The organism is Acinetobacter sp. OYA S30 (assembly GCF_033599315.1).
Classification (GTDB): domain Bacteria; phylum Pseudomonadota; class Gammaproteobacteria; order Pseudomonadales; family Moraxellaceae; genus Acinetobacter; species Acinetobacter baumannii.
This window is the reverse complement of sequence record NZ_JAWVAV010000002.1, coordinates 1-57,671: the sequence shown is the minus strand read 5'-3', so window position 1 is coordinate 57,671 and position 57,671 is coordinate 1. Positions and strand designations below refer to the sequence as shown.

Annotated in this window: 54 protein-coding genes (1 of these 54 running past the window's edge); 30 read left to right on the top strand and 24 right to left on the bottom strand. The window is 38.6% G+C overall.

Features of this window, described 5'->3' with window-relative positions:
* Window positions 1-93, top strand: partial view of a Fe-S biogenesis protein NfuA gene (gene nfuA / locus R5R67_RS01560; protein ID WP_000102721.1) — the end only. It extends 546 nt beyond the left edge of the window; 93 of the gene's 639 nt are visible here — the last part of the coding sequence; its start codon lies beyond the left edge, outside the window; the stop codon is at window positions 91-93.
* Window positions 94-262: 169 nt separating this feature from the next.
* Window positions 263-2,527, top strand: coding sequence for a TonB-dependent siderophore receptor (locus tag R5R67_RS01555; protein ID WP_000044171.1), 2,265 nt, complete (start codon window positions 263-265; stop codon window positions 2,525-2,527).
* A gap of 23 nt (window positions 2,528-2,550) precedes the next feature.
* Here the strand turns inward: R5R67_RS01555 and R5R67_RS01550 are convergent, their stop codons facing one another.
* Complete coding sequence (locus tag R5R67_RS01550) at window positions 2,551-3,558, bottom strand: hypothetical protein (RefSeq protein WP_000107265.1); 1,008 nt, start codon at window positions 3,556-3,558, stop codon at window positions 2,551-2,553.
* A gap of 26 nt (window positions 3,559-3,584) precedes the next feature.
* Window positions 3,585-4,610: an alpha/beta fold hydrolase gene (locus tag R5R67_RS01545; RefSeq protein WP_000197530.1), complete on the bottom strand. Its 1,026-nt coding sequence runs from the start codon at window positions 4,608-4,610 to the stop codon at window positions 3,585-3,587.
* Between the two features lie 284 nt (window positions 4,611-4,894).
* Here R5R67_RS01545 and R5R67_RS01540 point away from each other — a divergent pair, with 284 nt between their 5' ends.
* The gene (locus R5R67_RS01540; RefSeq protein ID WP_001141695.1) at window positions 4,895-5,509 is read left to right on the top strand and encodes a carbonic anhydrase; all 615 of its coding nucleotides are present in this window, start codon (window positions 4,895-4,897) and stop codon (window positions 5,507-5,509) included.
* Between the two features lie 32 nt (window positions 5,510-5,541).
* Here R5R67_RS01540 and R5R67_RS01535 read toward each other — a convergent pair whose 3' ends face one another.
* On the bottom strand, window positions 5,542-6,165 hold the full coding sequence (locus R5R67_RS01535; protein ID WP_002040565.1) for an arylesterase: 624 nt from the start codon (window positions 6,163-6,165) through the stop codon (window positions 5,542-5,544).
* A 44-nt stretch (window positions 6,166-6,209) separates the two neighbouring features.
* On the opposite strand from R5R67_RS01535, the gene R5R67_RS01530 reads away from it, so the two are divergent.
* Window positions 6,210-6,902, top strand: a complete 693-nt coding sequence (locus R5R67_RS01530) for an ABC transporter ATP-binding protein (RefSeq protein ID WP_001136102.1) — start codon at window positions 6,210-6,212, stop codon at window positions 6,900-6,902.
* A gap of 3 nt (window positions 6,903-6,905) precedes the next feature.
* Window positions 6,906-9,365: an ABC transporter permease gene (locus R5R67_RS01525; RefSeq protein WP_001245186.1), complete on the top strand. Its 2,460-nt coding sequence runs from the start codon at window positions 6,906-6,908 to the stop codon at window positions 9,363-9,365.
* A gap of 1 nt (window position 9,366) precedes the next feature.
* On the opposite strand, the gene R5R67_RS01520 is transcribed toward R5R67_RS01525, so the two are convergent.
* On the bottom strand, window positions 9,367-10,176 hold the full coding sequence (locus R5R67_RS01520; RefSeq protein ID WP_000194506.1) for a rhomboid family intramembrane serine protease: 810 nt from the start codon (window positions 10,174-10,176) through the stop codon (window positions 9,367-9,369).
* Between the two features lie 76 nt (window positions 10,177-10,252).
* Between R5R67_RS01520 and mtgA the strand changes: the two genes are divergently transcribed.
* Together mtgA and ppk1 are read left to right on the top strand one after the other, a co-directional pair.
* Window positions 10,253-10,930 carry a monofunctional biosynthetic peptidoglycan transglycosylase gene (mtgA, locus tag R5R67_RS01515; protein ID WP_000642933.1) on the top strand — a complete coding sequence of 226 codons (678 nt, stop codon included), beginning with the start codon at window positions 10,253-10,255 and terminating at the stop codon, window positions 10,928-10,930.
* Between the two features lie 104 nt (window positions 10,931-11,034).
* Window positions 11,035-13,113 carry a polyphosphate kinase 1 gene (gene ppk1, locus R5R67_RS01510; RefSeq protein ID WP_001090300.1) on the top strand — a complete coding sequence of 693 codons (2,079 nt, stop codon included), beginning with the start codon at window positions 11,035-11,037 and terminating at the stop codon, window positions 13,111-13,113.
* A gap of 53 nt (window positions 13,114-13,166) precedes the next feature.
* Here the strand turns inward: ppk1 and R5R67_RS01505 are convergent, their stop codons facing one another.
* On the bottom strand, window positions 13,167-13,295 hold the full coding sequence (locus R5R67_RS01505) for a hypothetical protein (RefSeq protein WP_085940550.1): 129 nt from the start codon (window positions 13,293-13,295) through the stop codon (window positions 13,167-13,169).
* A 57-nt stretch (window positions 13,296-13,352) separates the two neighbouring features.
* Between R5R67_RS01505 and R5R67_RS01500 the strand changes: the two genes are divergently transcribed.
* Window positions 13,353-13,943 carry an SPOR domain-containing protein gene (locus R5R67_RS01500; protein WP_001150737.1) on the top strand — a complete coding sequence of 197 codons (591 nt, stop codon included), beginning with the start codon at window positions 13,353-13,355 and terminating at the stop codon, window positions 13,941-13,943.
* 29 nt (window positions 13,944-13,972) lie between these two features.
* Here R5R67_RS01500 and oxyR read toward each other — a convergent pair whose 3' ends face one another.
* The 4 genes from oxyR to rubA form a co-directional block, all read right to left on the bottom strand.
* On the bottom strand, window positions 13,973-14,881 hold the full coding sequence (oxyR, locus tag R5R67_RS01495) for a LysR family transcriptional regulator OxyR (protein ID WP_000729506.1): 909 nt from the start codon (window positions 14,879-14,881) through the stop codon (window positions 13,973-13,975).
* 6 nt (window positions 14,882-14,887) lie between these two features.
* Window positions 14,888-15,832, bottom strand: a complete 945-nt coding sequence (estB, locus tag R5R67_RS01490; RefSeq protein WP_001083350.1) for an esterase EstB — start codon at window positions 15,830-15,832, stop codon at window positions 14,888-14,890.
* Window positions 15,833-15,886: 54 nt separating this feature from the next.
* A complete protein-coding gene (rubB, locus tag R5R67_RS01485; protein WP_000553409.1) occupies window positions 15,887-17,068 on the bottom strand; it encodes a rubredoxin reductase RubB in 1,182 nt (393 codons plus the stop codon).
* Between the two features lie 92 nt (window positions 17,069-17,160).
* Entirely contained in the window at window positions 17,161-17,325 is a 165-nt protein-coding gene (gene rubA, locus R5R67_RS01480) for a rubredoxin RubA (RefSeq protein WP_000760495.1), read from the bottom strand.
* A gap of 443 nt (window positions 17,326-17,768) precedes the next feature.
* On the opposite strand from rubA, the gene R5R67_RS01475 reads away from it, so the two are divergent.
* The gene (locus R5R67_RS01475) at window positions 17,769-18,206 is read left to right on the top strand and encodes an SRPBCC family protein (RefSeq protein ID WP_000449051.1); all 438 of its coding nucleotides are present in this window, start codon (window positions 17,769-17,771) and stop codon (window positions 18,204-18,206) included.
* A gap of 69 nt (window positions 18,207-18,275) precedes the next feature.
* Here R5R67_RS01475 and R5R67_RS01470 read toward each other — a convergent pair whose 3' ends face one another.
* Window positions 18,276-18,764, bottom strand: coding sequence for a YqiA/YcfP family alpha/beta fold hydrolase (locus R5R67_RS01470; RefSeq protein ID WP_000697203.1), 489 nt, complete (start codon window positions 18,762-18,764; stop codon window positions 18,276-18,278).
* 256 nt (window positions 18,765-19,020) lie between these two features.
* Here R5R67_RS01470 and lysS point away from each other — a divergent pair, with 256 nt between their 5' ends.
* The 5 genes from lysS (at window position 19,021) to cysN (ending at window position 25,115) form a co-directional block, all read left to right on the top strand.
* Window positions 19,021-20,550, top strand: coding sequence for a lysine--tRNA ligase (lysS, locus tag R5R67_RS01465; RefSeq protein WP_000193744.1), 1,530 nt, complete (start codon window positions 19,021-19,023; stop codon window positions 20,548-20,550).
* 187 nt (window positions 20,551-20,737) lie between these two features.
* On the top strand, window positions 20,738-22,180 hold the full coding sequence (locus tag R5R67_RS01460) for a capsule assembly Wzi family protein (RefSeq protein WP_000479771.1): 1,443 nt from the start codon (window positions 20,738-20,740) through the stop codon (window positions 22,178-22,180).
* Window positions 22,181-22,438: 258 nt separating this feature from the next.
* On the top strand, window positions 22,439-22,570 hold the full coding sequence (locus R5R67_RS01455) for a hypothetical protein (protein ID WP_002011285.1): 132 nt from the start codon (window positions 22,439-22,441) through the stop codon (window positions 22,568-22,570).
* Window positions 22,563-23,471, top strand: a complete 909-nt coding sequence (cysD, locus tag R5R67_RS01450; protein ID WP_000140408.1) for a sulfate adenylyltransferase subunit CysD — start codon at window positions 22,563-22,565, stop codon at window positions 23,469-23,471. The genes R5R67_RS01455 and cysD overlap by 8 nt, the downstream gene beginning before the upstream one ends.
* A gap of 30 nt (window positions 23,472-23,501) precedes the next feature.
* Window positions 23,502-25,115: a sulfate adenylyltransferase subunit CysN gene (gene cysN / locus R5R67_RS01445; protein WP_000019501.1), complete on the top strand. Its 1,614-nt coding sequence runs from the start codon at window positions 23,502-23,504 to the stop codon at window positions 25,113-25,115.
* Between the two features lie 51 nt (window positions 25,116-25,166).
* On the opposite strand, the gene R5R67_RS01440 is transcribed toward cysN, so the two are convergent.
* Window positions 25,167-25,715 (bottom strand): DUF2239 family protein, encoded by a 549-nt coding sequence (locus R5R67_RS01440; protein WP_001092995.1) that lies wholly within the window; start codon window positions 25,713-25,715, stop codon window positions 25,167-25,169.
* 221 nt (window positions 25,716-25,936) lie between these two features.
* Between R5R67_RS01440 and R5R67_RS01435 the strand changes: the two genes are divergently transcribed.
* Entirely contained in the window at window positions 25,937-26,449 is a 513-nt protein-coding gene (locus tag R5R67_RS01435) for a hypothetical protein (RefSeq protein WP_000462909.1), read from the top strand.
* A 54-nt stretch (window positions 26,450-26,503) separates the two neighbouring features.
* Here the strand turns inward: R5R67_RS01435 and R5R67_RS01430 are convergent, their stop codons facing one another.
* From R5R67_RS01430 to R5R67_RS01420, 3 genes are all read right to left on the bottom strand, one after another.
* Window positions 26,504-27,841: a CitMHS family transporter gene (locus tag R5R67_RS01430; protein ID WP_000956796.1), complete on the bottom strand. Its 1,338-nt coding sequence runs from the start codon at window positions 27,839-27,841 to the stop codon at window positions 26,504-26,506.
* Window positions 27,842-28,394: 553 nt separating this feature from the next.
* Window positions 28,395-29,720 (bottom strand): hemolysin family protein, encoded by a 1,326-nt coding sequence (locus R5R67_RS01425; RefSeq protein ID WP_000051871.1) that lies wholly within the window; start codon window positions 29,718-29,720, stop codon window positions 28,395-28,397.
* Window positions 29,721-29,843: 123 nt separating this feature from the next.
* Window positions 29,844-30,833 (bottom strand): LysR family transcriptional regulator, encoded by a 990-nt coding sequence (locus tag R5R67_RS01420; protein WP_001047619.1) that lies wholly within the window; start codon window positions 30,831-30,833, stop codon window positions 29,844-29,846.
* A gap of 588 nt (window positions 30,834-31,421) precedes the next feature.
* On the opposite strand from R5R67_RS01420, the gene R5R67_RS01415 reads away from it, so the two are divergent.
* Entirely contained in the window at window positions 31,422-33,026 is a 1,605-nt protein-coding gene (locus R5R67_RS01415) for an isocitrate lyase (RefSeq protein ID WP_000214787.1), read from the top strand.
* A 62-nt stretch (window positions 33,027-33,088) separates the two neighbouring features.
* On the opposite strand, the gene R5R67_RS01410 is transcribed toward R5R67_RS01415, so the two are convergent.
* Window positions 33,089-33,568, bottom strand: coding sequence for a copper resistance protein NlpE (locus tag R5R67_RS01410; RefSeq protein ID WP_000749184.1), 480 nt, complete (start codon window positions 33,566-33,568; stop codon window positions 33,089-33,091).
* Window positions 33,569-33,771: 203 nt separating this feature from the next.
* Complete coding sequence (locus R5R67_RS01405) at window positions 33,772-34,095, bottom strand: hypothetical protein (RefSeq protein ID WP_000688342.1); 324 nt, start codon at window positions 34,093-34,095, stop codon at window positions 33,772-33,774.
* A gap of 194 nt (window positions 34,096-34,289) precedes the next feature.
* On the opposite strand from R5R67_RS01405, the gene R5R67_RS01400 reads away from it, so the two are divergent.
* The 8 genes from R5R67_RS01400 (at window position 34,290) to R5R67_RS01365 (ending at window position 40,048) form a co-directional block, all read left to right on the top strand.
* A complete protein-coding gene (locus R5R67_RS01400; protein WP_072689319.1) occupies window positions 34,290-35,165 on the top strand; it encodes an urease accessory protein UreD in 876 nt (291 codons plus the stop codon).
* 101 nt (window positions 35,166-35,266) lie between these two features.
* On the top strand, window positions 35,267-35,569 hold the full coding sequence (ureA, locus tag R5R67_RS01395) for an urease subunit gamma (protein ID WP_000422460.1): 303 nt from the start codon (window positions 35,267-35,269) through the stop codon (window positions 35,567-35,569).
* Between the two features lie 12 nt (window positions 35,570-35,581).
* A complete protein-coding gene (locus tag R5R67_RS01390) occupies window positions 35,582-35,890 on the top strand; it encodes an urease subunit beta (RefSeq protein WP_000612142.1) in 309 nt (102 codons plus the stop codon).
* Between the two features lie 36 nt (window positions 35,891-35,926).
* On the top strand, window positions 35,927-37,627 hold the full coding sequence (ureC, locus tag R5R67_RS01385) for an urease subunit alpha (protein WP_000784157.1): 1,701 nt from the start codon (window positions 35,927-35,929) through the stop codon (window positions 37,625-37,627).
* A gap of 69 nt (window positions 37,628-37,696) precedes the next feature.
* Window positions 37,697-38,179 (top strand): urease accessory protein UreE, encoded by a 483-nt coding sequence (ureE, locus tag R5R67_RS01380; RefSeq protein WP_000708735.1) that lies wholly within the window; start codon window positions 37,697-37,699, stop codon window positions 38,177-38,179.
* The gene (locus R5R67_RS01375) at window positions 38,166-38,831 is read left to right on the top strand and encodes an urease accessory protein UreF (RefSeq protein ID WP_000103635.1); all 666 of its coding nucleotides are present in this window, start codon (window positions 38,166-38,168) and stop codon (window positions 38,829-38,831) included. Before ureE ends, R5R67_RS01375 begins: the two co-directional genes overlap by 14 nt.
* 23 nt (window positions 38,832-38,854) lie before the next feature.
* A complete protein-coding gene (ureG, locus tag R5R67_RS01370) occupies window positions 38,855-39,469 on the top strand; it encodes an urease accessory protein UreG (RefSeq protein ID WP_000140200.1) in 615 nt (204 codons plus the stop codon).
* A gap of 9 nt (window positions 39,470-39,478) precedes the next feature.
* Complete coding sequence (locus tag R5R67_RS01365) at window positions 39,479-40,048, top strand: HupE/UreJ family protein (RefSeq protein WP_001009285.1); 570 nt, start codon at window positions 39,479-39,481, stop codon at window positions 40,046-40,048.
* 42 nt (window positions 40,049-40,090) lie between these two features.
* On the opposite strand, the gene rsmD is transcribed toward R5R67_RS01365, so the two are convergent.
* Together rsmD and mrdA are read right to left on the bottom strand one after the other, a co-directional pair.
* Window positions 40,091-40,642: a 16S rRNA (guanine(966)-N(2))-methyltransferase RsmD gene (rsmD, locus tag R5R67_RS01360; protein ID WP_000795851.1), complete on the bottom strand. Its 552-nt coding sequence runs from the start codon at window positions 40,640-40,642 to the stop codon at window positions 40,091-40,093.
* Complete coding sequence (gene mrdA / locus R5R67_RS01355) at window positions 40,642-42,660, bottom strand: penicillin-binding protein 2 (RefSeq protein ID WP_000809155.1); 2,019 nt, start codon at window positions 42,658-42,660, stop codon at window positions 40,642-40,644. Before mrdA ends, rsmD begins: the two co-directional genes overlap by 1 nt.
* A gap of 236 nt (window positions 42,661-42,896) precedes the next feature.
* Here mrdA and R5R67_RS01350 point away from each other — a divergent pair, with 236 nt between their 5' ends.
* From R5R67_RS01350 to R5R67_RS01335, 4 genes are all read left to right on the top strand, one after another.
* On the top strand, window positions 42,897-43,415 hold the full coding sequence (locus R5R67_RS01350) for a hypothetical protein (protein ID WP_001227325.1): 519 nt from the start codon (window positions 42,897-42,899) through the stop codon (window positions 43,413-43,415).
* Between the two features lie 61 nt (window positions 43,416-43,476).
* Window positions 43,477-44,790, top strand: a complete 1,314-nt coding sequence (locus tag R5R67_RS01345) for a membrane protein (protein ID WP_000895449.1) — start codon at window positions 43,477-43,479, stop codon at window positions 44,788-44,790.
* 86 nt (window positions 44,791-44,876) lie between these two features.
* Window positions 44,877-45,530, top strand: coding sequence for an adenylate kinase (gene adk, locus R5R67_RS01340; RefSeq protein ID WP_001220244.1), 654 nt, complete (start codon window positions 44,877-44,879; stop codon window positions 45,528-45,530).
* A gap of 71 nt (window positions 45,531-45,601) precedes the next feature.
* The gene (locus R5R67_RS01335; protein WP_000691574.1) at window positions 45,602-45,739 is read left to right on the top strand and encodes a hypothetical protein; all 138 of its coding nucleotides are present in this window, start codon (window positions 45,602-45,604) and stop codon (window positions 45,737-45,739) included.
* Between the two features lie 29 nt (window positions 45,740-45,768).
* Here R5R67_RS01335 and nth read toward each other — a convergent pair whose 3' ends face one another.
* Both nth and R5R67_RS01325 read right to left on the bottom strand, forming a co-directional pair.
* Window positions 45,769-46,461: an endonuclease III gene (gene nth / locus R5R67_RS01330; protein WP_000279326.1), complete on the bottom strand. Its 693-nt coding sequence runs from the start codon at window positions 46,459-46,461 to the stop codon at window positions 45,769-45,771.
* Window positions 46,462-47,253 (bottom strand): RnfABCDGE type electron transport complex subunit B, encoded by a 792-nt coding sequence (locus tag R5R67_RS01325; RefSeq protein WP_001069880.1) that lies wholly within the window; start codon window positions 47,251-47,253, stop codon window positions 46,462-46,464.
* A gap of 271 nt (window positions 47,254-47,524) precedes the next feature.
* Between R5R67_RS01325 and gdhA the strand changes: the two genes are divergently transcribed.
* Window positions 47,525-48,928: an NADP-specific glutamate dehydrogenase gene (gene gdhA / locus R5R67_RS01320; protein WP_000972052.1), complete on the top strand. Its 1,404-nt coding sequence runs from the start codon at window positions 47,525-47,527 to the stop codon at window positions 48,926-48,928.
* 55 nt (window positions 48,929-48,983) lie between these two features.
* On the opposite strand, the gene R5R67_RS01315 is transcribed toward gdhA, so the two are convergent.
* The 4 genes from R5R67_RS01315 to lon all read right to left on the bottom strand — a co-directional run bounded on the left by R5R67_RS01315 (window position 48,984) and on the right by lon (window position 54,362).
* A complete protein-coding gene (locus R5R67_RS01315; protein WP_000696023.1) occupies window positions 48,984-50,093 on the bottom strand; it encodes an META and DUF4377 domain-containing protein in 1,110 nt (369 codons plus the stop codon).
* 169 nt (window positions 50,094-50,262) lie between these two features.
* Window positions 50,263-51,039, bottom strand: a complete 777-nt coding sequence (locus R5R67_RS01310) for a dioxygenase (protein WP_000423006.1) — start codon at window positions 51,037-51,039, stop codon at window positions 50,263-50,265.
* Between the two features lie 112 nt (window positions 51,040-51,151).
* Window positions 51,152-51,631: a 23S rRNA (pseudouridine(1915)-N(3))-methyltransferase RlmH gene (rlmH, locus tag R5R67_RS01305; RefSeq protein WP_000702193.1), complete on the bottom strand. Its 480-nt coding sequence runs from the start codon at window positions 51,629-51,631 to the stop codon at window positions 51,152-51,154.
* A gap of 301 nt (window positions 51,632-51,932) precedes the next feature.
* The gene (gene lon, locus R5R67_RS01300; protein WP_001292274.1) at window positions 51,933-54,362 is read right to left on the bottom strand and encodes an endopeptidase La; all 2,430 of its coding nucleotides are present in this window, start codon (window positions 54,360-54,362) and stop codon (window positions 51,933-51,935) included.
* 777 nt (window positions 54,363-55,139) lie between these two features.
* Here lon and R5R67_RS01295 point away from each other — a divergent pair.
* Window positions 55,140-57,671, top strand: a 2,532-nt coding sequence (locus tag R5R67_RS01295) for an ESPR-type extended signal peptide-containing protein (protein WP_318754736.1), incomplete at its 3' end; no start/stop codon positions are given.

Sequence of the window (57,671 nt, the reverse complement as noted above, 5' to 3'; positions counted from 1 at the left end):
GTTGAAACAACCTTGAAAGAACACATTCCTGAACTACAACGTGTGGTTGACCAAACAGACCATACACAAGCAGAAGGTGCTTATTTCAAATAATTAAATTATTTGAAAAGTGAAATAAAAAAGCCTCGAAATGAGGTTTTTTTATTATTCAATGCAAATAATGATAATTATTATCAATATCATTTGTAATTTTATTTATGTTTGTTACAATGCGAAACTGAAAATGAGAGATGTTTAATAAATCAATATATTGGGAATACTTATGTCGAAGCGTATTATCCAGTCAGTGCTTTCTGTTTCAGTACTGGCAAGTATGATGTCTATGGCTTTTGCTGCACAAAATGAGCAAGAACAAGCTGAACAAACATTAGAAAAGCCTGCTGAACCTGTGAAATTGGAAACAATTTTCGTAACAGCTGAAGAGCAAGTGAAGCAATCGCTCGGTGTATCGGTTATTACCAAAGAAGATTTAGAAAAACTACCAGTTCGTAATGATATTTCTGACTATGTACGTCGTATGCCAGGTGTCAACCTGACAGGTAATAGTGCTACTGGGCAGCGTGGTAATAATAGACAAATTGATATTCGCGGAATGGGCCCTGAAAACACGCTTATTTTAGTGGACGGTAAACCAATTAACTCTCGTAATTCAGTCCGTTATGGCTGGAAAGGAGAGCGTGATACACGAGGCGACTCAAACTGGGTACCAGCAGAAGCAATCGAGTCGATCGAAGTTTTACGCGGACCAGCGGCTGCTCGATATGGTTCTGGTGCGGCAGGTGGGGTGGTTAACATCATTACTAAAAAAGTGACTAATGAAACTCATGGTTCAGTAGAGTTTTATACTTCACAGCCTGAAGACTCCAAAGAAGGTTCATCAAATCGTGTTGGTTTTAACGTAAGTGGGCCACTAATTAAGGACGTTTTATCTTATCGTTTATATGGTAATTATAATAAAACAGAAGCTGATGATGTTGATATTAATAAATCAATTGGTAGTACCGCAGCTGGCCGTGAAGGTGTTAAAAATAAAGATATTTCAGGCCGTTTAGCTTGGCAAGCAACAGACCAGCAAACTGTCTTGCTCGATATTTCTTCTAGCAAACAAGGTAATATTTATTCTGGTGACTCTCAGTTAAATGCAAATGCTGAAGCGGATGCGATACTTTCGCAGCTCATTGGTAAAGAAACCAATACCATGTATCGTGATAGCTATGCATTAACGCATGAAGGTGATTGGTCTTGGGGTAAGAGTAAGTTAGTTGCTCAATATGATAAGACCCATAACAAACGTCTACCTGAAGGCTTGGCGGGAAGTGTAGAAGGAAAAATTAATAATCTTGATGATAAAGCCACTTCGCGTTTAGAAACTCTTCGCTTTAACGGCGAGGCTAATATTCCTTTTGAATACTATTTACCCCAAGTATTAACTGTAGGTACCGAATGGGTTGAAGACAGATTTAAAGATAATGTCTCGACAACTCAAGGTAAAGACAGCAGTGGTTCAGGTTATGGCGATCAATTAGCGAAAGGTGATCGTAGTAAAATGGAGTCACGTATTGCTTCTGCATATATTGAAGATAACCTGAAAGTTACAGACAGCACAGATGTTGTATTAGGTTTACGTTTTGATGACCATAGTAAATCTGGTTCTAATTGGAGCCCAAGCTTAAATATTACTCAAAAACTCAATGATTATTTCACTTTAAAAGGTGGGGTAGCAAAAGCTTATAAAGCACCAAATATGTATCAAAATGCCGAAGGGTATTTATTAAGTACAAATGGCAATGGCTGTCCTGCTAATATTGAGTCGCGTTGTTTATTACAAGGTAATGGTGATTTAAAACCAGAAACTTCGGTAAACAAAGAGCTCGGTATTCAGTTCCAAAGAGATATCGTGAATGCGAGCTTAACTTGGTTCCGTAATGATTATAAAGATAAGATTGTTGCGGGTACTCATGTTGTCGGAACAGTTGATGGCTCAAGTACAAATGCAAATACAGGAGCTGTGACCAATACGAAGTGGAATATTTTGCGTTGGGAAAATACGCCTAAAGCCTTAATTCAAGGTTTTGAAGGAAGTTTGGGATTAGATTTCGGTGATATTCGCTGGACTAATAACTTTACCTACATGATGGACTCGAAAGACAAGCAAACTGGGAATCCATTATCTTTAGTTCCAATCTATACAATTAACTCAATTTTTGATTATGACATTACTGATCAATTGGATGTAAATTTTGTATTTACTCAATATGGTCGTCAAAAATCACGTCAATTTGCAGAGAATAGACTTGAATCCGGTATAGGTTCAGGAGGTGCGAATTCTGCGCTTAAGCCAAGTACTGTAAAAAGCTATAGTATTGCTGGAATTAATGTCGGTTATAAATTTTCAGACAATATAAGTACACGAGTTGGTGTGAGTAATTTGTTTGATAAACAAATTTTAAGAGACAGTAATTCTATTAGCCAAACTTATAATGAGCCAGGTCGAGCTTATTACGCTTCTTTAAAATATTCTTTCTAATCAATAAAAGTAACCAAGGCGCTTTAAGCGCCTTTGTTATTTAAAATCTCTAATGCTTTTTCAGAATAATAAAACTTCTCTAAGTACACACGGGCACGACGTCTTAAATGTCCTGTTGTGACTAATTGTTGTAGTACGGGTACAAGCAATTCGGTGAGTTCATGCTTCACTAAATTTTCGTCAATATTAAGATCACGGAGTAACAAATCAAAATTACGTTCCTGATTACGTACATACCAAGTATAGATACCATCATGTACTTGCTGTTTTAGATAATCAGTTTGACGAATGTGGTCCCAGATTTCATGTCCTAGGCCAACGGTTTTTGTTAAATCTTGAACTTCTATATAGTTTTTTAAAACAGAAAGTGGCGAGGTTTTAACTTTATGCCAAACATTTGCCTGAAAATGGTAGAGCTTATCATTGTCAAAATGTTGGTTTAAAACACGTTCACTCATCTGGCTGAGTTTTAAAATATTTTTTTGCAAGTAATGGTTAATAGTATCGTCAAGATTAGAGTCGGTTACTGTTTCTAATACGGATTTGCCCATCTTCATAAAACGACCTACACCAGGCACGCGTTTTGACATAGATTCATCTAAATAATCATGCATTGTTTGCTGAATCAATTGAGTCAACAGTGCTGAAAAGGCAGGGTTATTCACAATTGTTTTAATGAGTTTTTTACGGTGCTCTTCTTTACTGGCAACGTATTGTGCAATTCGATCAATGGTTAAAACAGGAATAACGTCTTCAACAGTTGCGGTGTCATTTGCAGGATGGATCAGTGCAAAGCGGATATGCTCCGCAATCTGTTCAATAAGAAAATCCGAAGCGGGTGTATCTAAAATCTGCTTTTGAATGAGCTGTTGAACTTGTTCAAACGTCCAAAGGTGTTGTAATTGTCGACTCCCCAACCAATGATAAAACTGCTCAAACTCTTGTTGGATTACCTGAGTCTGAGCAAATTGCTCATCTAAAAAATCTAGATGAGCTTCAATAAGTTTTTCAATCATGGGTTGGGTAGACATAAGGTCTCACAAGTTGGAAGTTTTATTTAAGGTGTTGTCGTTTTTGACGACTGGTTTGTTTCTACTTTCAGTAAAAACGGTACGTATTGTTGGATAACCAACTGTTCAGCTTCCAAAATTGGCATATGGCCTACGTTTTCTAAGATAACTGGAGGCTGGGCATTTTTTAAAAGCCGTTTTAGCTCGTTTGCTACTTCTACATTGATAATTTTATCCTGTTTACCCCATAAAATGAGTGTAGGGGCGTCAATCGTTTTAGTAAGTACGGCAAAAGAATCTGGGGTATAGACTTTATTGAGTGCGATCAATTGATCAACCAGTTTCTGGGTTTGAGGTGCTTGATTAATCATCAGTTTTTCTTGAGCTTGCAGGAACTCTTTCGGAATAAACGGAGGATTAAACATGGTTTGTTTTAATAAATAATTAAAATCACCTTTTTTAGAGACTAAAAGTTGTTTTAGATAGGTTGGATCTTTTAGATAAATTGTGTTGGCAGAACGGAAAATACCACCGCTATCGACTAAAAATAGACTTTTGGTTTCAAATGGATATTGTCCAGCATAGAGTAGGGCAATAGATCCGCCGAGTGAGTGCCCAGCAATATGAATTGGGCCTTTTAAATTGGCGGCTTCAACAAAGCGACGTAATTTTTCAGCTAAGTTGGGAACCGAATAATCAAAGTCGTGCGAGACGATAGTTTCGCCACTGCCCGGTAAGTCAGGAATAATAACGTGATAATTTGTCGTGAGATAATGGGCAACTCGGTTCCAGTTATCTCGACTGCCCGCTAGGCCATGAATGAGTAGTAAAGTTGGCTTTGTGCTAGAGCCACCTTCACTATATGACCAAGTGATATCACCCACCTTTAGGCTTTTGCTTTGCAGTCCTGCCCAGTTACGTTCTTGCTGTAATATTGTTTGAAAGCTGACATCAATATTATCGGCTGCCTGCGCTTGAGAAATGCTCATGACTGACAATAAGCTACAAGCCAAAGTCAGTGCAGTAGCAGTTTTTTTCATAGAGGCTTTAATTGGGGCGGACAGCCTTGTCATAGATTTCATCCTTGATGCTTAAGCGAGTTTGAAAAATTATTGAAAAACTTTGCCAATGAGTCATTTGCCAAACGTTTGGAATCAAGAAAATTATAGTCAATCTATAAACTAAAGTATGTCTATTTTTTCACTAAACAGTAGGTAATTGTGCGGTGATCTTCCTTATAAAACTAATTAAAGTTTTAAAAAATTTTCCTGAAAAAGGATTTATTTTTTGTCAGTGACATTCAAATTTTGACACATTAAAATGATTTCTAACCTTGAAAAAACAATGGAAATATAAAATGCCTACTGCGCAAGAAGTTTTAGATCGTTTGAAAGCAGGTAATCAACGATTTGTAAATGGAAATACTTCCCTTGCAAAAACCTTATCACATCATGAACGCGCTGAAATGGCAAAGGATCAAAATCCATTTGCAATTGTATTGGGCTGTTCAGATTCTCGTGTACCAGCAGAAATGGTATTCGATCAAGGTCTTGGTGACTTATTCGTAATCCGTGTTGCTGGTAATGTTGTTGCACCTTCACAAGTTGGTAGTGTTGAGTTCGCGGCAGAACGTTATGATTGTCCGGTTGTAGTTGTATTAGGACACAGTCATTGCGGCGCGATTCAAGCGACTATTGATACGTTGATGAACCCTGAGCACCCACCATCTTCTAACTTAATGTCGATTGTGAACCGTGTTCGTCCATCAGTTGAGATTTTAATGCAGACTGATTTAAAAAATGACTTGAAAAAACTCTCATGTCATGCGGTGCGTTCAAATGTTTTTGCTTCGGTAAACCAATTACGTCATGGTTCGGCTGTATTAGAGAATCTGATTGCAAAAGGTGAGTTGATTGTCGTTGGTGCTGAATATTCGCTAGAAACTGGTGAAGTTACTTTCTTTGACTTCTGATCATAATAAAAATATTTAAAACTAAAAGGTGCCTATAGGGCACCTTTTATGTATGGATAAGCTAAATTCAGTAATTTTGATTGTGCTTGGGCATTTGGATGAATCAAGTCATTTTGCATTAGTTGCTTTTGCCCAGCGACGCCATCAAGAAAAAACGGTAGCAATTTCACCTGATATTTTTGACTTACAGTTTTGTAGTTATTTTCGAATGCTTTGCTATAAGCCGTGCCATAATTGGGCGGAATCTTCATACCAAAAAGAATAACCTTGGCTTTTTGCTTCTGGCTTAATTGGACGAGCCGAGACAGATTTTTTTGAATCATTTGTGGTGGTTGACCACGTAAGCCATCATTCCCGCCTAATTCAATAACAACTACCTCGGGTTTATAAGTTTGTAAAAGTTTTGGTAATCGTGCCAAAGCGCCACTAGTGGTTTCCCCACTCACACTTGCATTGACCACTTTATGTTGTTTGGGATACTGTTGGTCTAAACGTTTTTGTAGTAATTGTACCCAACCTTGTTTAGGGTCTATTCCATAACCGGCACTAATACTATCTCCTAAAATTAAAATAGTTTTTGCCGAGACGAACATGGGCAACATGCTCAATGAAATGAGCAAGAGACTTTTAGAACCAAACAAATAAGATTTATACATTTGTGTTTCGACCCGAATACTCAATATATAGGACTGTTCACATCATGCCACAACCTATCATTGCTGCCCATCAAGTTACACAAACTATTCAGATTAACCAAAATCAATTTACGATTTTAAAAAATATTGATTTAGAGATTTATGAAGGGGAGCAGGTAGCAATTACAGGACGTTCTGGTTCAGGAAAATCAACTTTACTGGGTATTTTAGCGACTTTAGACCAACCCTCTGAAGGTGAGGTGTGGTTATGTGGTCAGGCGGTTCATGAGTTAACAGAAGAGCAACGTGCCCAAATCAGAATGCAGCATATTGGTTTTGTATTTCAGTCTTTCCAGCTTTTGCCGCAGTTAAGTGCACTTGAAAATGTGATGTTACCGCTTCGGTTACGTAAAGATTTTGATTATAAAATTGCTGAACAAAAAGCCTTAGATTGGTTGCATCGGGTAGGCTTAAGTCGTCAAGCTGAACAAACGCCTAAAGTTTTATCTGGCGGCGAGCAACAACGTGTGGCAATTGCTCGGGCCCTCATTGCCGAGCCACAAATTATTTTTGCCGATGAACCGACCGGAAACCTTGATGGTCAAACCGCCCAAGAAATTGAAACTCTTCTTTTTGATTTAAATCGAGAGCTTGGTACTACACTTATTTTGGTCACACATGATCGTAATTTGGCAGCACTTTGCCAACGACATGTCGAGTTAGATGATGGAAGACTAAAGACAGTACAGGGTGGTTAAACTATGCGTAATCTTCTCAGACCACTTTTGTTACAAAGCTTTCGTACCGGAGGCTTATATTTACTTATTATTGCGCTTTCACTTGCGATCAGTGCAACCACCGCTCTTAAGTTTAGTAATGACCAAGTTAAAAATGCGGTAAGTCTACAAGCAGCACAAATGTTAGCAGCCGATTTGGTTCTGTCGAATAATGAACCTATAGATGCAAAATGGCAAAAAAGGGCAGATCAGCTTGGCTTAAAGCAGACTAATGTGACCATGTTTAGTTCAATGGCACATACTCAAGATCAGTTTGTCATGGTCAATGTAAAAGCAATAGAACCTGCATTCCCATTAAGAGGAAAGCTTGAGATTGAGCCTATGGCGCGTGGTATCCAATCAGGTGAAGTATGGTTGAGTCAAAGGGCAGCCGATTTACTTAAAGTTAAACTAGGCGATATGGTATCTATTGCAGATGCGGCATTTCGCTTTAGTGGCGTGATTGTGCGAGATTCAAATCAAGAACTTGGTTTTTCTGGTTTTTCGCCTACTGTCATTATTCATCAAGCAGATATTGCTAAAACTCATGCAATTCAAACTGGTAGTAGAATCGATTATCGACTGTTAATGTCTGGTCAGCCTGAACAGGTTCAGTCATTTTCAAGGCAATTTAAGCAACAGCATCAACCTGCAAATGAACAGGAAGAAACCATAGGGTTACGTTTACGCGATGCCAGTGAATCAAATAGCAGATTATTACGTCCGTTAGAAAACCTAGATACCTTTTTGCAATTGGCCAATATTTTAACGATTTTATTGTGTGGTATCGCCATTGCTTTAACGAGTCAAAGATATGTTCAGCAAAACCAAGATCACATTGCTTTAATACGTTGTTTAGGTGCGAGTAAGTTTCAAATTTTATGGGCCTATATCGGGTTACTTTGTGTAGTCAGTGCAATTTCGATTGTGATCGGTAGTCTCTTAGGAATAATGATGGGCTATGGCTTGCTTGAGCTCATGCTACAACTGATTCCACAACTAGAGTTAAGTTTCTCTGTGGTTGGTTTTTTACTTGGTCCCTTACCAATTGCCATTTTTACCAGTGTAATTGTGCTACTTGGATTCATTTTGCCAAGCATTTGGGAGTTGTTAAATACTCCTCCCATCCGTGTTATTCGTGAGCAAGCCAAATCTCGAAAATCGTTATTCTTTATGTTCTTTGCGGGTATTACCAGTCTTGTTATTTTTAGCTTAGTTTTAAGTGAAAATTTAATGCTCAGTATTTGGGTACTAACAGCGATTATTCTGCTTTGCATTTTACTTTACACCGTTGTCTGGCTATTGCTTCGTGCTTTAAAAAAGATGAAAACCCGTTTGTCTTTTTATATTCGTTCAGCATCGCAAAGTGCCTTACAAATTACAGCACTGGCTTTGGGTTTAAGCCTCATTACCGTGTTAAGTGTATTAAGAACAGATTTATTAGAGCGTTGGCAACAGCAGTTACCGGAGGGTACACCTAACCAGTTTGTTTATGGCCTACCACCATTTGATTTAAAAGCTTTTGAGCAACAGTTAAAGCAAAATGGTTGGCAAAGAACACCGTTATATCCAAACATTCGTGGGCGGTTACTCGCAAAGAATGATATACCTTTTTCAGAAGAAGCCATAAAGCAAAATAATGCTTTACGCCGCGAATTAAATTTAACGCAGTCGAGTGCTTTACCAGATGACAATGTCATTACAAAAGGTCAAGCGGAATTTAATGCAGTAGGCCAAGTTTCAGTTGAGAGTAAAACAGCAGAAAGTTTAGGAATCCAGATTGGTGACAGGCTTACTTTTAGTTTGCCAGAAGGTACTTTGCAAGCTAAAGTTATAAATTTTCGGAGCGTTGAGTGGGAAAGCTTTAGTCCTAATTTTTTCTTTATTTTTTCACCTAAAACTTTAGATGAAAATGCTGGTAGTTACTTGGGTAGTTTTTATGTGCCTAAGCAAGATCAACCTAAAATGATTCATATGATTCAGCAATTCTCCAATACGGTTTTTATTGATGTTGATCGAATTTTAGATGAAGTAAAACGCTTAATGAACGTTCTAGTCAAAATCGTGACTGTGCTTGCAGCTTTAGTTGGCTTTTCTGGAATACTTGTTTTAATTGCTTGTTTAAATCTATTAATGGATGAACGCCGTCGGGAAGTGGCTTTGTTGCGTTCATTTGGTCTCTCTAAAAATAAAATGAAGCAGATGCTCAGTCTGGAAATTGGTTTTTTAGGTTTGTTAGCAGGCATTGTTGCCTGCTGTTTTGCCGAGGTAATTAGCGCTATTGCAAGTTATAAAATGAATATGGCTTTACAGTGGCATATTGAAATATGGTTGATTTTACCATTTGCCATGATGTTGCTTTGCGCTCTGATTGGCCGATATCGACTCGGTTATCTGTGTAATTTACCGCCACTACAAAGTTTACGTGAGCTGAACCAGATTTAAGTTAGGGGAGTATTTCTGGGTTCTGAATTAAAACCTCATGCCAAAGTGGAAGTAATGGTGAGTTAAGCTGATTACAGTAAACATAGAAGCCGACAGTCATGAAAAGTCCTCCCACTAACCCTAAGAATTTTAGGAGGCTTTTAAATTGAGTGCGGTAGCTTAAATACCAAATGAATGCGAGTAAGGCACCCATAATCATACCGCCGACATGTGCAGCATTATTAATACCTGTTGCGATAAAACCGAAAATAAGGTTAATCGCCATTGTTACCAGATATACTTTTTTATTGAGTATACGTACTTGATGTGGCAGAGGTGGAAATAAAGAAAGAACAGTTAATGCAGTACCTAATCCCATAATGGCGCCTGATGCTCCGGCACTTACATGGGGAAGCAGGCTCTGATCAAAATGTTGTAATAATTCATACCCATTTTGAATATTGATATAACTACTCAAAAGGCTGCCAAATACGCCTGCAAGCAGATACAGAATAATGAAATATGACCTGCTAAACAAAACTTCAGCAACATTGCCGAAAATATATAAGGCTCCCATGTTGAGCATAAGGTGAATAATACCAAAGTGAAAAAACACGCTGGTAAATAGACGTTCTGGCTGCCCAGAAAAAGTAAGTGGTGTAAAATCTGCACCCCAGCGAAGTGCATCTTTTATAGCTGGGTCACTAATGTCGACTCCAGATATAATTTGCCAGATGAATAAACCTACATTAATCGAGATCAGTAGGGCGGTCAGCCACCAAGCTTGTACATTGAGTTTACGATTAATGTGCGGAGGCTGAGATTGAGTCATGCTATGCTTTTGTTATATATGAACATGCTTTACAGCGTAACATGAAAAAAGTTGAATACAGGAGATCAAGACGAACATGAAAGCCTTTATTGTTCGCGTGTTGTTAATTTTTATTGGGGCAATTCTCCTTATTCAACTCTGGATTTTCTCAAGTTTGGTTTGGTGGCGTACACATGAAGTTGATACCACCATGTTTATGCGAATTGATTATTGGTCAGATCCATCTGAGCCGATCATTCATGAATGGCTTGACTATGATGATATTAGTGACAATTTCAAACATGCAATTTTAGCAGGGGAGGACGCAAAATTTATTCATCATCATGGTTTTGACTGGGATGGTATTCGTTTTGCGCTAGAGCGTAACAATGAGCAAGGAGAGGTTGTTGCTGGTGGTTCTACCGTATCTCAACAACTTGCAAAAAACTTGTTCTTATATAATAAACGTTCATTTATTCGTAAAGGCCAAGAAACTGTAGCGACATGGATGATGGAGCGCATGTGGTCGAAACGTCGAATTCTTGAGGTGTATATGAACTCTGTTGAATTTGGCAAAAATTTGTATGGCGTTGAAGCAGCAGCCCAATATTATTACGGCAAAAGTGCCAAAAGCTTAACGCGCGAACAAGCTGCTTTTTTAGCCGCGTTATTGCCTGATCCGAAATATTATCAAGATCATCGCAATGATCGTAAACTACAATATAGAAAACGCGTTATTTTACGTTATATGAATAGCACCCAGATTCCTGAATAACACTGTCTTAAAGATGTGTTATTTTTTTAGTTTTTATCAAATTGACATAATTTTGCAGCATACTATTTTGCAGAGATTTTGGTTGGAAAGAGATTAGGTTAGACATGAATACAGCGATTACAGCAACGACCCCAACAGAATATAGTTATAATGACCGTTATATTAATCGTGAATTGTCTATTCTTGACTTTCATTTGCGCGTATTGGAACAGGCCGTCGACCCTTTACATCCATTACTGGAACGAATGAATTTCTTACTCATTTTTTCGCGTAATTTAGATGAGTTTTTTGAAATTCGTGTAGCAGGTGTTATGGAGCAATTCGCTCTAGGCAATGAAAGTCGAAGCCCGGACGGTTTAACGCCAAGACAAGTCTTACAAAAAATCTCTGAAACTGCTCATGCTGCAATTGAGCGCCAATATCGTATTTTAAACGAAGAAATTTTACCTAAGTTACGTGAAGAAGATATCTGCTTTTTACGTCGTGGTGAATTAACACCAGCTCAATCAGCTTGGGTAAAAAAATATTTTCAGGAACAGGTTGCGCCTGTTTTAACTCCAATCAGTTTAGATCCAGCCCATCCATTCCCGCGTTTAGTCAATAAAAGCCTTAACTTTATTGTGACTTTAGAAGGTAAAGATGCGTTCGGGCGACAAATTGATTTGGCTGTTGTACCAGCCCCACGTTCATTGCCACGTGTTGTACGATTACCAGATGAGTTAACGGGTGGTAAAGAACATCATGTCATGTTGTCTGCAATTATTCATGAACATGTTTCAGACTTGTTCCCGGGCATGACTGCAACTGGTTGCTATCAATTCCGTGTAACTCGTAATGCCGATTTGGCACTTAATGAAGACGTTGAAGATTTGGCAAAAGCGTTAAAAGGTGAGTTAAGTTCACGCCGATTTGGTCGTGCAGTACGTTTAGAAGTAACCCAAAATTGTCCGCAGCATATTTATGAATATCTACTTGAAGAGTTCGACTTAAACGAAGAACAATTATATAAAGTTGATGGCCCTGTAAACTTGGCTCGTCTGGTTTCGAACTTTAAACGTCCTCATTTGCGTTACGACTCACACACGCCAGTCGTACCAAAAGTGTTTAAAAAGACCGAGAGTATTTTCTCGGCTATGCAAAAGCAGGATATTTTACTCCATCACCCATTTGAGTCTTTTGCACCTGTTATTCAATTACTCCGTGAAGCAGCACGTGACCCGCAAGTACTCGCAATTAAACAGACACTTTATCGTAGTGGCGCAGACTCGGAAATTGTTCAAGTTTTAGCAGAAGCTGCGCGTAATGGTAAAGAAGTGACAGCGGTAATTGAATTACGTGCCCGTTTCGATGAAGAGTCGAATATCGAAGTGGCTAATGTTTTACAAGAAGCAGGGGCAGTCGTTGTTTACGGTATTGTGGGTTATAAAACCCATGCCAAAATGATTATGGTGGTACGCCGTGAAAACAACAAACTGGTGCGTTATGTTCATTTAGGAACAGGTAACTACCATGCTATGAATGCTCGCATTTATACCGATTACGGCCTAATGACCACCGATAAAGACTTGTGTGAAGACGTACACCGTATTTTCCAAGAGCTCACGGGTATGGGTAAAATGGCAAAACTGAAAAAGTTACTCCATGCACCTTTTACTCTGCATGCTCAGCTCATCAACTTTATTGATGAAGAAATTGCCAATGCAAAGGCTGGTCGTAAAGCCCAAATTATTGTCAAGGTAAATGCTTTAACTGAAGTTCAGCTTATTAATAAATTGTATGAAGCTTCTCAAGCAGGGGTGCAGGTAGATCTCATTATTCGTTCGATTTGCTGTTTACGTCCGGGATTACCAAATTTATCGGAAAACATTCGGGTACGTTCAATTGTAGGCCGTTTCCTTGAACATACTCGAGTTTATTACTTTAGTAATAATGGCGATGCTCGTATTTACTGTTCAAGTGCGGACTGGATGGATCGTAACTTATTTAATCGTGTTGAAGCATGCTTCCCAATTGAAGATCCTGCTTTGAAAAAACGTATTTATCAGCAAGGACTCCTTAATTATTTACAAGATAATCAGCAAGCTTGGTTATTACAGGGCGATGGTACATGGGTACGTGCCCAGCCTGCCGCAGGCGAAAAATTGCATAATGCTCAAAGAGAATTATTAGAAACTTTTAAATAAAAAATTATTTTTAAAAAAGCCGACATCATGTCGGCTTTTTAATTAACTGAATTTCATAATAATTTAATTAATTTTTCTAAATGGTTGTAGGATAAACGGCAATAATTTGAATTAAGGCAATATGTTTGAAAAATATGTGATTCTTTACATAAAACATTGAATTTTAAAAATATACAAATCACAAGAAATCTACTTTAATACGCCGCATTAAATATACTTAACTTTGGTAAGTGAATAATATGCAAGACTTTATTAAAAGTTTATTTATTAGAATATTTTTGGGGTTAATGCCAGTGACTGCTTATGCGGATCAGAAGTGCTATGGAGATATTATTGTATTTCAGAAATTTGATGATCAAATGATATATCCTTATTTTATACATCCTTCTAGAGAGAAAAATAAGAAGAATGAAACACAAAATAAGACAATCGTGATTCAGAAAAGAAAACTTACTCAAGAGGAATTGTTAGCACAAAAGAAAATTGACGATAATCAGTTAAAAAAAATTGAAGAAAAGAAAAATATTGAGAAGAAAAAGCAACTTGATGCAGCGGTCGCGAAAGAAATTTTAGAAAACGGTGAAAAAAAATGGATGGTGCAAGTTGCTTTGGCACCTAATCAAAATAAAGCGAATATGATTCAGTCCCAATTACAGGCTAAAGGGTATAAAGTTGTTACCAGCCCAACCACAAAAGGAATACGAGTCATGGTCGACCCTGCCAATGATTACGCAATTGCACAAATTATTCGAGAAAAAATAATTGCAGATGATAGCTTGGATTTGAGATCGGCTTGGGTATTTAAATGGGCTTCTCTAACAGTACAGTAAAATAAAAAGGAGTCCGAAGACTCCTTTTTTTATTCATGTAAGTTTGTGGTAATTTTCTGCATGATTTGCAGAAGAACATCAAACTCACTTTGCAACGGCGTACTTTTACGAGTAACAAGTGCTAAAGTACGGCTAGGTGCGTCTTCAATTGGTTTTGCAGTAATCTGATCATTAAATTTGATCATACTATTTTCAATTGCGATTTCTGGTAAAAGAGTAAAGCCTAAATCGGAAGAAACCATCTCAACCAATGTTGGTAGAGAACTTGCTTTTAAGCGGTTATCGTTTTTACGTTCACCAATTGGACAGGCACTTAATACGTGATCACGTAAACAGTGGCCTTCTTCAAGCAAAATAAGACGTGATAAATCGAGATCATCAAGAGAATTTGCTTGAAGTGCATTTGTATCTTGCTTACTACAAACAAGATATAAATTTTCTTTTGAAATTTCAGCTACTTTTAAACTTCTTGTGTCAAAAGGTAGGGCAAGGACAATCATGTCCAAATTACCATGTTCTAGGCGCTCCACAATCTTCTCACTTTGAGCTTCATGTAAATGCAACTGAATCTTCGGTAATTGTTGATGCACTTCATCAAGTAACCGTGTCAGGATAAAAGGTGCAATTGTTGGAATAACACCCAAATGAAGATCACCTGTTAATGGTTCACTCATTTCACGGCTTAAACGCATTAAATCCTGAGCATCTGCTAGCAATACACGGGCTCGAGCAACAACTTGCTCACCTAATGGCGTTAAACGCACATTCTGACGGTCACGCTCAACCAGAACGCCACCTAGTAGCCTTTCCAGCTCCATAATGCCGCCCGATAAAGTCGATTGGGTAACAAAAGAGCGACGTGCTGCTTCAGTAAAATGCAAAGTTTCCGACAACGTAACTAAATATGATAGCTGTCTTAGTGAGGGTAATGCAGCCATAGTGTCCTAGTATGATGATTTAAAGTGATGCGCAAATAAACCGCTAAGCTGTGGAATAAAATGGGCAGGGATATCATGCCCCATTCCATCAATTAATTCAAACTTAGCACCGGAAATTGCTTTTGCTACGGCCTTACCGTGACTCGGTGGAAGTAAGCGGTCACGAGAGCCATGCAAGACTAAAGTGGGTTGCTTAATTTCACGGTCCAGTTGCAGTAAGGAACCTGTACATAATATTGCTAAAAACTGTTGAAGTACACCAGCAGGATAGTAGCTACGTTGATAAAGTTTTCTTGCAGTTTGAACGGCTTCAATATGGTTAATATAGCCAGGGGAACCAATCAATTGGAATAATTTTAAACTGTGATTTACAATTCCTTCTTCATCACGTGATTCTGGCTTGCCAATCAAGCTTAAAAGTTGCTTAGGGAACGGTGGCGGTAGAAACGGTTGATTATTACTGGTAAACATCAAACCTAATTTTTCTACTTTTTCCGGATATTTTGCAGCGAGAATCTGGGCAATCATGCCACCCATTGAGGCACCAATCACATGTGCTTTGCTTACTCCTAAACGGTCGAGAAGCATAGAAACGTCATCTGCCATATCATAAAGCGTATAAGGCGCACCCTGATTTCTTAGCCCTAAAGCAAAACGTCCCATCAATTTCATGGTATTTAAACGTTTACCTTGATGGCGGACTTTTGAAGAAAGGCCAATATCACGGTTATCAAAACGGATAACACGAAAACCTTGATCAATGAGTGATTTGCAGAAAAAGTCCGGCCAAAATAGCATTTGGGCACCTAAACCCATAATCAGCAAAATAGTCGGATGTTCTGGTTTTCCACCTACTTCTACATGTAGCTCGATACCATTGCCTAAATTGACTTTGGTTTCCTGCATAAATGGAGTGTACGGTGAAATACTAAATTGTAAGGCGCTATTCATGTTATGCATTCCTTGAGGGAATACTCAAGATCATGAGCATTCCCAATTTAAACCTTATGCTTGGGCAGGAATAAGATCTGGAACAAGCTTAGTTAAAGTTAAACGTTGCTTGCCTGCTGTTGCACCTAACAATACGAAACCACGCAATGTTCCTTCATTGTCAATTGCTTTGGCAAGCATACCATCGTCGAATTCTTCAGTTTCCCAATTTACATCCACATCAACTGGTGCCGGTAAAACTGTAAGCGGTGCAGCCGGAGTTTTTACCGCAACCGGCATAGCAGGGTAATGTACATTTGTTTGTTGACCACTTAATGTTTTTGCTAGAGCGCGGGCTTGTTGCATAATTGGCATTACATATGGAAGCAGGGTACCGTTAACTTCCGCACAGTCACCAATCGCATAAATATCTGCTTGATTGGTTTCAAGTAAACTATTGGTAATCACACCACGGCTGGTTTGAATATTTGCGCTTTGAGCAAGAGAAATATTCGGTTGTAAGCCAATCGCTGAAAGCACAATATCAGCAACCAAAGTCTGACCATTTGCCAATGTAACCGCGTAATCTTCACCGTTATTGATTTTACTGACTTTTTCAACGGTTGTGCCTAAGGCAAATTTAACACCCGCTTCTTCAAGATTCTGCTGGAATGCTGAAGCAATGTGTGAAGGTAATAAACGGCCTAATGGTTGAGGCGCTAAATCAATTACCGTTACATCATATTCACTATGAAGTAAGTCATTGGCAAATTCACAACCAATCAAACCAGCACCCAAAATCACAACACGTTTATCTTTGCGCTGAGCAAGGTTTTCACGGAAGGTACGATAATCAATCAGTGAGTTCACCACATGAATGTCATCACTACCATCACCTGCAATTGCAAGACGAATCGGGTTAGCACCGACAGCTAAAATTAATTTTGAATAGGGTTGCTGAGAAATAACGCCGTCTTTTTCTAGAACAAGTTCATGACGCTCAGCTAAAATTTCTTTCACCCAAGTAAAAGGTTCAATACGCATATTGAGTTGGGCACTCATTTTTGCAGCATCACCTAATGGAATCTGTTCTGGGGCTTTTTTTCCTGCAAAAGCGTTGGATAAGGTTGGTTTTGCATAGTTCACCGCATCATCCGCACAAATCATCACAAGTTCTTGCTCTGGGTTAAGCTTACGGAATTCACGTGCTAAGGTATAACCCGCCATGCCTGATCCGATAATGACGATTGGATGCATTTTTTTCTCCAGAATTAGAATTGTTAATTTAAAACGGTGATTGGTGATATATAAAAAAGACCATGTAAATCATGGCCTTTTAATTTAAGACATTAGATTTCGATCATTTCGAAGTCAGCTTTTGAAACGCCACAATCAGGGCAAGTCCAGTCATCAGGGATATCTTCCCATTTTGTTCCAGCTGCAATGCCGTCTTGTGGCCAACCTTCTGCTTCATCGTAAATCCATCCACAAACGATACATTGATATTTTTTCATGAGACTCTCCGCACTGATAAGTTTGCTCAAAGCTGCCTTTCAGTAAAACTATTCCATCTATTAATAATGTAACTACGATCCGCTCAATAATAACTAATGTCGCTTTGATCGGATATCAAATTTTTACGCAGTTCTACATTTAAAGTAAAGCATATAAGGGAGTTTAATCATTCATAAGCAAAGATGAATGGCATATCGAGACAAATAAATGGTTATTTAGGCAAAAATTCAACATAAACACATAATAAATCATATGTTTTTAAGAGTTTATTCATGCAAGGAGACGGTGAGTGATATGAAGGGTTACAAAAAGAGCAAAGCATTTATATAAATAAAGTTCTTAAAAAAGTAATCTGGTTAATAAATGGACAAATAAATTAATGCTTATATAAAACAGAAAAGTTTATTGAACATTTAATTAACGGAGAAAAAGGAATTCGAATATGGAAACTCTAATATATGAAGTAGAAATTAATGCCCCTATAGAAAAAGTATGGGACGTACTCTGGAATAGTGAGACCTATAATGCATGGACGAAATTCTTTGCTCCAGATTCTTCAATGCGCACAGATTGGAAAGTCGGTGGTAAAACATATTTTCTAGACGGAGAAGGAAATGGAATGGTTTCGACCATTGAAGAAATGAAAAAGCCTGAAGTACTAATTTTTAAACATTTAGGAATGATTAAAGACGGGAAAGAAGACTTAGAAAGTGAAGAGGTGAAAGGCTGGAGTGGTTCGCTAGAAAAATATTTTTTAAGTCAAAATGGGGGTACTACAACGGTAAAAGTAGAATTAGCCACCTTACCTGAGTACATCGGTATGTTAAAAAGTGGCTTCGTTCAAGGCTTTGAAGCTGTAAAACAAATGGCTGAAAAATAAGTTTCTGTAATTCGATTTGTTATCTTTTTACATAATAAGTTTTTTGAAAATTATGTGTCATACGTAAATTCAAGCAAAATATTTTTTATGAATTTTGGTAATGAGATCATTAAGACGAGAAGGATAAGCAAGACGATGATGGCCTCCGTCATAAGTTTCTATTGTCATATATGGTGACAGCTTTTCCTGTACTTGATACATATCAAGTTGCTCGTCTCCTAACTCTAAATAGGCCATTTTAGGGTTAGAGTGGTCAAGATCTTCGTCACAAAGGTGAGGGTAATCATTACGAAAATTAGGTGTAAGGCTTGGGTTGGCAACAATAACAGCTAATTTATGTTGAGCTGCAGTTTTCAAAGCCCAATAACCGCCGAGGCTATGACCGACTAACAAATCAGGTTTAATTGTTTCAATCGCTTGATGATAAAAGTCTTTAACTGAGGCATAACTTAGGTTGCGATAATCAACATCAATACAAAATTTTTCAGGATGTAAAATGGCATGAAATTTTGTTGATTCACGAGAAGAATCCAAGCCATGTAAAAATAGAATTTTCATTATTTACTACACAATCTCATAGATAAAATAAAAGGCAAATAGGGCCTTTTCAAATCGAGGTTATTTGGATTTTTTTATATTTTACTCAAACCTAAAAAAAATGAACTTAGCGATTGGTCTAAGTAATTTTTATCATTCAATGTCCACTCAGATTGATGGATTGGACTTTTTTCGTTTTTGTTTGATTGAAATCGTTCGAAAAACCTCAGCAATCTGTTAAGCTATGCCACTTCATTTTTACTTAACCGAGGCAGAGATGACGCAACAAAACGCTCAATCGACTTCTGAACCAACTATTTCCGAAAACGATTTAATTGCACAGCGTCATGCCAAATTAAAGCAAATTCAAGATGTTGCAAAGGAAACTGGAAAGAGTCCTTGGCCAAATACATTCAAACGTGAACATTACGCTGCTGACTTACAAGAACAATTTAAAGATCAGTCTAAAGAACAAATCGAAAGCGCTGAACATGTTTATGTAAAAGTTGCTGGCCGTGTCATGTTAAACCGTGGTTCTTTCATGGTGATTCAAGACATGACTGGTCGTATCCAATTATATGTTGACCGTAAAGGTTTACCAAAAGATACGCTTGAAACTATTAAAGGTTTAGATCTGGGCGATATTATTGCTGCTGAAGGTTATATCGGTCGTTCTGGCAAAGGTGACTTATATGTACACCTTGAAGGTTTTGAACTTCTTACAAAATCGCTTCGTCCATTGCCGGATAAATTTCATGGTTTGAATGACACAGAAGTTAAATATCGTAAGCGTTATCTTGACTTAATTGTGAATGAAGAAACGCGTAAGACTTTTGAAATTCGTGCCAAAGTCGTTGCTGGTATTCGCGCATTTTTAACTAATGAACGTTTCATGGAAGTTGAAACGCCAATGATGCATGTGATTCCGGGTGGCGCATCTGCACGTCCGTTTGAAACGCATCATAATGCTTTAGATATGCCATTATTCTTGCGTATCGCACCTGAGCTTTATTTAAAGCGTTTAGTAGTGGGTGGTTTTGAGCGTGTGTTCGAAATTAACCGTAACTTCCGTAATGAAGGGGTGTCAACACGTCATAACCCTGAATTTACCATGATCGAGTTTTATCAGGCATATGCTGATTATAAAGACTTGATGGCTTTAACTGAAAACATGCTTGAAAAGTTAGCCCTTGATATTTTAGGTACAACTGATGTGCCTTACCAAGGTGAAGTATTCAGCTTTAAAGGGCCATTCAAGAAAATCTCTATGTTTGATGCGATTTTGGAGAATAATCCGCAGTTCACGCCTGAAAATGTAGGCGATCGTGAATTCCTTGCAAAATTTGTTCGTGAGGAATTAAAAGAAGAAGTTAAACCTGGTTTTGGTTTAGGTAAGCTTCAAACAATCGTATTTGAAGAAACGGTTGAGACTAAACTTCGTCAGCCTACTTTTATTACTGAGTACCCAGCAGAGACTTCTCCACTTGCTCGCCGTAATGATGATAATCCGCACATTACTGATCGTTTTGAGTTCTTTATTGGTGGCCGTGAATTGGCAAACGGCTTTAGCGAGTTAAATGATCCGATTGATCAGGCTGAACGTTTCCAAGCGCAAGTTGCTGAAAAAGATGCTGGTGATGATGAAGCAATGCATTACGATGCAGAGTTTGTTGAAGCACTTGAATATGGTTTACCTCCAACAGCGGGTGAAGGTATTGGTATTGACCGTTTGGTTATGCTTTTTGCAGACGCACCAAGTATTCGTGATGTAATTTTATTCCCGCATATGCGTCGTAAAGAAGGTTAATTTAATCTTCAATGTAGAAAAAGGCAGTTTATACTGCCTTTTTTATTAACTATTTATATATAAAATACTTAAGTTATAGAAAACTTAAAACACCGTTAAAAAATGTAATTGCACAGTTTAACAATTGCAAATTTGCGATAAAAAAATTAATGTGTTGCTCATAAATAACTTTGAGAATTGTGCTGACATGTTTTTAAGAAAAACACTTTCGATTGCATTATTAGCAACTGCTTCATCGGCTGTTTTTGCACAAGGTTTAGTGCTTAATAATGATGATTTACGTACCGACTTAAACTGGTTGAATCAACAAGGTGTTATTAACATCAGCACTTCTACTTGGCCATTAAGTGGTGATGAAATTCAAAGAGCGCTCTCTCAAGCTAAAGTGACTCATCCAGCACAGCAAAAAGTTATTAATTCAGTACTTAATGCATTAAAAGCGGATAACAATACAGTTAAAGTGGGTGCTTTTGCTGAATCTGATATTAAAAATATTCCTCAAGCATTCGGTGATAACCAAAAATCACAGTACCAAGGTTCATTAGAGTTTAATGCTGGTGGTGAAAATTGGGATGCAAAAATCCGTGTAAACGCAGAAAAAGACCCTCAAATTGATAGTGGACATGACGTTAATGTCGAAGGTTCATATGTCGCTGGTAAACTCTGGAACCAATGGATCGTTGCAGGTCAAATTCCAACATGGTGGGGACCTGGACATGATGGTAGCTTAATCCGTGGCGATGCAAGTCGTCCTGTGTATGGCGTGACGGCACAAAGAGCTGTACAAAATGCTTTTGAGACAAAATGGTTATCTTGGATTGGACCTTGGCAATATCAAGCATTTGCTGGTCAATTAGATGATTATAAAGCGGTCCAGGATGCTAAATTAATCGGATTACGTTTAACTGCACAACCATTACCCTATTTAGAACTAGGTGCTTCACGTACAATTCAGTGGGGAGGAGATGGACGTTCGGAAAGTTTTAGCTCTTTATGGGATGCTATTAAGGGCAACGATAATGTCTATGGCGATACTGAAAATCCATCAAACCAATTGGCTGGATTTGATGGGCGTTTATTATTGCAACCTCTTTTAAATATCCCAGTAAGTCTTTATGGTCAATATGTTGGTGAAGATGAAGCTGGACTACTTCCTTCTAAAAAAATGTATTTAGCAGGAGTCGACTATTCTTCTAGCTATAATAATATGCCATATCAACTTTATGCAGAATGGGCGGACACGCGTACTAATGGGGATGTAAAGAGTATCTCTTATACGCATTCGGTTTATAAAGATGGTTATTACCAACATGGTTTCCCATTAGGTCACGCGATGGGTGGCGATGGACAAATGTATTCTGTGGGTGGTGATATCCGCTTTGACGTGATGAACCGTTTAAGCGGTCGTGCTATGGTGGTTAAAGTTAACCAATCTAACTTGGCAATTAATAAAGCATTCCCTAAAGATGATGAAATTAAAGCGCTTGATTTAACTTGGACACATTACATCAAACCTGATCTTCCATTAAAAATTAATGGTTGGGTAAGTGATTCTGACTTGGAAGGTAATGATGCGGGTGCATCGATTGGAGTAGAAATTCCTCTAGAGCGTAAAATGTTTGGTTTCTAATTTTTAGTTAACCTTATAATAAGAAAGAGAGGCTACAGAGGCTTCTCTTTTTTTATGGTTTTTAAAGAAATCTAAAGACTAGAACATGATTTGCTTAAGTCGACTACACAAGCTAGGATTACAAAGTTGTATAAGTGAATCAGCATATTACATGTATATGATGAATTTGAATATCAATATGAAAAAACAAGCAAAAGAAATCGGTTTTAAATCACTATAATGCATAACTAATGCTATAAGCCATATAAAGGCTTGTGGTTGGACTATTTATCACGAAAAATTGGAGTTGTTATGGCACTCGTTCCTCCACATGGTCTTCTAAGTGGTGGTGTAATACCGCTTCTAGATTTTATGGGCAAAATGGATAGAGAAGGGCGTGTTCATGACTGAATCAAGACTTACACATCTCAAGCAACTTGAAGCTGAGAGTATTCATATTATCCGTGAAGTAGCCGCAGAATTTGAAAATCCAGTCATGCTTTACTCAATTGGTAAAGACTCGGCTGTGATGCTTCATCTTGCATTGAAGGCATTTTATCCTGCAAAACTTCCTTTCCCTTTATTACATGTAGATACGGGCTGGAAGTTTAAAGACATGATCGCGTTTCGCGATAACATGGCAAAAACTCATGGTTTTGATTTAATTGTTCATCAGAATAAAGAAGGCCGTGAAGCAGGAATCAACCCATTTGATCATGGCAGTTCGAAATATACGGATATTATGAAAACCCAAGCTTTAAAACAGGCTTTGGATAAATATCAGTTCGATGCTGCTTTTGGTGGGGCGCGCCGTGACGAAGAAAAATCACGTGCGAAAGAGCGTGTGTATTCATTCCGTGATAGTAAACATCGTTGGGACCCTAAAAACCAACGTCCTGAACTTTGGAATCTTTACAACGGTAAAGTGAACAAAGGCGAAAGTATTCGTGTATTCCCGTTATCAAACTGGACAGAGTTGGATATCTGGCAATATATCTATTTAGAAAATATTCAAATTGTTCCTCTTTATTTCTCTGCTGTTCGTCCTGTGGTTGAGCGTAGTGGTACGCTAATCATGGTTGATGATGAACGTATGCGCTTAAAAGAGGGTGAAGTTCCACAAATGAAGTCTGTACGTTTCCGTACGCTTGGCTGTTATCCATTAACAGGTGCAGTTGAGTCTGAAGCTGATACATTGCCAGAAATTATTCAGGAAATGTTGTTGGCAACAAGTTCTGAGCGTCAAGGTCGTATGATTGACCATGATGAAGCAGGCTCAATGGAAAAGAAAAAGCAAGAAGGCTATTTCTAAGACAGTTTCTAAATTTGTGGAGTTTGAGCAATGTCTCATCAATCAGACTTAATCAGCCAAGACATTCTGGCGTATTTAAAACAACATGAACAAAAAGACCTTTTGCGCTTTTTGACTTGCGGTAACGTAGATGATGGTAAAAGTACCTTAATTGGTCGTTTACTTTACGATTCAAAATTGATTTATGAAGATCAATTGCAAGCTGTAACACGTGACAGTAAGAAAGTGGGCACAACAGGTGATGCACCAGACTTAGCACTACTTGTAGATGGTTTGCAGGCTGAGCGTGAGCAGGGTATTACCATTGATGTTGCTTATCGCTATTTTTCGACTGAAAAGCGTAAATTTATTATTGCTGATACACCGGGCCATGAACAATATACTCGTAACATGGCAACAGGTGCATCGACTGCTGATCTTGCAATCATCCTGATCGATGCGCGCTATGGGGTACAAACTCAAACTCGTCGTCATACGTTTATTGCGAGTTTGCTTGGAATTAAAAATATTGTTGTTGCCATTAATAAAATGGACTTGGTTGAATATTCATCTGAACGTTTTAATGAAATTCAGGTTGAATATGATGCGTTCGTGAGCCAATTGGGTGATCGCCGTCCAGCCAATATTTTATTTGTTCCAATTTCTGCTTTAAATGGTGATAACGTTGTAAATCCATCAGCTCATACTCCTTGGTACAAGGGGCAAACCTTAATGAGTATTCTTGAGTCTGTGGAAATCAACCGCGAGTCAAGTAAACATGAATTCCGTTTCCCTGTTCAATATGTAAACCGTCCAAATCTCGACTTCCGTGGCTTTGCGGGTACAGTTGCATTAGGTGAAATTAAAGTTGGTGACGAGATTGTGGCGTTGCCTTCTGGTAAGCGTTCTACAGTTAAGGAAATTGTTACTTTTGACGGTAATCTTGAGCAGGCAGTTGCGGGTCAGGCAGTCACCTTAACGTTAAATGATGAAATTGATATTAGTCGCGGTAATGTCTTAGTACGCGCAGGCGAGCAACCATTAATTTCAAGAAGTGTTCGTGCTTCAGTGGTATGGATGAATGAACACCCACTTGTAAAAGGTAAGTTGTACAATATTAAGATTGGTACACAAACTGTTCCAGCAAAAGTGACTAATATTAACTACCGTGTAAATGTGAATACGCTCGAACACACTCAAGTAGAAGAGCTTGAGTTAAATGCGATTGCAGATGTTGTCGTTGAGTTTGATGCTCCAGTCGTGTTTGACCGTTATCAAGATTCACGTTACACAGGTTCATTTATTTTTATTGACCGTTTAAGTAACGTAACTGTTGGCGCGGGCATGGTAGAAGCCGCGGTAGAGTGGACTGCTCATAGTAATCCTGTTACTGCTGAAGATCGTGCTGCTCGTTTAGGTCAAAAACCTGCTGTTATTGGTGTTTCTGCACAGTTAATTGAAAAAGCTCAAGCTTTAGAAAGTTTGCTGATTCAGCAAGGTGTAGTTGCGATCGCGAAAACAAGCTTAACAGCTGAGCAATTGGTTCTATTACGTGAGACGGGTGTTATTATTATCACAACCGCTGTGGATGGTACAGATACCGAGATAACTGCTGAAACGGTAGAAGAAGCAGTAGAGAAAATTGTGGAATTAGTTCGTCTTTAATAGATTGAAAATAAGTTCTAAAAACCCGCGTAAGCGGGTTTTTTATTAAGTTTAGAAAACATTTTGAGCTTTTAAAGTTAAATATTCTCTTAAATCTTTAGGGTAGCTCTGAATCATTTTTAAAAATATATCTCGATCACCTTGATATAAGGCGCGTGTTGCTTCCTCGTAATTTGGCATATTGCCTAACATAGCAGACATAAAGCGGTCGATGGCTTGTTTGGCTAGCATAATATTGCCTTCAGAATGTGGGTTATTTAACTCTTTATCAATTAACTTGCGAATCACTGCTGATGCACTTGCACTTTGTTGATCTAACCAATCCCAATGTTTTTTCTGTAAAGTGATTTCACGTGAAATTACTCCAAGTTTAGGTCGTCCAACTTTTTTAATTTCTTCCGGTTCAGCATAACGTTGTTGAAGTTCTTGTTCCGAACCAGAAAGATCAAGATCAATTTGTTGACCTGTTTGATCATTAAAAATCAGAATATTTTCTGTTGTTTTAGGAAGAGTTTTTAGTTGCTTTGCAAGTTCAACAAGGGAGTCACTCGCAATAAGCGTGCTTCCAGTGAAAGCAGTATAGGTGATTTTAGTATTCATTTTAGTCGCATATTTTTATCTGGGTAAAATAATATTATCAGGGTAAAAATAATTTGGCAAATGGTAAAAATCATAACCAAAGAATTAACTGATTTTATGAGTGCAGTCTCTGAGATTAGGACTATAAAATAGTCAAGATAATAGGCTATTTAAAATTTTACTCTGCTTTAGTATCGCTTTTATGAGAGAATACGCCTTTAGTTGTATGTATAGAGACTCCTATGTTTGAGCAATCTCCTGAATCTTTAAGCGATATCGAAATTTTAGACATTTTACAGTCGATGAAAAAAGATAAGCTAGATACGGAAGCAAATGAGATCATCCGTAACGGGGGAAAAGCAGGACGTCAGGAAGCGCATAAGCTGGCTTTGGTGGCACTAAATACAAATTTTGAAGAGAAGTTTGTAGAGGCAGTTACTCTTGCACTAGGTTTAAATACAGCTCAAGCTAAAAAAATTCGCTATAAAAAAGATCGAATTCGTATTTTAAAAGCGCGTGGTATTGATTATCTTGCTATTGATGGTGCAGAGACAGCGCAAGTTTTGGCACAAATTTCACAAGCAATTGTCCGAGAAGATGCAATAGTTACTCATGACTTGCATAATATTTTCCCATTTTGGAAAGAAGGCTTTCCAATGGTGCAATTTGATAATGCCTATAAAATTTTACAAGAAGATATTAGCTTGCACTTTCATGCGTTCTTAGATGCCATGATTGAGTATGTAAATAAATAAAAAATAAAAAATAAAAGCCCCGATAGGGGCTTTTATTTTTATAGTAGAGCAGAATTACATCGTACTAAAAAGTGGGAAAACACCAATCACTAAAGCTGTACCCATCAATACCATACAAGTGATAAATGCCCACTTAAAAGTGAACTTTTGATGGTCTGCAAAGTCGACTTTAGCAAGGCCGCATAACAAGTAAGTTGATGGAACAAGTGGTGATAATAAGTGTACAGGTTGGCCTACAATAGAAGCACGTGCAATCGCTTCTGGGCTAATACCATAATGTGAAGCAGCTTCAGCAAGAATAGGTAATACACCATAGAAGAATGCATCATTTGACATAAAAAAGGTCAATGGCATGCTTACGAAAGCTGTAATCGGTGCGAGATATGGGCCCATACTTGCAGGAATCATTGCGACAAATTCTTTAGACATTGCTTCAACCATGCCTGTGCCAGATAAGATACCTGTAAAAATACCTGCCGCAAAAATTAAACCTACAACAGCCAAGATACTGTCTGCGTGCATAGCGATACGTTTTTTCTGCATATCAACATCAGGATAGTTGATGAGCATTGCAATACAGAACGCCAGCATGAATAACACTGACATCGGTAAAATACCTTTGATCAATGCAATCATAAGAAGAATGGTGAGTACCATATTTACTTTACGTAAATGTGGACGAGTTGCTTCTGGATCTTTTGAAACTGTAATGTTATCACCATGGTGACTTTCAAGCTCAATCACGCCTAAACGTTTTTGCTCATAGCGACCATATAAATATGCCAAGAAGAATAACCAGCCAATACTAATCACCATTGGAAGAATCATTGGTACAAAGATATGGCTTGGGTCAACTTGGAGTGCACTTGCTGCACGGGCAGTAGGGCCACCCCATGGGGTCAGGTTCATTACACCACTACATAACAACATAAGTGCTGTCATGATCAGTGTATTCATACCGAGGCGTTGATAAAGAGGGAGCATGGCTGCCACGCAAATCATGTAAGTGGTTGAGCCATCGCCATCAAGAGAGACTAATGTAGTTAAAAAAACAGTCCCTAATGTAATTTTTAGGGGATCACCTTTAACTTTTTTCAAAATCCATTTAACCGGAGGATCGAAAAGACCTGCATCGATCATTAAGGCAAAATATAAAATTGCAAATAATAGCATTACGCCAGTAGGCGCAAGTTTTTTGATGCCATCTAGCATCATTTCACTGAGACCTTTAAGCTCGATATGGCTCAAGCTTTCAAAGTAGTGACCAAGGCCCCAAGCAATAAGAGAAAAAATAAATGGGATGAGAATTAAAGCAATAATAGGGCTTAAACGTTTGGACATGATTAAATACATGAAGCATAAAATCATGCCAACACCAAGTAATGTCAGCATACAATCAATCCTTTGCCTTTAGTTTTACTGAACAAGTTTATTCAAAAACTCTGACCTCGATTATTCTTATGAATTTTTATTAAAAAGACAAATAATATATTTAGTTTATTTGGTTAATATATATTCACTTGGAAAGGTATATTTTGAAGAAATACTGAACATATATAATAATGGTATAGTCTATTTATAATGTATAGTGCTTATTATATATACTTATAAAACCTTTATCATGTTTGAAATTATCATGTATTTTTAAAAATTATATTCTGTTTGAATACTGAAATGAGAAGTATACCCATTTACAAAGCTTCTACTCCCTAAGTTACATAACGAAAGTGAATCTGTAAATCTTTTATGTGCAAAATTTTATTTTAATTCAATTTAATTTTTTTATTTTAATGAATGAGTTAATTTATATATTTGAAATTGTGATTAGGATAATTAATTTAACTTTTAATATAAAATTATTTAAAAATAATAATTATCTTAAAAGGAATAAATTATTTATCGAAAAAATATCCTGCATTTGCAGGATATTTTGCACCAAAATAAATCAATTTTCATCAGGTGGAGATGGTAAATCATTTTTTTCTAATACACGTGTTACTAATAGCTGATCAATTTTAAAATGGTCTACGTCAACAACTTCAAATTTATAACCACCAAATTCAACAAAGTCGGCTGGACGAGGAATTTTGCGTAAACGGTACATCATGAAACCAGCTAATGTTTCATAATTCTCTTCATCAGGTAGTTCATCCATTTCAAGCGCGTGCTTAAGATCTTCAATAGGTGTACTACCATCAATCAGCCAAGAATTATTATCACGTTTAATAATTTGCTGTTCTTCTTCCATAGGGGTAACCCAATCCCCCATAACAGTAATCATGATATCGCTTAGCGTAATTACCCCAACGACAAGCGCATACTCATTAATTACAACAGCAAACTTTTCTTTTGTTGAGCGGAAGCGATCGAGTAATTCTGATAGTGTTAAAGTATCAGGTATCATTAGAACCGTACGAATAGTCGATTCATTGAGCTGGGTTAAAGATTGGTTGTTTAAAATACGTACAAGAATATCCTTCGCATCTACATAGCCAATCACTTGATCAATATTTTCATTACAAACCAGAAATTTGGAATAAGGATATTCTGCCAATTTTTGGCGAATGCTATCTTCATGTTCATTAAGCGTAAAATAAACAACATTTTCACGCGTTGTCATACTTGATGGAACGGTACGTTCTTCAAGCTCAAATACGTTTTCAATAAAGTGATGTTCTTGTTTTTGTAGTACACCTGCTTGAGCACCTGCATCCATCACTGCCGAAATATCATCAAAAGTAATATTGTCTTCGCGTGTGGTATTTACTTTAAACAAGCGGAATAGCAAATTGGCAATTGCATTAATTCCCCATGCTAGAGGCTTACAGATTTTGATAAAAATCTGAATAGGGTTAATTACACTAATTGCAATTTTTTCAGGTGCGATCATTGCCAAGCGCTTTGGCATTAAATCGGCGAATAAAATAAACAAAGAAGTTACCAATGTGAAAGATAGGGCGAATCCAATAGTTTGCGTCCAAGGTCCTTCATAGAAACGGTCAACTAAGTTCACAAAAAAAGGACGAAACGCAGCTTCACCCAATATACCGCCTAAGATTGCAACAGCATTTAAGCCGATTTGGGACGCTGCAAAAAAGTCTGCAGATTGTTCTTGTAAATCAAGTACTTTTTGAGCACGTTCTTCGCCAGCTTCGGCTAAAATCTTTAACTTTACTTTTCTGGCACCAGCTAGAGCAATTTCAGTTAAAGATAAAAAGCCTGCTGCGATGATGAGCAGTACGATGATAATGATATTTTGAAAGAGACTCACAAATCACCCGAGGATCATCATTATTATGACTATGTTTTAACACAAAAAAGCGCTGAGGTAATCAGATTGATTGCTCAGCGCTTAAAGATAATGTTTGAAAGAGACAATTAAATTAAAACTTATTTAATAGTGGGAAAATTGTGAATTATTGGTTAGGAATTCACGATTTTCCTCTTCGATCATTTGGCGAGCAACAAATAGAATGAGTTGGCGTAACCAGCGATGAGCTGGGTGATGGTGCAATAATGGACACCAAGCCATTTTAAGTTCAAACTCAGGAATGTAAAACGGTGGATCTTTAATAACTAATTTTGGATTTTGTGCTTGTAAACGCGCCATCCGAGTTGGAAGAGTAGCGATCAAGTCAACATTTTGAGCAAGTAATGCCGGCATCTGATAGTGACGCGTAAATACAGAAATTTTGCGGCGTTGACCAATACGTTCTAATGCTTGATCAATCCAGCCCAAGCCACCTTGTTTATCTGGGTTTACCCCAAAGCCAACACCCATACCTGTTTTAGATACCCAAATATGTTGAGCATCTAAATAGCTTTTTAGATTTAAATGAGTCACAGCGGGGTGTTTGTCATTTAAAATACAGCTAAAGCTATCACGCCAAACCAAAACTTGGTGGAAGCTTTGCGGGATTTCATTGAAGCGGTTAATGGCTAAATCAACCTTACCCTGTTCCATGTCTCTATATGACACATCACTTGGAGTAAGAAAATCGAGTACAACGTTTGGTGCTTCTGAGCGGAGGGCTTTAACAAGACGAGGGACTAGGGTGGCTTCTGCATAGTCAGAAGTCATAATACGGAAAACGCGATTACTGGTATAAGGGCGGAATTCGGTACGCGGTTCCAAAATCATGGAAAGGTCAGAAAGAGCATCACGAATACGTGGTTGTAATTCAAGTGCACGTTCTGTCGGTGTCATCCCTTCAGATGAGCGGATCAGGAGAGGGTCATTAAATAAATTACGCAAGCGGCGTAAAATATTACTCATGGCAGGCTGAGTAACACCAAGCTGTTCGGCTGCGCGAGTAACGTTTTTTTCACGAAGAAGAACATCAAGATATATTAATAGATTAAGATCTACCCGCTCCAGATTCATAAAAAAAATACCGAAAATAAAACCCTAAAATTGTTTCAAATTATGCCATATTTAAAGAACATTGTGTGAAAAAATGATGAGAAAAGCGACATTTTTTGTTGAAATTAAGTATGGGCAAAAAGTATCTCAAATGCTGGATTCTATTATCGTTGATCTATTTTTATTTTTATAATTATTGAACAAAAATATTTTCTTAATATTTAGTACTGTTCTAGCATACTGATTGACATTTTGCATTGGCAAAATTCGCCTAATTTACAATTGACTTTTTATATTAAAAATGAATGGAAAATTTTCAAAAACTGTATAAAAATAAAGCTTGGAGTGTTTTTTAATCAAAATTCTATACTCCTTTAGGATTATTTTGTTTTTATAAACAAAGTGTTATGTTTTTTAGTTTTACTTATAATATCGATTTATTGGTATATTTTTTAAATAAATACTGAAGATTAACGAAGGATATTGGATTAATTGATTGGCTAAGTCTAAGCTGTGTACATGAAGAAGCAGCTGGTGTCATAGGGAATTTTCATAACATGACTCTAGGCTTCGATCGATGAAATCCTAAAATGAATACAGGACAATATCATGACTACATATCAAACAGCGATTGATGCAGTACGTGAATTAAAAGCAAAATTCGGCAACACTTGGGCAGACATTAGCCCAGAAGATGCTGCTCGTATGCAACTTCAAAACCGTTTCAAAACAGGTTTAGATATTGCTAAGTATACAGCTGCGATTATGCGTCGTGATATGGCTGAATACGATGCTGATTCAAGCAAATATACTCAATCATTAGGTTGCTGGCATGGTTTCATCGCTCAACAAAAAATGATTGCTAACAAAAAGTATTTCGGTACGACAAGCAAACGTTATATCTACCTTTCTGGTTGGATGGTTGCTGCTCTTCGTTCAGAATTTGGTCCGCTTCCTGACCAATCTATGCACGAGAAAACTTCAGTGCCTGCTTTGATCGAAGAAATCTACACTTTCTTACGTCAAGCTGATGCAAAAGAATTAAATGACTTGTTCCGTGCTTTAAATAAAGCAAAAGAAGCTGGTGACTCTGCGAAAGTAGCTGAAATCACAGCTCAAATTGACAACTTCGAAACTCATGTTGTGCCAATTATTGCAGACATCGATGCTGGTTTCGGTAACGAAGAAGCAACTTACTTACTTGCTAAGAAAATGATCGAAGCTGGTGCTTGTGCGCTTCAAATTGAAAACCAAGTATCTGATGCAAAACAATGTGGTCACCAAGCTGGTAAAGTAACTGTTCCACACGAAGACTTCATCGCTAAGATCCATGCACTTCGTTATGCATTCTTAGAAATGGGTGTTGAAGACGGTGTTATCGTTGCTCGTACTGACTCTGAAGGCGCTGACTTAACTCAGAAGATCCCTGTAGTTAAAGAGCCAGGTGATATCGCATCTAAATATATTAGCTACTTAGATACTCAAGAAATTGATATCTCAGAAGCTCAAGAAGATGAGATCTTAATTAAACGTGATGGTAAATTACATCGTCCAACTCGTTTAGCTTCTGGTCTATACCAATTCCGTGAAGGCACTCAGATTGACCGTGTTGTACTTGACTGTATCACTAGCCTTCAAAACGGTGCTGACTTACTTTGGATCGAAACTCCGACTCCAAACGTACAAGAAATTGCACACATGGTTAACCGTGTAAAAGAAGTAGTTCCGAATGCGAAGCTTGTTTATAACAACAGCCCATCATTCAACTGGACTTTAAACTTCCGTCAACAAGCGTACGATCGTTGGGTTGCAGAAGGTAAAGATGTATCTGCTTACGACCGTGCTAAATTAATGAGCGCTGAGTACGACAATACTGAATTAGCTGCTGAAGCTGATGAAAAAATCCGTACTTTCCAAGCAGATGCTGCGCGTGAAGCTGGTGTGTTCCATCACTTGATCACACTTCCTACATACCACACTGCTGCTCTTTCTACTCATGAATTAGCACAAGGTTACTTCGGTGACCAAGGTATGTTAGCTTATGTTGCTGGCGTACAACGTAAAGAAATCCGTGGCGGTATCGCATGTGTGAAACACCAAGCAATGGCTGGTTCTGACATCGGTGATGACCACAAAGAAATCTTCGCTGGTGAAAATGCACTTAAAGCTGGTGACGATGCTAAAAACACAATGAACCAATTCTCAGCTCACTAAGAATTGACTTCATAAAAAACCCGCTCATTTGAGCGGGTTTTTTATTTATATTGAAAAATAGATTAATCTTCTTTTTTCAAAACATAATGTTCAGCTAAAGAACCTTCAACTTTTTTACCTTCCATATCTAAAGCGGTCGCGGTATTTTCACCAATAAAGAATTTACGGTTTTGAGCTTTATCATCTAAGGTAATAACAGAAGTATTGTCTTTATCGAAAGTAAACTTACCATGGGTTTCAAATGGGTTTGCATCACCTTTACCAAGATAGGTTTCTGTTAGCTCATAAGTTTTATCATCTTTTAATTCTAATTCAGTTTTGATGCCTTCACAGTCTGCGCAAGGAAGCGTACCTTTATATTTACCATCCCAATCTAAAGAATTCTCGGCTGTATGTGCTGTATCTACCGCTTCATTATTATTTGATTGAGCAGTTTGTACAGGAGTAGATGTATCAGAGGTTGTTTCTGTTTTATTTTCATGTTTATTACATGCGACAAGAAGAGTACTCATAAGTGCAATTGCTAATAATGATTTTTTCATAATGAATAAAACCTCAAAAAAATAAATATAAAGTACTGACAGGCTAGGAAAAAAGAATCGAAAATAAAAGCTCTAGTATGTAGCTTAATTTTAACAAAAGGTAAAGTGAGTAAAAATTGCACAGATTGGGGCTATGTTTTTTTATATTTTAGTTGAGAATTAAAAGTATCCACTAAAGTGATTTAGTGGATACTTTTAAAAATTTATGGTTGGGCAGAAACCCCACCTAAGGAATCGCACGCTGCTTTATAAAGTTGATATTGCTGTTCTACGACTTCATCTAAGGGCATCGCGAATAATTCTTCACCATTTTTATAGCTTTCTACATAAGAGGTCGCTTTTTCCTTACTCACAGCTAAAGATTGCTGGTAATAAGAGTTGATTGAACTTGTAGAAATTTCACTTGTTTCAATATTTTTACATTGAAAGTTACTTAAAAGTTTTTCTGCACGTTTGACCTCACTTGATTGGCCAAAGATACACCCAGTTAAAAATACAAACGGTACTAACACGAAAAAGATTTTCATGGGAAAAATTTATAAGAGCGAGGATGGGCGCTATTGTATAAATAATTCCATGCTTTACTGTGGTTTTATGTTAGACATTGATGATTTTTTGACTCATTAAAATAAAAAAATTGTTTCTAAGTTTGTAATAACCACTTTTTGCTTTTGGTGCATATTTTGCTTATCAAAAAAGCCATTATCAAAAATGAGCCAAAATGAATCGAATTCAACAAACTTTTCAGACTTCTTTAGCACCATTTTGGTATGCCCGGTTAGAACTGGGGTTTTGTTATGAAAACTCGCGCACCATAATGAATCGCAGAAAGCATTATGGCCCCGTTAGGGTGCAAAAAATGCTCTGGCCCGAAAAAACTGGGGTTTGTCATGCCATTATTGTTCATCCACCGGCTGGAATTGCAGGCGGTGATCATCTTACTTTTCAAATTGAAACAGAAGGGCAGGCGCATGCTGTAATTACCACACCGGGAGCGGGTAAGTGGTATAGAACAAATGGAAAACAGGCTTTCCAGCATATTTATTTGAATGTAAAAGATGATTCTATTTTAGAGTGGATGCCGCAAGAAACAATGCTTTTTGACGGTGCTTTAGCCCACTCTGAAACAGATATCCATCTTGAACAAACAGCAAGTTTTATTGGATGGGATATGTTGGTCTTGGGGCGGCAGGCTCGGGCTGAGAATTTTGTTCAGGGAAGCTATCACAACCAGTTTAAATTATGGCGCAAAAACAAGTTATTAGTTGCCGATACTTTATATTTTGAGGGAGGCGATCGCTGGTTAAGCTCGTGTTTAGGAATGAATAATCAGGCGGTGATGGCCAGTTTTTGGGCCGTGCCCCCTGAAAAATTCCGTTCTTCATTTTATTTAGAGCAACATATTGAACTCATCCGTGAACTCATTATGCGTATGGATGTTCCCGTGACGTTGACCTTATTAGAAGATGTACTGTGTGCGCGTTTTTTAGGAAATGATGTACGACGATGTCATGACGCTTTCGCAGCTATACGCGCTAAATTAAGACGTTATTGGTTTGATTTAGATGAAGAATTTCCAAGAATTTGGAAAACTTAAGTTACGTTAAATTGCGTATTTTAAAAACGATTAAAACCGGTATGCTGCTTTTGAGCACGCATTTTGCTTAAAGAAAATTAGATGCTATTTGGGAAAGAGATATGGAACTCAATCCAACAGAAAAAGATAAGTTACTCATTTTTACTGCAGGCTTAGTGGCTGAGCGTCGTAAAGCACGAGGCTTAAAGTTGAACTATCCGGAAGCTGTTGCATTTATTTCCGCAGCCTTACTTGAAGGTGCACGGGATGGTATGACGGTGAGTGAACTTATGCACTTTGGAACGACTTTATTAAAGCGTGAAGATGTCATGGATGGGGTACCGGAAATGATTGCTGAGGTGCAGGTTGAAGCAACTTTTCCTGATGGTTCGAAATTAGTCACTGTTCATCAGCCCATTGTATAAAAAGGAATACTTATGATTCCCGGTGAAGTTATTACTCCAGAAACTGACATTGAATTAAATGTTGGACGAGAAACTTTGAAAGTTGTGGTGGCTAATCTTGGCGACAGGCCTATTCAGGTCGGTTCGCATTTTCATTTTTATGAAGCAAACGATGCCTTACAGTTTGATCGTGAGGCAGTCAAAGGTTTTCGGTTAAATATTGCAGCAGGCACAGCAATACGTTTTGAACCAGGACAAAGTCGAGAAGTAGAGCTTGTTGCTTTAGCTGGTAAGCGAGAAGTATATGGTTTTGCTGGTCGGGTAATGGGCAAGCTGGATTAAAGATAACAACAATAATGAAAAGATGAGTAATAAGTTATGAAAATGTCACGTCGTGCATACGCAGAAATGTTTGGTCCAACGGTTGGTGATCGTATTCGTTTGGCTGATACAGCGCTTTTTATTGAAGTTGAGCAAGACTTAACGACATATGGTGAAGAAGTTAAATTTGGTGGCGGAAAAGTTATTCGTGACGGGATGGGACAATCTCAGCTTCTAGCTGATGAAGTTGCCGATACAGTCATAACCAATGCTTTAATTGTGGATTGGTGGGGAATTGTTAAAGCCGATGTGGGCTTAAAAAATGGACGAATCTGGAAAATTGGGAAAGCTGGAAACCCTGATATTCAACCCGACATTACCATTCCTTTAGGTGCTGCGACAGAAGTAATTGCGGGTGAAGGGCAAATTTTAACGGCAGGTGGTATTGATACTCACATTCACTGGATTTGCCCACAGCAAGTTGAAACTGCACTTATGTCGGGTACAACAACAATGGTGGGTGGCGGAACAGGACCTGCAGCAGGTACTTCGGCAACGACAGTGACTCCAGGGCCTTGGCATATTGCGACCATGTTGCAGGCGATTGATGATTTGCCTATGAATATTGGTCTATTGGGTAAAGGGAATTTAAGTTTACCTGACCCCATTCGCGAGCAAATTAAAGCAGGAGTAATTGGATTAAAACTACATGAAGATTGGGGATCAACTCCTGCGGCTATTGATAACTGTTTGAGCGTTGCAGATGAGTATGATGTACAGGTCGCAATTCATACGGATACTTTAAATGAAGGTGGTTTTTTAGAAGAAACGCTAGCGGCATTTAAAGACCGTACGATTCATACTTACCATACCGAAGGTGCGGGCGGCGGGCATGCTCCCGACATTTTAAAAGCAATTGGGCAAGGTAATGTCTTGCCTTCTTCGACCAACCCAACACGACCTTATACGATCAATACCATTGATGAGCATTTAGATATGCTCATGGTATGCCACCATTTAGACCCTGCAATTGCTGAAGATATTGCTTTTGCAGAAAGTCGTATTCGCCGTGAAACCATTGCTGCTGAAGATATTTTACAAGACTTAGGTGCAATTGCCATGATGTCATCTGACTCTCAGGCAATGGGACGTGTGGGTGAAGTGATTTTAAGAACTTGGCAAACTGCCCACAAAATGAAAGTACAACGTGGCCCATTAGAGGGTGACAATGAGTTTCATGATAACAATCGCGTTAAACGCTACATTGCCAAATATACAATTAACCCGGCAATTACCCATGGTTTAAGTCATGAAATTGGTTCGGTTGAAGTCGGAAAACTTGCTGATTTAGTATTATGGAAGCCTGCGTTTTTTGGTGTGAAACCTTCCATGATTATTAAAGGTGGCATGATTGCGGCGGCGCCGATGGGTGATATTAATGCCTCTATTCCGACACCTCAACCCGTGCATTATCGTCCAATGTTTGGGGCTTATCCGCGTGGTGTACATAACACCTGTATAACCTTTTTATCTCAAGTCGCAATTGATGAAAAAGTTGCTGAGAAGCTAAACCTTAAAAAGTTAATCAGTCCCTGTAAAAACACGCGTTCAATTACCAAAGCCGATATGAAACACAATACATATTGTCCTGTTATGCAGGTTCATCCTGAGACTTACGAGGTGCGGGCCGATGGTGAATTATTAACGTGTGAACCTGCTGACGTATTACCGATGGCACAACGTTATTTCTTGTTTTAATGAATTTATAGAGGTGATTTGCCTCATTACCTTATATATGAAAGAAATAAGTAAGGAGAGAAAAGCTAAATGAAAATTTACACCCAACGTCTTGAAGATATTTCTCCTGATCAGGCATTTGAAACGGTTGAGCTAACGTTTGATACCCGCCAAAAATCACGATTTCGAGCGGTTTTAGCGAGTGGCGTAGATATTGGTGCAGATTTGCCACGTACCGGCATTTTGCGTAGTGGTTCATATATTGCAACGCAAGAGGGTGATGTATTACGTGTCGATGCCAAGCCTGAACGGCTAATGAAAGTCACTGCTCAGACTGAATTTGACTTGCTTAAAGCAGCTTATCACTTAGGTAACCGACATGTGCCATTAATGCTGACACCAACAGCTTTATATTTTGAGCCTGATCATGTGCTTGCAGAAATGGTGGAAGGTTTGGGGCTTACTGTGACAGAAACCGATCATCCATTTGAACCTGAAAGCGGTGCCTATGCACAGCATAGCCATGATCATCGTTTAAGCCCAATCAAAGCTTTACACCATGTCCACTCATAATGCTGCGCAATTACTGCAACTGCTGACATTGTCTTCTACGGCATTGCCAGTTGGAGCATATTGCTATTCGCAAGGTGTGGAAACCGCCATTGATATTGGTTTAATACACGATGAATCCTCGGCAATTGCTTACTTTGAAGAAGTGCTTGAAATGTTGCTAGTACGCTTTGAGTTACCTGTACTCAAACGTCTTATGCAACATTATGATGACCCAGATCAGTTTCTAATTTGGGCACATTTATATAAGGCAAGCCGAGAAAGTAAAGAGCTTTTGGCCGAATCTCAGCAACTCGCATTTTCTTTAAATGCATGGATTAAAGATGTTTTAAAGAAAACAGTTGAGGTTAAAAAGCAGTTTGGTTTTGTGCCTGTTTATGCGCAGCTTTGCGGTCGTTTAGAACTTAAAGATGTGGATGTACTTACGGCGTATACCTTTACCGTTTTAGAAAATCAGGTTTTAGCCGCGGTAAAAACTGTCCCATTGGGCCAAATGGCAGGACAAAGAATTTTATGGCATTTGCATGGGCGAGTACCACAAGCTGTAGAGAAGGCTTTAAAACTTAAAGATGAGCAATTGAGTAGTGCTTTGCCGCGCTATGCCATGCTGAGCATGAAACACGAAACTCAATATTCACGGTTATTCAGATCTTAAGTTTAGGAAAAAGGATAAAAATCATGACAGAACGTAGTCCATTACGAGTCGGAATTGGCGGACCAGTCGGTTCAGGTAAAACAGCACTTACGCTTAATTTATGCCGTGCCTTACGTGATAAATATAATATGGCAGTGGTGACAAATGATATTTATACCAAAGAAGACTCAAACTTTTTAACCCGTAATGAAGCGATGTCACCAGATCGTATTGTGGGTGTGGAAACAGGTGGTTGCCCGCATACAGCAATTCGTGAAGATGCTTCAATTAATTTAGCTGCGATTGATGATCTGTGCGAAAAATTTGATGGCTTAGAACTCATTATTATTGAAAGCGGTGGTGATAATTTAGCAGCAACATTTAGCCCAGAGCTTTCTGATTTAACTTTATATGTCATTGATGTAGCAGGTGGCGAAAAGATCCCTCGTAAAGGAGGACCGGGTATTACCAAGTCAGATTTACTGATTATTAATAAAACTGACCTCGCACCAATGGTGGGAGCAAACCTTGATGTCATGGACCAAGATGCAAAACGCATGCGTGGTGAAAAGCCATTTTTATTTTCAAACATGAAAACACAAGATGGGCTTGAAGAAATTATTCAATTTATTGAGAAGCAAGGGCTGTTTAAGGCTTAAGGAGTAACTATGAACTTCATTAAAAAATGGAGCGTTGGGCTCCTTAGCATGTTACCTGCGTTAGCTATGGCTCATCCAGGGCATGACCATGTACATTCAGGTTTTATGGCAGGCTTTATTCATCCGTTTACAGGGCTGGATCATTTAATAATGGCTTTAGGCTTTGGTGTCTTGCTATGGTCGGCAGCCAAACAGTGGAAAATTGCTGGCGTCATCACTTTAAGTATCACCTTAGTGATTGGCTTTTTGGTAGGTGCTCAAGGTTCGGTGCCCGCCAATATTGCTGAATACGGTATTGTTGCTTCTTTAATTATTACAGCGATTGCGCTATGGACAAAATCAAATCGGATTTTACCTATCGCTGCCGCTTTACTCGCAAGCTTTCATGGGATAGCTCATGGTGTTGAGTTAGCACATGCAGGGCATATCGTGGCGTTAGTAACCGGTATGGTTACTGGTATGGCACTTATCTATTGTGGTGGGCTTGCACTAGGTGCAGTATTTACACGTTATGTGCCATATGGCAAAAAAATTGTAGGTGCCTGTGCAGCAGTTGTTGCAGTGATTGGTTTGAGTTAATTAAAACTTTGTAGCGAAAAAAGGTAGCTTTAAGCTACCTTTTTATTCGCTTACTTTTTGGTAAAGCCCTGCATGGACTGTACCAGCTTTGGTTGATTTAATTTGCTGCCATGTTGCAGGAAGGTGAAGCTGAGATAAATCTCGGTCAGCTTCAACGTAAATGTACCCATTATTTTTAATATGTGAGTCTGCCAAGTGAGCAAGCTCTTGCCATAAATTAAGACTATAAGGAGGGTCTAAAAAAACGACATCAAACTGTTCTTTTAAGCGTGGTAAGGCTTGTTGAGCAGTTGCATTAATTAAATGGCAATTCTGCGCTTTGAGCAATTGAATATTATCTTTTAAAAATCGTGCCTGAGTCTTATCTGGCTCAATCATATAAATAGATGCAGCACCGCGCGATAATGCTTCAAAGCCTAATGCCCCAGAACCTGTGCAGATATCGAGAACCTGAGCGTTTTGAATGTCCCACATGAGCCAGTTAAATAAAGTTTCGCGGACACGATCGGGAGTTGGTCTTAATCCTTCAATACTGGCGAATGGTAAAACTCGTCTTTTCCATTCGCCCCCAATAATGCGTAATTGATTTTTCATTATTCATCGACCTCATTTGTAGCAGGACGAGTTGGTGTTGCCTGTGGAGTAGAGGCTGCTGCGGAAGTCGGAGCAGAGGTTGCTGGAGTAGAGCTGGCACTTTCATTACCACTTGGAAGTTCACCCGGTTTAATCCCAGCAGTCATCAGGCCACCATTGACTTGATGGTTGGCTGGTCGAATCGGATTTTTCTTACGGGTTAATAACCAGTAATCAAACACGGGTTTAGCAAGTTGGGCGGCTGAACCACCATGACGACCATTTTCCCAAATAACTGCAATAGCGATTTCTGGTTTATCAGCCGGAGCAAAGCCAACAAAAAGACCGTGGTCAAGTTGGCGTTCACTAAGCGCAGCTTCGTTATAACGTTTGCCTTGAGCAATACTTTTAACCTGTGCTGTACCTGTTTTTCCGGCAATTTGATATAGCGGTGTACGGATGCCACGACCAGTACCTGATTGAATTACGTCAATCATGGCTTCTCGCATTTTTACCCAATCTTCATCTGTACCATTGAAATTAATTTTTCCATCAGGTGCATTACGTACGGTAAAAGGTTTTGCACCATGGGTTGCACGTAAAACATGTGGAACTACATGCGAGCCATGGTTCGCCGTAATGGCCGTTGCCATGGCAAGTTGTAAAGGGGTTGCGGTAAATGCACCTTGACCAATACTGACTGAAATCGTTTCACCTTTCATCCATTTGGATTTGCGTGTACGCATTTTCCATTCAGGATTTGGATATAAGCCTTCACTTTCACTTGGTAAATCGACACCTGTTTTTTGGCCAAAGCCAAATTGGCGCATCCATTGGTTCATCTGATCGATACCCATTTGATTAGCCAAAATATAAAAATAGGTATCACAAGACATGATAATGGCTTTGTGCATGTTCACGATGCCATGACCGGTTTTTTTCCAGTCACGGAATTTGTGTGAGTCACCCGGTAAATGGAAATAGCCAGGGTCGGAAATAGCAGTAGCCCAATCGACAATTCCATAATGTAAACCGCCCATCGCTTCCATTGGCTTAATGGTTGAACCGGGAGGGTATACACCTTGTACTGCACGGTTATAAAGAGGCTGATCTATATTGTCACGTAGAGAACTATAATCTTTATGATTAATACCCGTCACAAATAAATTAGGGTTAAAGCTTGGACTTGAAACCAACGCAAGAATTTCACCGGTGCGTGGGTCTATCGCAACAATTGCACCACGTCGACCAGCGAGTTGTTGCGACGCGACAACTTGCAAACCATAATCTAATGATAAGTAGAGATCGTTACCACGGGTTGGGTCTTTACGACCTAGGTGACGCAAAATATTACTATGAGCATCTGCTTCTACAGACTCATAACCAGGTGTTCCATGAAGTAAATCTTCATAGCTTTTTTCTACACCAATTTTACCAATCAGGTTTGTTCCAGCATATAAATCTTTATCAATACTTTTTAATTCTTTATCGTTAATACGGCCAACATATCCAATCACGTGAGCAAATAAATCACCATGTGGATAATAGCGCGTCATTTGGGTTTCAATTCTAACCCCGGGGAACTTGTATTTAACTTCACTAAACTTGGCAATATTTGTCTCGGTCAAATTCAGTTTAATGGCCACACGTTCAGTTTTACGTGCTGTTTTAATGCGGCTTTTAAAACGATCTACATCTTCTTGAGTGAGTTCTAAAATAGGCTGTAATTGTTCAATAACGGTATCAACGTTCTCAACATCTGCTTTACTTAATGTTGCGGTAAAAACAGGGTAGTTATCTGCCAGTAAAACCCCATTGCGGTCATAAATATAACCACGAGCAGGTGGAAGGGGTTGTAGGCGAATACGGTTTTTATCCGATGCCGTCGAGAACTCATCATAATGAAAAATTTGTAGATAAGCGTATCGGCTGGCTAGTACCAATAAACAGATAATCACAAGCCCTACGGCAAAAAATATACGACCTCGATAAATGCGCTTTTCTTGCTGGATATCTTTTAAAGGAAAGTGCTGTTTCATACGGATCGACTTAATGACATAGGGTGAGAAAAATAGCTGCTTATTCTAACGCAAGCGCACTTAAAATATCGCATATTTTTCAAAGTTTCAGTGAAGAGGCAAATTGGCTTTTTTGACTTTGTAGACAACAAAATTGTAGAGTCTTGTATATAAGAAGCAAAATAATTCTGTTAAAGTCTCTCATTCAATAGAATAGGGTTGTTCTCACCATACGATTAGGGAAAATGGAGAAAATAATGAGAAAAATTTATCCCTTACTTGCAGTTTTGACAGTAAGCAGTTGGGCACATGCTCAAGATTACTCATTTCTTCCAGAAGCAAAATTAGCAGATCATAAAGCATCTACCTGGAATGTAGGCGCCGGTTTTACACAAAAATTGTTACATCTCAATGGTGAGTGGGTAAATCCTTATGGAATTGCTTATGCAAAAGTTGGTGCATTTTTAAATGGCGATAAAACTGCTGGAGGACAAGTCGGATTCCGCTATCCGTACTACCTTACTGGAACAGATAAAAATGGTTACTATATTGGCTTTTACGCTGGACATCTTGATAGCAAATCGGTTGATGGAGATTATAAATCTCGTTTAGGTGCTGGTGTTGATTTGGCATATGTATTGTTGAATTCAGAAAGAATTAGTACGTTTAGTGTGGGTATCGGCGCAGCGGAAAAATTAACGGACCAGAATGGTGATGTTGCTGCAGATACTAAACCACAAATTCAATTTTCTTATTCTCTAAGTTTTGGTTTATAAAACAAAGCAGTTTATCGTTAACTCGCCATAAGCAGAGCACAAATAAATACGAGAGTCTTACATGTTAGAGTACGTCAGCGGATTGTGGCAGACCTTTTTACACAGACCTGATTTTTGGGCCGTTTTGAGTATCATTCCGGTCACTGCCTTTGTCACATGGGCACATGTGTGGATGGCTTTAAAAATGGTGTTTTACCCAATCAAGTTTTGGGGATTTCATTTAGGTCCTTTACCAGTCGGCTGGCAAGGTATTGTGCCACGTAAAGCTGGACGTATCTCTGGAATTATTACCGATAATACTTTATCCAAGTTAGGTTCTTTGCGTGAGTTTTTAGAGGCAATGGACCCTGAAGACATGGCGCGTATTATTGGTGAGCAAGTCGGATTTGAACTTGAGCATTTGATTGATGAAGTGATGATCGATCGTAATGCAGTGCTTTGGGAAAATTTACCCTATTCAATTAAACGCCGTATTTATGCTCAAGCGCATAAGCAATTACCAGGTGTACTCAGAGAATTAGTGACTGAGCTGACTATGAACGTTGAGTCACTGGTTGATATGCGTGAAATGGTGGTGAGCCAAATGGAAGGTGATCGCCGTTTAATGGTACGTATGTTTTTAAAAGTTGGACAAAAAGAAATCAACTTTATTTGGCATATTAGTGCTTTAATCGGGATGTTCTTTGGTGTTTTCCAAATGGTAGTCTGGTTTGTGGTGCCTTGGCATTGGACAGTACCGTTTTGGGCGTCTATTTGGGGCTTTTTAACTAACTGGATTGCAATCTGGATGGTATTTAACCCGATTGAACCGCATTACATTCGTTATCCGCAAATATTTAGATTAACAAAAGATCGTAAGTTCCCTTGGATTGTACCTGTTTTACGAATTGGTACTTATAATGTTCAAGGGGCTTTCATGAAGCGTCAAGAAGAAGTTTCAGAAGTCTTCTCAAGCGTAGTGACAGAAGATCTGATTACGTTAAAATCAATTATGACAGAAATGATGTATGGTTCACGCAAGGACAAAACGCGTCGTATTGTTAAACGTCATATTAACGAAATCATGGAAACTCCACTTGTTCGAACATCTTTACAGCTTTCTTTAGGCCCAAGAGAGTATGCAAGGTTAAAGACGGACTTGATTGATCGCTCAATTGAAATTACGATGGGACCGGTATGTGACCCTGCACTAAATGCAAGCCGGGCACAGAAGATTTTTCAAATGTTTAAAGAGCGTATTCGTGAACTAACACCAAAAGAGTTTCAGAATTTGTTACGTCCAGCATTTCAAGAGGACGAGTGGATTCTTATTGTACTAGGTGGGGTAACCGGATTTATTGCTGGTACAATACATTTGTTTGTGGCTTTCTTATAATTCGAAGTCGGGCAGGATCTATTGAAGATCAATGAAACTAAATCTGCCGGACCTCACATTCATTGTTTTAAATGAGGATGTTTTTTATGCGCATTATCTTACTCGGACCACCTGGGGCAGGCAAAGGTACTCAGGCTCAGTTGATCTGTAAGCGCTACAATATCCCACAAATTTCAACCGGTGATATGCTCCGTGCTGCAATTCGTGAAGGTACTGAATTAGGTTTAAAAGCTAAAAGTGTGATGGAATCTGGCGGTTTAGTTTCAGATGAACTCATTATCGGTTTAGTAAAAGAACGTATTGCTCAACCTGACTGCGTGAATGGTTGTATTTTCGACGGCTTCCCACGCACTATTCCTCAAGCAGAAGCTTTGGAAAAAGAAGGGATCAGCATTGATCATGTAATCGAAATTGATGTACCTGATGAAGAAATCGTAAAACGTCTTTCTGGTCGTCGTCAGCATCCAGCTTCTGGTCGTGTTTATCACGTTGTATACAATCCACCTAAAGTGGAAGGTAAAGATGATGAAACTGGTGAAGATCTTGTTCAACGTCCAGATGACCAAGAAGAAACAATCCGTAAGCGTTTAGCGTCTTATCACACTGAAACAGAACAATTGGTTGGTTTCTACCAAGGTCGTGCTGCTTCTGGTGAAAATGCGCCAACTTATGACAAGCTTGATGGCTTGCGTACAATTGAAGATGTACAAAAAGATTTGTTCAACATCTTAGACAAATAATTTAATATTATTTGTAATACCGAGCCCTCTTTGTGAGGGCTCTTTTCTTTCATTAAGTGCAGGAGAATGATTTGAAAATCATTTTGATTTTGGTGGTATTGCTGAGTCTGGCACTATTGTTATTTTTACTGTATCAAAGCTACAAAATGCTGAGAAAAGTACAAAAACAAGCGAAAGAAGAAAGAAAACAGCAAAAGCGTTTAAAGTAACCAAGTTGGGTATAAGCTATACCCAACTTTTATTCTGCCTCAATATTTTTAACCGCAATTTGTTTTTGTGCACCAAACTCAAAGCGGTCCGGCCAGTTACATACATCGGCAACCACGCACTCTGAACATTTTGGTTTACGGGCAATACAGCAGTAACGACCATGTAATATCAGCCAGTGATGTGCATCTAAAATAAATTCTTTAGGAATGACTTTTACTAAGTGGTGTTCAACTTCAAGAACATTTTTGCCTATTGCTAAGCCCGTTCGGTTTCCAACACGGAAAATATGGGTATCGACAGCCATTGTCGGCTGACCGAATGCAGTATTTAAAACTACATTGGCTGTTTTACGGCCTACGCCTGGCAAAGCTTCCAAATCTTTTCGGTTACTTGGAACTTCACCGTTAAACTGCTCCATTAAAATCTTACAGGTCTTGATAACATTTTCGGCTTTTGCGTTATAAAGACCAATCGTTTTAATGTACTCTTTTAACCCGTCTACACCTAGGTTATAGATTTTTTCAGCGGTGTTCGCAACAGGATAGAGCTTATCAGTTGCTTTGTTGACACTAACGTCGGTTGCTTGCGCCGATAACATAACGGCAATGAGCAATTCAAATGGTGATGAATATTTTAATTCGGTCTGTGGAGAAGGTCTTTGTTCACGAAGGCGTTCAAAGAAAATTTGAATCTGCTTTTTCGTCATATTTTTGACGGCCATTCAGACCTCCTGTAATTGAATGAGTTGCTGTTGTAGTTCATCAAGTTGAAGACGCTTTTTGGCATCTTCTCGAACACTGAGCTGCTTTTCCAACTTTTTAATTTGTGTACGAATTTTCGCTAATTCAATTGTAGTTTTTGCATCGTTTACAATCACTTCTTTTGGCTTCTCGATGAGCTCAATTGAAGGTAAATCATCAAGTGCTTGAGAGAACTGTGCAAACAGCTGGGTATCAATTTCAGCACGTACCACCGGGCCTTTACGATGTATACGACGTTTCTCTTCACGTTGAATATGCGCGTAATAACGTTGTCGTAAATCATTTTGCTCCGCAATGCGTTGCTGTTCGCTTGGCAATGCTTGAGTGTCTTCGACTAGATCAATACAGTCAACTGGGCAGGGTGGAATACATAACTCACAACCTGTGCATAGATCAGTCAAAATTGTATGCATGAGCTTACCACTACCAATAATGGCATCTACTGGGCAGGCATTAATACATTTTGTACATCCGATGCATTCATCTTCCCGAATAATTGCTTTCATGCGTTGTGGGCGTCCATCAGCCTGTATAGGCCAGACACTGGTTTCAGCAGGTAATAATGGGCGATTTAATAATTGTGCCAGTGCATCGGCCACTGGCTGTCCACCAGGAACACATTTATTTGCTTCTTCACCTTCAGCAATGGACTTTGCGTAAGGTAGACAGCCGTCACGGTGCCCACACAGACCACATTGTGTTTGTGGTAATAACGCATCAATCTCGCGTATGAGAGAAATAGATGGATTCATAGAGGAAAATAGCTTGCTTAAAACGATGCGATAATGAAGAAAAACCTAAGTAAGGTCAATGGATTTTAACGAATTTATTGGCTTTTTGATTGACCTAAAATGACGCTAATATTGCACAATAATAGATCAATAAAAGTGAAAAGATAAATGACTATTATTGATTGTTAGACAGTTTTTCTAAAAATAAGCTTATGATAATTAAGAAAAATAAAATAATTTAAAATAACTATTGTTAAAATTAATGGAAAGGGATTTAATATTTTGCTGCTAAATGATGCATTTTAAAATGTATTGCACCAATTTAATTCATTACTATGCTGAGGACCGTGCATTGAAATATAACAACCTGAATGAATTCCTGAATTACGTGCAAGCGCGTGATCCGCATCAACCTGAGTTTTTACAAGCTGTCGAAGAGGTCATGACAAGCTTGTGGCCATTTATTGAAAAAAATCCAGAATATGCCGAGCAGGGATTGCTAGAACGTTTAGTGGAACCAGAACGTGTGATCCAATTTCGCGTTTCGTGGATGGATGATCAAGGGCAGACTCAAGTTAACCGTGCTTTCCGTGTTCAATACAATTCAGCAATTGGTCCATTCAAGGGTGGTATGCGTTTCCATCCGTCGGTCAACCTATCTATTTTAAAATTTTTAGGGTTTGAGCAAACTTTTAAAAACTCACTTACAACTTTGCCAATGGGTGGAGGAAAAGGTGGTTCAGATTTTAACCCTAAAGGTAAATCTGATGCTGAAATTATGCGATTCTGTCAGGCACTTATGATTGAGCTTTACCGTCATTTAGGTCCAAATACTGATATCCCTGCTGGAGATATTGGTGTGGGTGCACGTGAAGTAGGTTATATGGCTGGCATGATGAAAAAGCTCAGTAATGACACGGCATGTGTGTTTACCGGTAAAGGAATTTCATTTGGCGGTAGCTTAATGCGTCCTGAAGCAACAGGCTACGGTACGGTTTATTTTGCAGAAGAAATGCTAAAAACACGTGGACAGTCTTTTGCTGGTAAAACCGTTTCGATATCTGGTTCTGGTAACGTTGCGCAGTATGCTGCTGAAAAAGCAATGTTCTTAGGTGCAAAAGTGGTTACGCTATCGGACTCAAATGGTACCGTTTATTTAAAAAATGGTTTTACAGATGAGTTGCTTGCTGAAGTTATGGAACTCAAAAATATCAAGCGTGGCCGTATTTCAGAATTTGCTTCTAAGCATGGCTTTGAATATTTTGAAGGGAAGACACCTTGGCATATTCCTGTAGATATTGCCTTACCATGTGCAACACAAAATGAATTAACTGGCGAAGATGCCAAAACGCTCATCGCTAATGGGGTAATTTGTGTGGCTGAAGGTGCTAATATGCCATCTACACTTGAAGCTGTTGAGCATTTTATTGAAGCTAAGATTTTGTATGCGCCTGGTAAAGCTTCTAATGCGGGTGGGGTGGCAACGTCTGGTTTAGAAATGTCTCAAAATGCGATTCGTTTAGGCTGGACACATGCTGAAGTCGATGAACGCTTACATGCAATTATGAAAGATATTCATGCCAACTGTGTTAGATACGGTACTAAAGAAGATGGTACTGTGAATTATGTAGATGGTGCCAATATTGCTGGCTTTGTAAAAGTTGCTGATGCGATGCTTGCACAAGGTATCTATTAAAATATAGAAATAAAAAAATCCGATGCAAAAGCATCGGATTTTTTTAGTCTAAAACTTATTTTTTAGGCTTTTTAACCAGTTCTTGTTCTACAACCATATCTAACACATCTGCTTGGCTAGATTGATCTGCTGCCGGGTTTTTCACTTCAAAACGTTTTACACGTAAGATTACGCGTTGGTTTGGATTGTGTTCAAAACCTTCGATTTGACCATAATATAATGACCAGTTTTTGTCAGCATAAGTTTTTACGCCTTTGTCATCATATTTAACTTCACGAACTTGCAAGCAAGTTTGTGGTGCAACACCCGTACAAGATTTAGTTTCTGGCGCTACTTCAAGGAAAACAGTTTTACCTTCAGATTGATATTTTGCTTCAGGTGTCATTTTACCTGTGAAAGTATATTTCTGGCCTTGAGCGTCAGCTACTGTCAATGTTGGTTGATCAACATTTGTTGTATTAAGTTCAAATGGAATCGCACGTTTTTGGAACAGGCTGCTAGAGAATTGTTCCTGTTTCATTAAAGCAGGTTCACAAGCCATCATAGTTGACATGACATCAGTCGTTACAATCGTATTGTTTTCAACTTTCCAAGTGGTGCCTTGGCGGTTACAACCCGTATCAATCGATAAACGGTCATTTGTAAAGTTAAGAACGATCGGCTTTTTAGTATTTTCAGGTTGGTATGACCATGAATAATCAGTTAAAGCTTGAGTATTGGTTGCTTTTTCGCCTTGGAAAATATGCTTTTGACCTGCTTTATCTGTCACGCTTAAGATTACCTGACCATTGTTATTACTAATTTCGATTGGCAATTTCGCTTCACTAAAGATGCTATTAGACAATTGTTCTTGTTTCATTAAATCGTCTTGGCAAGCCATCATTGTTGATGCAAGTGGAGAAGTTACAAGTTGGTTGCCTTCAACTTTCCAAGTACCGCCTTGGCCATTACAGCCAGTGTTAATTGCTAATTTACCGTCTGCATTAAAGTTAAGAATAAGTGGCTTAGATGCTTTTACATTTTGATAAGTCCAAGCATATTCACTTAAAGTAGTCGCAAGATTTTGTTGTTGCTCAGATACAATTGGAGCTTGAGTGTTTGAAACTGTTTGACACGCCATCAAAGAAAAAGGTAATAACGCAAGAATTAAATATTTAATTTTCATTTAAAAAACTTCAAGTAAAAAAACAACAGCACTAAGCTTAAAACATTCTTAAAAAAAGAAAATGTAAACATTTGATTGTTTCGGTTTTTAAAATGTATAAGTTTGTAAATTATTCTATTTTTCAACAAAAATAGTGGTATACCCCGCAAAACGGGGTATTTTCCAAAAATTAATCAAAGCGGTATATATCCATACCTAGTGAGCCCATTGTGAAGCTACTATGAACAATCGTAAAACGATGTCCCGTACCCATAGCAAAAAACAAAGGTGCAAAATGCTCAAGTGAAGGATGATTACGTTTCACGAACGGCAGGGTTTGCCACTCCAGTACACCATCATAGTCTTGATGACTCAGCTTACTGACCACTGTATTTCTAAAAGTTGAAGCCCATTCAGGTACTTTCGAATTGTCACCTTGCCAAGACAGTTCAGCAAGATTATGAGTAATACTTCCAGAACCGATCAGTAAAATTTGTTTTTCACGTAAAGGTGCCAGCGTTTGGCCAATCCGATAAATTTCCTGTGCAGTTAAGCCCATAGGTAAAGAAATTTCAACGACAGGAATGTCTGCATCTGGATACATATGTAAAAGAGGCATCCATACGCCGTGGTCACGAGGACGAGTGCTATTGGCATGTGCGACAAAATGAGCATCTGCTAACAACTTCAAAATTTCTTCTGCAAGCTCGGGTTGACCGGGGGCAGTATAGCGAATTTCATACAACTCTGGTGGGAAACCACGGAAGTCATGCCAAGTTTCCGGACGAGTCGAACTACTTACTTCGAGTGCTTTACTTTCCCAGTGAGCAGACATCACTATGATTGCCTTTGGAGTAGGCAGATTTACACTAAGACGATGTAAGGCAGGACCCACTTGTTCTGGATCAAGTGCAAGCATGGGTGAACCATGTGAAATAAACAGTCCGGGAAGGGTTTGTAGTTCCATTTCATTACACCTGAGTTGAAAAGCAGAATAATAGTCATTATGCCAAAATCAGGGCATGTTAAAAGTATCCTGATTTCAACGGATTGTTCTTAAAATGAAACGTTTGTTCTTTTTATGCACGGTGGTAAGGATGATTATGATTAATACTCATCGCTCGGTAAAGTTGCTCGATTAATAAAATACGTACTAAGGGGTGTGGCATAGTAAGTTTTGAAAGTGACCAATGCCAAGCAGCGGCTTTACGTACCTGATCTGACAAGCCATCTGGGCCACCAATAGCGAGTGCCACATCATTACCTTCAAGCATCCATTGTTTCATGGTGTCTGCTAGTTTTTCTGTGCTGAGCTCGCGTCCACCAACTTCTAAAGCAATGAGGGTCTCATTAGGTTTTAAAGCATTTAAAATACTTTCACCCTCGATTTGACAGTATTTTAAAATATCTGCTTCTGAATCATTTTTACCGCGTTTTGCCATTGGGAGTTCAATAACCTGAGTTTGAACAAAAGGCTGGATGCGTTTGAAATAATCTTCAAAACCAGTAAGTACCCAAGCAGGCATTTTTTGACCAATGGTCAGAATACGAATTTTCATGGTGTCTATTCAGTCAAAACAGCTGGCACATTATACCTGAGGAGAGGTTAACTGCGGGGGAGTAAGTGGGCATAAAAAACGCAGTCCAAAAAACGGTGTTGGACTGCGATCAAATGATCATCTGTCTGGAGTTCAGATGATCATAGAGAATAAAAACAAGGCTATCTGTGACATAAGATAGACAAGAGCAAATAATAGAATTAATTACTCTTACTTCTTATTATGAGGATGGTTGGATATTTTTCAATCAAATTGTGTAACAAAAAAAAGAGAGCCGAAGCCCTCTCTTTTTATATGTAAATTAGTGACGCGCTGCTTTTGAGCCTTCCACCGGTTTTACAATCGGTGTTTTAGGTAAAGGCTTTGGCATCGAAGTTAATGCTAAAGGTAAGATTTCATCAATGCTTTTCACAGCTTTGATTTCTAATCCTTCTTTCACATTGTCTGGAATTTCTGCCAAATCACGAACGTTATCTTGAGGAATAAAGACGAGCTTGATTCCACCACGATGTGCAGCAAGAAGTTTCTCTTTCAAGCCACCGATACGCATCGCACGACCACCTAGACTTGTTTCACCTGTCATTGCAATATCTGGTCGAATCGCAATTCCAGTAAATGCTGATACAAGTGCAGTTGTTAACGCTAAACCAGCAGATGGACCATCTTTTGGAGTTGCACCTTCAGGTAAGTGAACGTGTACATCAGTTTCTTCAAAGCGAGATGCTTCAATTCCAAGTTCATCGGCACGTGTGCGTACTACAGTCATTGCTGTGGTAATTGATTCTTTCATTACATCACCGAGTGAACCGGTTGTAATGAATTTACCTTTACCTTTAACAGCTGCAACTTCAATAGTAAGCAATTCACCACCTACAGAAGTCCATGCCAAGCCATTTACACGGCCTACTTGTGCTTCATCTTCGGCCATACCAAAGTCAAATTTATGTGGACCTAGGTATTCAGGAAGATTGGCAGAGGTAACGTCAAGCTGTAAGTTTTTAGATTTTTTACTTACTGCTTCTTTTACGACTTTACGTGCAATTTTAGAAACTTCACGTTCTAAATTACGTACGCCAGCTTCACGTGTATAACGTTGAACAATGTCACGAATCGCTTCTTCATGAATAGTTAACTCTTTTGGACGTAGGCCATTGTTCTTAATTGCTTTAGGAACAAGGTAACGCTCAGCAATGTTAACTTTTTCATCTTCGGTATAACCCGGTAGACGAATAACTTCCATACGGTCCAACAAGGCTTCTGGAATATTCATGCTGTTTGCAGTACAGATGAACATCACTTCAGAAAGGTCAAGATCAAGATCTAAATAGTGATCGTTGAACTTACTGTTTTGTGATGGATCAAGCACTTCAAGCAAAGCAGAAGCAGGATCACCACGGTAGTCTTGTGCCATCTTGTCAATTTCGTCGAGTAAGAACAATGGGTTCTTCACACCAACTTTTGTTAAAGACTGCACGATTTTACCTGGCATCGCACCAATATAAGTACGACGGTGTCCACGAATTTCTGCTTCATCACGTACGCCACCAAGCGCCATGCGAACAAATTCACGACCTGTTGCTTTCGCTACTGATTCACCAAGTGAAGTTTTACCAACCCCTGGAGGTCCAACCAAGCAAAGGATAGGGCCTTTGAGTTTTTTCACACGTGATTGAACAGCTAAGTATTCAACAATACGATCTTTAACGTCATCAAGACCATAATGATCGGCATCAAGAATCTCTTGCGCTTTGTTCAGGTTAATACTGACTTTGCTCGCTTTGTTCCATGGCGTATCTAGAATCACTTCTAGATAGTTACGTACCACAGCAGCTTCACTAGATGCAGGCTGCATTGCTTTAAGTTTACGGAACTCAGCTTCGGCTTTTTTACGTACGTGTTCAGGTAAATCAGCTTCAGCAAGACGTTTCTCTATTTCAGCAACGTCATCTTCAGCACCGCCATTCATGTCGGAAAGTTCACGTTGAATGACTTTCATTTTTTCATTTAGAAAGTATTCACGTTGGTTCTTTTCCATTTGGCGTTTTACGCTGTCATGTAAAGTTTGCTCAATTTGCTGTTCAGCAGATTGATTCATCAAGTAGTTCATCAACTCTTGCAAATGAGCTTCAAACTCATCGTACTCTAAAAATTTCTGCTTAATTTCAATATTTAGAGGCACACGAGTTGCTACGAAGAACATCAATTGCAATAAGTCTTCGATTTTGTTGGCAGCAGCAACCAGTTCACGTGCATTACGTAATTTTGCTTCTGCATATTGAGCAAATAAGTTACGTAACTCTTGTAAACGAGTTTCTTGCGTTGCCTTATCTACATTAATCGTCATTGGACTTAATTCATGTTCGGCAGTCAAATAACTATCTTCATCGATAATTTTTTTCAACTTAGAACGATGTAAGCCTTCAATAAGTACTTTAATGCAGTTTTCATCATTTTCATGATTAACTACTTGTACAATCTTAGCGACTGTACCGTACTGGTATAAATTGTCGTGATCAATTTCTTCTGTAAGCGAATCTTTTTGCGCAACTACAAATACTAAATTGTCACTGTTACGAGCCACATCAACTGCATTGATCGATTTTTCACGACCCACAAATAGCGCAATCTGCATGTGTGGATAAACCACCACATCACGTAAGGCTAATAGTGGTAATACACTTGGAACCTGAGGCTCTAAGTCAGTTTTTTCATTCATAATAAGTTCAGACATGGGCACTCCTAATGAGTGACAACGAGGTTGCCATGTTTTTTATAGTGATGTGTATTTTAAAAATTACAAGGGCATGACAATAGAAAATGTTGAAAAAAGGACTAATTTAGTCAACTTTTTTTTAAAAATGTTATGAATCAATAGATTAATTCTTAAGAAGAATAAAATTTTGTAGAGCGGCTACTCATTTTTACTTAATAATTCTTCTTCTCTTACTGGAGCAAGACTTGTTTGTAAGTAAAATTATTTGTTTAGTTTTAATTTTAAAATACATATTTTTATTAAGTATATTTAAATATTAATTATTTATATCATTTGACTGATATTAGAATAATCACACTATAATTTATAATATACATCTGTATTTTTATAATATATTTTAAATAAAATTAGATATTATTTTTTAGAGCTAATATTCTATTTTTTTAAGTAAAATTGATTTTTTAAAATATTTATATTTAATTAATTTGATAAAAAATAAACATTTATTTAGAGCTATTATTCTATTTTAAAATAAAGTTACTTATTATTAACAAAAACAACACACAATATTTATAATTTAAATTTTATTTAATTAATTCAAAAACTTAAAATTAATTATAGAAATATATTTTGTGATTAAAATCACAAATTTTCTTATCATTATTCCGGTTTTATATTTACCCTTTAAATTTATTCAATTAGGATGCCGCCTCTTTTTTTTGGGGCCAAAAATTTTAAAAATGTATTTGTACATTTTTATTGGTCGTTGAGTTCGGTATTTGTCTGAGAAGTTTTATGAATAAAGTTTACAAGGTCATTTGGAATGCTTCGATTGGAGCATGGGTTGCAACCTCTGAAATTGCAAAAAGTAAAACAAAGACTAAATCAAAAACTTTAAATATATCAGCGGCAGTTTTATCGGGTGTAATTTGTTTTGCTCCAAATGCTTTTGCTGGGACAAATACCGAAGGGGGAGTAGGCCAAGGAACATCCATTTCTGGTACAACTTCATGTCGTGAAGGAAGCGCTAATACGGCTAATCAAAAAGATATTGCTATTGGCTGCGGAGCACAAACTCAAGACCGAACTGGCTCTAACATCGCAAATCGTAATAATCCATATAATAATTCTACCGGTGCTTATGCTGGCGCAATGAAACAAGGCGGAGCAATCAGTGTTGGTACCGGGGCTGTGGTTGAGAAAGGCCTAGGAACAGCAATCGGTTCTTATGCGACGACTCAAGGTATTTCAGGTGTAGCAATTGGTACGGGTGCTTTATCTTCAGGAAATACTGCTCTTGCAGTTGGTCGTCAATCTGCAGCGACAGCCGACTTCTCACAAGCTATTGGTAATGTTGCTGCTGCGACGGGTAAAGGTTCTTTAGCCATAGGGCATTCAGCCACTGCGGAAGGTTACCGTTCAATTGCGATTGGCTCACCAGATATTGAAAATGCTGACCCTGTTGCTGGACAGGCAGGCGCTGCTTATCAACCAAAAATGGCTACTAAAGCAACGGGTAAAGACTCGATTGCATTTGGTGGTGGCGCAATTGCCACTGAGGAAAATGCTTTAGCAATTGGTGCATTTTCAGAATCTAAAGGTAAAAAGTCTGTTGCAATTGGTACAGGCGCAAAAGCACAAAAAGATAATGCAGTTGTTATTGGGGACCAAGCAGAAGCTAGTTTTGAAGGCGGCGTAGCAATTGGTAAAGGTGCCCGTTCTGAAGCGGAAAACAGTATTGCTTTAGGTAAAGATTCAAAAGCCAGTCAAGCAACCGGTGAAAGTTTCTTGACTAAACAATCAGCACCAACAGGTGTTTTATCAATTGGTGATGTAGGAAGTGAACGCCGTATTCAAAATGTGGCAGATGGTGCAGCAGATTCTGATGCTGCAACTGTGCGTCAGTTAAAAGCTGCTCGTACCCATTATGTCAGTATTAATGACAATGGCCAGCCAGGTGGTAACTTTGAAAATGATGGTGCGACTGGTCGTAATGCCATTGCTGTAGGGGTAAATGCTTCTGCTGCTGGTCGTGAGGCAATGGCGATTGGGGGCAATGCACAGGCAATAGGTTCTGGTGCTATTGCAATGGGAAGTAGTAGCCAAACTGTAGGACGTGGGGATGTCGCTATAGGTCGTAATGCATCGACTCAAGGTGCCGAAGGAGTCAATAGTAATCAATCTGTTGCGATTGGTGATCAGACGAAAGCAATTGGGGATCAGTCAGTAGCAATTGGTGCCGACGTGATTGCAAAAGGAAATTCATCAGTTGCGATTGGTGGCGATGACGTTGATAAAATTGCACGTGATACGGAATTAAGTAATACCTATACGGAAATTACTGGTGGTACTTTACAGGCAGGTAAATATCCAACAACCGAAGCGAATCATGGTTCAACTGCTGTTGGGGTTCAAGCTGTAGGTACAGGAGCGTTTTCTTCTGCTTTTGGTATGACCTCTAAAGCAACTGGTGATGCTTCTTCTGCTTTTGGCGTCATGTCAAATGCTTCGGGTAAAGGCGCCGCTGCATTCGGCGCTGTTGCACAAGCAACAGGTGATGGCGCATCGGCAATGGGTATTAACTCATTGGCATCGGGTACAAATTCAACAGCAATTGGCTCTGGTAATAAACCGGGTGAAGGAGCAAAAGCGACTGGGAACAGTTCTGCAGCAATTGGTAGTGGTGCGCTGGCAACAGGTGATAACTCAGCGGCAATTGGTAAAGGAGCTGAGGCTACAAATGAAAATGCTGCTGCTGTAGGTGGTGGTGCTAAAGCCACGGGTAAAAATGCTACAGCGATTGGTGGCGGTGCAATTGCCGATCAAGAAAATGCAGTTGCAGTTGGCCAAGGTGCTCAGTCATTAGTTGAAGGTGGTGTTGCTTTAGGCGCACGCAGTAAAGTAGAAGCCAAAAATAGTGTAGCTTTAGGCCAAGATGCTGTAGCGACAGAAGCAACAGGAACTTCTTTCCTGACTAATCGTGATGCTTCTCAATCTAATGGTGTGATTTCTGTTGGGTCGGCTGGAAAAGAACGCCGTATTACCAATGTTGAAGATGGCTCAGCTGACTCGGATGCGGTAACAGTACGTCAGCTTAAAAATGTTGATGGACGTGTAAACCAAAACACGAGCAATATTAGTAAAAATGCTCAGAATATTACCAATCTAAATCAAAAGTTAGATGATACAAAAACTGACTTGGGTAACCAGATTACGGATACAAACAAGAATCTGAATGATGCCAAGAAAGACCTTGGTGACCAGATTGCTGATACCAACACTAAGTTAAATACCACTAAAGATCAGTTAACAACTCAGATTAACGAC

What these genes read in the sequence shown, in the direction of transcription:
- R5R67_RS01310 (WP_000423006.1), bottom strand. Translation starts at nt 51,039, where the DNA reads ATGGAACTACAAACCCTTCCCGGACTGTTTATTTCACATGGTTCACCC.
- R5R67_RS01350 (WP_001227325.1), top strand. Translation starts at nt 42,897, where the DNA reads ATGAGAAAAATTTATCCCTTACTTGCAGTTTTGACAGTAAGCAGTTGG.
- R5R67_RS01460 (WP_000479771.1), top strand. Translation starts at nt 20,738, where the DNA reads ATGTTTTTAAGAAAAACACTTTCGATTGCATTATTAGCAACTGCTTCA.
- R5R67_RS01365 (WP_001009285.1), top strand. Translation starts at nt 39,479, where the DNA reads ATGAACTTCATTAAAAAATGGAGCGTTGGGCTCCTTAGCATGTTACCT.
- R5R67_RS01430 (WP_000956796.1), bottom strand. Translation starts at nt 27,841, where the DNA reads ATGCTGACATTACTTGGTGTTGGCATGATTTTATGCTTCATGTATTTA.
- R5R67_RS01545 (WP_000197530.1), bottom strand. Translation starts at nt 4,610, where the DNA reads ATGACAAGGCTGTCCGCCCCAATTAAAGCCTCTATGAAAAAAACTGCT.
- cysD (WP_000140408.1), top strand. Translation starts at nt 22,563, where the DNA reads ATGACTGAATCAAGACTTACACATCTCAAGCAACTTGAAGCTGAGAGT.
- lon (WP_001292274.1), bottom strand. Translation starts at nt 54,362, where the DNA reads ATGTCTGAACTTATTATGAATGAAAAAACTGACTTAGAGCCTCAGGTT.
- R5R67_RS01410 (WP_000749184.1), bottom strand. Translation starts at nt 33,568, where the DNA reads ATGAAAAAATCATTATTAGCAATTGCACTTATGAGTACTCTTCTTGTC.
- R5R67_RS01475 (WP_000449051.1), top strand. Translation starts at nt 17,769, where the DNA reads ATGGAAACTCTAATATATGAAGTAGAAATTAATGCCCCTATAGAAAAA.
- R5R67_RS01390 (WP_000612142.1), top strand. Translation starts at nt 35,582, where the DNA reads ATGATTCCCGGTGAAGTTATTACTCCAGAAACTGACATTGAATTAAAT.
- estB (WP_001083350.1), bottom strand. Translation starts at nt 15,832, where the DNA reads ATGAATAGCGCCTTACAATTTAGTATTTCACCGTACACTCCATTTATG.
- R5R67_RS01540 (WP_001141695.1), top strand. Translation starts at nt 4,895, where the DNA reads ATGCCTACTGCGCAAGAAGTTTTAGATCGTTTGAAAGCAGGTAATCAA.
- R5R67_RS01435 (WP_000462909.1), top strand. Translation starts at nt 25,937, where the DNA reads ATGTTTGAGCAATCTCCTGAATCTTTAAGCGATATCGAAATTTTAGAC.
- nth (WP_000279326.1), bottom strand. Translation starts at nt 46,461, where the DNA reads ATGGCCGTCAAAAATATGACGAAAAAGCAGATTCAAATTTTCTTTGAA.
- ureG (WP_000140200.1), top strand. Translation starts at nt 38,855, where the DNA reads ATGACAGAACGTAGTCCATTACGAGTCGGAATTGGCGGACCAGTCGGT.
- ureA (WP_000422460.1), top strand. Translation starts at nt 35,267, where the DNA reads ATGGAACTCAATCCAACAGAAAAAGATAAGTTACTCATTTTTACTGCA.
- rubB (WP_000553409.1), bottom strand. Translation starts at nt 17,068, where the DNA reads ATGCATCCAATCGTCATTATCGGATCAGGCATGGCGGGTTATACCTTA.
- R5R67_RS01345 (WP_000895449.1), top strand. Translation starts at nt 43,477, where the DNA reads ATGTTAGAGTACGTCAGCGGATTGTGGCAGACCTTTTTACACAGACCT.
- gdhA (WP_000972052.1), top strand. Translation starts at nt 47,525, where the DNA reads ATGATGCATTTTAAAATGTATTGCACCAATTTAATTCATTACTATGCT.
- R5R67_RS01500 (WP_001150737.1), top strand. Translation starts at nt 13,353, where the DNA reads ATGCAAGACTTTATTAAAAGTTTATTTATTAGAATATTTTTGGGGTTA.
- R5R67_RS01420 (WP_001047619.1), bottom strand. Translation starts at nt 30,833, where the DNA reads ATGAATCTGGAGCGGGTAGATCTTAATCTATTAATATATCTTGATGTT.
- rlmH (WP_000702193.1), bottom strand. Translation starts at nt 51,631, where the DNA reads ATGAAAATTCGTATTCTGACCATTGGTCAAAAAATGCCTGCTTGGGTA.
- R5R67_RS01535 (WP_002040565.1), bottom strand. Translation starts at nt 6,165, where the DNA reads ATGTATAAATCTTATTTGTTTGGTTCTAAAAGTCTCTTGCTCATTTCA.
- oxyR (WP_000729506.1), bottom strand. Translation starts at nt 14,881, where the DNA reads ATGGCTGCATTACCCTCACTAAGACAGCTATCATATTTAGTTACGTTG.
- R5R67_RS01415 (WP_000214787.1), top strand. Translation starts at nt 31,422, where the DNA reads ATGACTACATATCAAACAGCGATTGATGCAGTACGTGAATTAAAAGCA.
- R5R67_RS01315 (WP_000696023.1), bottom strand. Translation starts at nt 50,093, where the DNA reads ATGAAAATTAAATATTTAATTCTTGCGTTATTACCTTTTTCTTTGATG.
- rsmD (WP_000795851.1), bottom strand. Translation starts at nt 40,642, where the DNA reads ATGAAAAATCAATTACGCATTATTGGGGGCGAATGGAAAAGACGAGTT.
- ureE (WP_000708735.1), top strand. Translation starts at nt 37,697, where the DNA reads ATGAAAATTTACACCCAACGTCTTGAAGATATTTCTCCTGATCAGGCA.
- adk (WP_001220244.1), top strand. Translation starts at nt 44,877, where the DNA reads ATGCGCATTATCTTACTCGGACCACCTGGGGCAGGCAAAGGTACTCAG.
- R5R67_RS01400 (WP_072689319.1), top strand. Translation starts at nt 34,290, where the DNA reads ATGAATCGAATTCAACAAACTTTTCAGACTTCTTTAGCACCATTTTGG.
- R5R67_RS01375 (WP_000103635.1), top strand. Translation starts at nt 38,166, where the DNA reads ATGTCCACTCATAATGCTGCGCAATTACTGCAACTGCTGACATTGTCT.
- R5R67_RS01530 (WP_001136102.1), top strand. Translation starts at nt 6,210, where the DNA reads ATGCCACAACCTATCATTGCTGCCCATCAAGTTACACAAACTATTCAG.
- R5R67_RS01555 (WP_000044171.1), top strand. Translation starts at nt 263, where the DNA reads ATGTCGAAGCGTATTATCCAGTCAGTGCTTTCTGTTTCAGTACTGGCA.
- ureC (WP_000784157.1), top strand. Translation starts at nt 35,927, where the DNA reads ATGAAAATGTCACGTCGTGCATACGCAGAAATGTTTGGTCCAACGGTT.
- R5R67_RS01520 (WP_000194506.1), bottom strand. Translation starts at nt 10,176, where the DNA reads ATGACTCAATCTCAGCCTCCGCACATTAATCGTAAACTCAATGTACAA.
- mtgA (WP_000642933.1), top strand. Translation starts at nt 10,253, where the DNA reads ATGAAAGCCTTTATTGTTCGCGTGTTGTTAATTTTTATTGGGGCAATT.
- R5R67_RS01550 (WP_000107265.1), bottom strand. Translation starts at nt 3,558, where the DNA reads ATGTCTACCCAACCCATGATTGAAAAACTTATTGAAGCTCATCTAGAT.
- R5R67_RS01405 (WP_000688342.1), bottom strand. Translation starts at nt 34,095, where the DNA reads ATGAAAATCTTTTTCGTGTTAGTACCGTTTGTATTTTTAACTGGGTGT.
- R5R67_RS01470 (WP_000697203.1), bottom strand. Translation starts at nt 18,764, where the DNA reads ATGAAAATTCTATTTTTACATGGCTTGGATTCTTCTCGTGAATCAACA.
- ppk1 (WP_001090300.1), top strand. Translation starts at nt 11,035, where the DNA reads ATGAATACAGCGATTACAGCAACGACCCCAACAGAATATAGTTATAAT.
- R5R67_RS01325 (WP_001069880.1), bottom strand. Translation starts at nt 47,253, where the DNA reads ATGAATCCATCTATTTCTCTCATACGCGAGATTGATGCGTTATTACCA.
- R5R67_RS01440 (WP_001092995.1), bottom strand. Translation starts at nt 25,715, where the DNA reads ATGAATACTAAAATCACCTATACTGCTTTCACTGGAAGCACGCTTATT.
- cysN (WP_000019501.1), top strand. Translation starts at nt 23,502, where the DNA reads ATGTCTCATCAATCAGACTTAATCAGCCAAGACATTCTGGCGTATTTA.
- rubA (WP_000760495.1), bottom strand. Translation starts at nt 17,325, where the DNA reads ATGAAAAAATATCAATGTATCGTTTGTGGATGGATTTACGATGAAGCA.
- R5R67_RS01525 (WP_001245186.1), top strand. Translation starts at nt 6,906, where the DNA reads ATGCGTAATCTTCTCAGACCACTTTTGTTACAAAGCTTTCGTACCGGA.
- mrdA (WP_000809155.1), bottom strand. Translation starts at nt 42,660, where the DNA reads ATGAAACAGCACTTTCCTTTAAAAGATATCCAGCAAGAAAAGCGCATT.
- lysS (WP_000193744.1), top strand. Translation starts at nt 19,021, where the DNA reads ATGACGCAACAAAACGCTCAATCGACTTCTGAACCAACTATTTCCGAA.